54 protein-coding genes and 5 tRNA genes (2 of these 59 cut by a window edge) are annotated in these 57,671 nt (G+C 52.2%); 39 read left to right on the top strand and 20 right to left on the bottom strand.

Annotated features, from left to right (window positions below; translation table 11 throughout):
* Together F3F93_RS09585 and F3F93_RS09580 are read right to left on the bottom strand one after the other, a co-directional pair.
* Positions 1-443, bottom strand: partial view of a DUF2145 domain-containing protein gene (locus F3F93_RS09585; RefSeq protein ID WP_176958950.1) — the 5' portion only. It extends 346 nt beyond the left edge of the window; the window shows 443 of its 789 coding nt (coding positions 1-443); its start codon is at positions 441-443; its stop codon lies beyond the left edge, outside the window.
* 28 nt (positions 444-471) lie between these two features.
* Positions 472-795: a hypothetical protein gene (locus F3F93_RS09580; protein WP_176958949.1), complete on the bottom strand. Its 324-nt coding sequence runs from the start codon at positions 793-795 to the stop codon at positions 472-474.
* 156 nt (positions 796-951) lie between these two features.
* On the opposite strand from F3F93_RS09580, the gene F3F93_RS09575 reads away from it, so the two are divergent.
* Complete coding sequence (locus tag F3F93_RS09575; protein WP_176958948.1) at positions 952-1,692, top strand: helix-turn-helix transcriptional regulator; 741 nt, start codon at positions 952-954, stop codon at positions 1,690-1,692.
* 6 nt (positions 1,693-1,698) lie between these two features.
* On the opposite strand, the gene purN is transcribed toward F3F93_RS09575, so the two are convergent.
* From purN to dnaA, 6 genes are all read right to left on the bottom strand, one after another.
* The gene (purN, locus tag F3F93_RS09570; protein ID WP_176958947.1) at positions 1,699-2,313 is read right to left on the bottom strand and encodes a phosphoribosylglycinamide formyltransferase; all 615 of its coding nucleotides are present in this window, start codon (positions 2,311-2,313) and stop codon (positions 1,699-1,701) included.
* A gap of 14 nt (positions 2,314-2,327) precedes the next feature.
* Positions 2,328-3,380 (bottom strand): phosphoribosylformylglycinamidine cyclo-ligase, encoded by a 1,053-nt coding sequence (purM, locus tag F3F93_RS09565; protein ID WP_176958946.1) that lies wholly within the window; start codon positions 3,378-3,380, stop codon positions 2,328-2,330.
* A gap of 13 nt (positions 3,381-3,393) precedes the next feature.
* Entirely contained in the window at positions 3,394-5,820 is a 2,427-nt protein-coding gene (gene gyrB / locus F3F93_RS09560) for a DNA topoisomerase (ATP-hydrolyzing) subunit B (RefSeq protein ID WP_176958945.1), read from the bottom strand.
* A complete protein-coding gene (recF, locus tag F3F93_RS09555) occupies positions 5,817-6,950 on the bottom strand; it encodes a DNA replication and repair protein RecF (RefSeq protein ID WP_176958944.1) in 1,134 nt (377 codons plus the stop codon). The genes gyrB and recF overlap by 4 nt, the downstream gene beginning before the upstream one ends.
* Before the next feature lie 7 nt (positions 6,951-6,957).
* Positions 6,958-8,058: a DNA polymerase III subunit beta gene (dnaN, locus tag F3F93_RS09550; RefSeq protein ID WP_176958943.1), complete on the bottom strand. Its 1,101-nt coding sequence runs from the start codon at positions 8,056-8,058 to the stop codon at positions 6,958-6,960.
* A 977-nt stretch (positions 8,059-9,035) separates the two neighbouring features.
* Positions 9,036-10,367 carry a chromosomal replication initiator protein DnaA gene (gene dnaA / locus F3F93_RS09545; RefSeq protein WP_176958942.1) on the bottom strand — a complete coding sequence of 444 codons (1,332 nt, stop codon included), beginning with the start codon at positions 10,365-10,367 and terminating at the stop codon, positions 9,036-9,038.
* 146 nt (positions 10,368-10,513) lie between these two features.
* Here dnaA and rpmH point away from each other — a divergent pair, with 146 nt between their 5' ends.
* The 29 genes from rpmH to F3F93_RS09400 all read left to right on the top strand — a co-directional run bounded on the left by rpmH (position 10,514) and on the right by F3F93_RS09400 (position 36,918).
* Complete coding sequence (gene rpmH / locus F3F93_RS09540; protein ID WP_176958941.1) at positions 10,514-10,648, top strand: 50S ribosomal protein L34; 135 nt, start codon at positions 10,514-10,516, stop codon at positions 10,646-10,648.
* On the top strand, positions 10,649-10,993 hold the full coding sequence (rnpA, locus tag F3F93_RS09535) for a ribonuclease P protein component (RefSeq protein ID WP_347239244.1): 345 nt from the start codon (positions 10,649-10,651) through the stop codon (positions 10,991-10,993).
* Positions 10,994-11,007: 14 nt separating this feature from the next.
* Positions 11,008-11,259, top strand: coding sequence for a membrane protein insertion efficiency factor YidD (gene yidD / locus F3F93_RS09530; protein ID WP_176958939.1), 252 nt, complete (start codon positions 11,008-11,010; stop codon positions 11,257-11,259).
* A gap of 2 nt (positions 11,260-11,261) precedes the next feature.
* The gene (yidC, locus tag F3F93_RS09525) at positions 11,262-12,857 is read left to right on the top strand and encodes a membrane protein insertase YidC (RefSeq protein WP_176958938.1); all 1,596 of its coding nucleotides are present in this window, start codon (positions 11,262-11,264) and stop codon (positions 12,855-12,857) included.
* The gene (gene mnmE / locus F3F93_RS09520; protein ID WP_347239243.1) at positions 12,853-14,181 is read left to right on the top strand and encodes a tRNA uridine-5-carboxymethylaminomethyl(34) synthesis GTPase MnmE; all 1,329 of its coding nucleotides are present in this window, start codon (positions 12,853-12,855) and stop codon (positions 14,179-14,181) included. Before yidC ends, mnmE begins: the two co-directional genes overlap by 5 nt.
* A gap of 158 nt (positions 14,182-14,339) precedes the next feature.
* The gene (locus F3F93_RS09515; RefSeq protein ID WP_176958937.1) at positions 14,340-15,203 is read left to right on the top strand and encodes a phosphoribulokinase; all 864 of its coding nucleotides are present in this window, start codon (positions 14,340-14,342) and stop codon (positions 15,201-15,203) included.
* A 118-nt stretch (positions 15,204-15,321) separates the two neighbouring features.
* Positions 15,322-17,187 carry a tRNA uridine-5-carboxymethylaminomethyl(34) synthesis enzyme MnmG gene (mnmG, locus tag F3F93_RS09510; RefSeq protein ID WP_176958936.1) on the top strand — a complete coding sequence of 622 codons (1,866 nt, stop codon included), beginning with the start codon at positions 15,322-15,324 and terminating at the stop codon, positions 17,185-17,187.
* A complete protein-coding gene (locus F3F93_RS09505) occupies positions 17,184-17,756 on the top strand; it encodes an RsmG family class I SAM-dependent methyltransferase (RefSeq protein WP_176958935.1) in 573 nt (190 codons plus the stop codon). Before mnmG ends, F3F93_RS09505 begins: the two co-directional genes overlap by 4 nt.
* Positions 17,753-18,538, top strand: a complete 786-nt coding sequence (locus F3F93_RS09500; protein WP_176958934.1) for an AAA family ATPase — start codon at positions 17,753-17,755, stop codon at positions 18,536-18,538. Before F3F93_RS09505 ends, F3F93_RS09500 begins: the two co-directional genes overlap by 4 nt.
* 40 nt (positions 18,539-18,578) lie before the next feature.
* A complete protein-coding gene (locus F3F93_RS09495) occupies positions 18,579-19,427 on the top strand; it encodes a ParB/RepB/Spo0J family partition protein (protein WP_176958933.1) in 849 nt (282 codons plus the stop codon).
* 45 nt (positions 19,428-19,472) lie between these two features.
* On the top strand, positions 19,473-20,489 hold the full coding sequence (gene mtnA / locus F3F93_RS09490; protein WP_176958932.1) for an S-methyl-5-thioribose-1-phosphate isomerase: 1,017 nt from the start codon (positions 19,473-19,475) through the stop codon (positions 20,487-20,489).
* Between the two features lie 184 nt (positions 20,490-20,673).
* On the top strand, positions 20,674-21,912 hold the full coding sequence (locus F3F93_RS09485; protein WP_176958931.1) for a BamA/TamA family outer membrane protein: 1,239 nt from the start codon (positions 20,674-20,676) through the stop codon (positions 21,910-21,912).
* A gap of 59 nt (positions 21,913-21,971) precedes the next feature.
* Entirely contained in the window at positions 21,972-22,445 is a 474-nt protein-coding gene (gene coaD / locus F3F93_RS09480; RefSeq protein ID WP_176958930.1) for a pantetheine-phosphate adenylyltransferase, read from the top strand.
* A gap of 194 nt (positions 22,446-22,639) precedes the next feature.
* Positions 22,640-22,715, top strand: a tRNA-Thr gene (locus F3F93_RS09475).
* 101 nt (positions 22,716-22,816) lie between these two features.
* Positions 22,817-22,901, top strand: a tRNA-Tyr gene (locus tag F3F93_RS09470).
* Between the two features lie 36 nt (positions 22,902-22,937).
* Positions 22,938-23,011, top strand: a tRNA-Gly gene (locus F3F93_RS09465).
* A 27-nt stretch (positions 23,012-23,038) separates the two neighbouring features.
* A tRNA-Thr gene (locus F3F93_RS09460) sits at positions 23,039-23,113 on the top strand.
* 63 nt (positions 23,114-23,176) lie between these two features.
* Positions 23,177-24,367, top strand: a complete 1,191-nt coding sequence (gene tuf / locus F3F93_RS09455; RefSeq protein ID WP_176957204.1) for an elongation factor Tu — start codon at positions 23,177-23,179, stop codon at positions 24,365-24,367.
* A gap of 68 nt (positions 24,368-24,435) precedes the next feature.
* Complete coding sequence (gene rpmG / locus F3F93_RS09450) at positions 24,436-24,591, top strand: 50S ribosomal protein L33 (RefSeq protein WP_176958929.1); 156 nt, start codon at positions 24,436-24,438, stop codon at positions 24,589-24,591.
* A 5-nt stretch (positions 24,592-24,596) separates the two neighbouring features.
* A tRNA-Trp gene (locus F3F93_RS09445) sits at positions 24,597-24,672 on the top strand.
* 37 nt (positions 24,673-24,709) lie between these two features.
* Entirely contained in the window at positions 24,710-24,898 is a 189-nt protein-coding gene (gene secE, locus F3F93_RS09440) for a preprotein translocase subunit SecE (protein WP_176958928.1), read from the top strand.
* A complete protein-coding gene (nusG, locus tag F3F93_RS09435; protein WP_176958927.1) occupies positions 24,898-25,428 on the top strand; it encodes a transcription termination/antitermination protein NusG in 531 nt (176 codons plus the stop codon). The genes secE and nusG overlap by 1 nt, the downstream gene beginning before the upstream one ends.
* A gap of 141 nt (positions 25,429-25,569) precedes the next feature.
* Entirely contained in the window at positions 25,570-25,998 is a 429-nt protein-coding gene (rplK, locus tag F3F93_RS09430; RefSeq protein WP_176958926.1) for a 50S ribosomal protein L11, read from the top strand.
* Positions 25,999-26,009: 11 nt separating this feature from the next.
* Entirely contained in the window at positions 26,010-26,696 is a 687-nt protein-coding gene (gene rplA / locus F3F93_RS09425) for a 50S ribosomal protein L1 (RefSeq protein ID WP_176958925.1), read from the top strand.
* A gap of 306 nt (positions 26,697-27,002) precedes the next feature.
* Entirely contained in the window at positions 27,003-27,521 is a 519-nt protein-coding gene (rplJ, locus tag F3F93_RS09420; RefSeq protein ID WP_176958924.1) for a 50S ribosomal protein L10, read from the top strand.
* Positions 27,522-27,575: 54 nt separating this feature from the next.
* A complete protein-coding gene (rplL, locus tag F3F93_RS09415; protein WP_176958975.1) occupies positions 27,576-27,950 on the top strand; it encodes a 50S ribosomal protein L7/L12 in 375 nt (124 codons plus the stop codon).
* A 124-nt stretch (positions 27,951-28,074) separates the two neighbouring features.
* On the top strand, positions 28,075-32,169 hold the full coding sequence (gene rpoB, locus F3F93_RS09410; RefSeq protein WP_176958923.1) for a DNA-directed RNA polymerase subunit beta: 4,095 nt from the start codon (positions 28,075-28,077) through the stop codon (positions 32,167-32,169).
* 3 nt (positions 32,170-32,172) lie between these two features.
* Positions 32,173-36,381 (top strand): DNA-directed RNA polymerase subunit beta', encoded by a 4,209-nt coding sequence (gene rpoC, locus F3F93_RS09405; RefSeq protein ID WP_176958922.1) that lies wholly within the window; start codon positions 32,173-32,175, stop codon positions 36,379-36,381.
* 207 nt (positions 36,382-36,588) lie between these two features.
* Positions 36,589-36,918 (top strand): hypothetical protein, encoded by a 330-nt coding sequence (locus F3F93_RS09400; protein WP_176958921.1) that lies wholly within the window; start codon positions 36,589-36,591, stop codon positions 36,916-36,918.
* A gap of 180 nt (positions 36,919-37,098) precedes the next feature.
* On the opposite strand, the gene apaG is transcribed toward F3F93_RS09400, so the two are convergent.
* From apaG to F3F93_RS09375, 5 genes are all read right to left on the bottom strand, one after another.
* The gene (gene apaG / locus F3F93_RS09395) at positions 37,099-37,479 is read right to left on the bottom strand and encodes a Co2+/Mg2+ efflux protein ApaG (protein WP_176958920.1); all 381 of its coding nucleotides are present in this window, start codon (positions 37,477-37,479) and stop codon (positions 37,099-37,101) included.
* Positions 37,480-37,533: 54 nt separating this feature from the next.
* On the bottom strand, positions 37,534-38,115 hold the full coding sequence (locus F3F93_RS09390) for a hypothetical protein (protein ID WP_176958919.1): 582 nt from the start codon (positions 38,113-38,115) through the stop codon (positions 37,534-37,536).
* Between the two features lie 157 nt (positions 38,116-38,272).
* Positions 38,273-39,472: an ImmA/IrrE family metallo-endopeptidase gene (locus F3F93_RS09385; protein WP_194335026.1), complete on the bottom strand. Its 1,200-nt coding sequence runs from the start codon at positions 39,470-39,472 to the stop codon at positions 38,273-38,275.
* 12 nt (positions 39,473-39,484) lie between these two features.
* The gene (locus F3F93_RS09380; RefSeq protein ID WP_176958917.1) at positions 39,485-39,769 is read right to left on the bottom strand and encodes a type II toxin-antitoxin system HigB family toxin; all 285 of its coding nucleotides are present in this window, start codon (positions 39,767-39,769) and stop codon (positions 39,485-39,487) included.
* A gap of 121 nt (positions 39,770-39,890) precedes the next feature.
* Positions 39,891-41,660, bottom strand: coding sequence for a long-chain fatty acid--CoA ligase (locus F3F93_RS09375; protein WP_176958916.1), 1,770 nt, complete (start codon positions 41,658-41,660; stop codon positions 39,891-39,893).
* 188 nt (positions 41,661-41,848) lie between these two features.
* On the opposite strand from F3F93_RS09375, the gene F3F93_RS09370 reads away from it, so the two are divergent.
* The 8 genes from F3F93_RS09370 (at position 41,849) to ilvN (ending at position 50,736) form a co-directional block, all read left to right on the top strand.
* On the top strand, positions 41,849-42,802 hold the full coding sequence (locus F3F93_RS09370) for a complex I NDUFA9 subunit family protein (RefSeq protein WP_176958915.1): 954 nt from the start codon (positions 41,849-41,851) through the stop codon (positions 42,800-42,802).
* Positions 42,799-43,413: a glycerol-3-phosphate 1-O-acyltransferase PlsY gene (gene plsY / locus F3F93_RS09365; protein WP_176958914.1), complete on the top strand. Its 615-nt coding sequence runs from the start codon at positions 42,799-42,801 to the stop codon at positions 43,411-43,413. The genes F3F93_RS09370 and plsY overlap by 4 nt, the downstream gene beginning before the upstream one ends.
* A gap of 81 nt (positions 43,414-43,494) precedes the next feature.
* Entirely contained in the window at positions 43,495-44,538 is a 1,044-nt protein-coding gene (locus F3F93_RS09360) for a LysM peptidoglycan-binding domain-containing protein (RefSeq protein ID WP_176958913.1), read from the top strand.
* A 15-nt stretch (positions 44,539-44,553) separates the two neighbouring features.
* A complete protein-coding gene (gene dprA / locus F3F93_RS09355; protein ID WP_347239242.1) occupies positions 44,554-45,660 on the top strand; it encodes a DNA-processing protein DprA in 1,107 nt (368 codons plus the stop codon).
* Positions 45,661-45,668: 8 nt separating this feature from the next.
* Positions 45,669-47,942 (top strand): type I DNA topoisomerase, encoded by a 2,274-nt coding sequence (gene topA, locus F3F93_RS09350; RefSeq protein ID WP_176958912.1) that lies wholly within the window; start codon positions 45,669-45,671, stop codon positions 47,940-47,942.
* Entirely contained in the window at positions 47,902-48,387 is a 486-nt protein-coding gene (rimI, locus tag F3F93_RS09345) for a ribosomal protein S18-alanine N-acetyltransferase (protein ID WP_347239241.1), read from the top strand. The genes topA and rimI overlap by 41 nt, the downstream gene beginning before the upstream one ends.
* Before the next feature lie 154 nt (positions 48,388-48,541).
* Positions 48,542-50,242 (top strand): biosynthetic-type acetolactate synthase large subunit, encoded by a 1,701-nt coding sequence (gene ilvB / locus F3F93_RS09340; protein WP_176958911.1) that lies wholly within the window; start codon positions 48,542-48,544, stop codon positions 50,240-50,242.
* Positions 50,239-50,736 (top strand): acetolactate synthase small subunit, encoded by a 498-nt coding sequence (ilvN, locus tag F3F93_RS09335; protein WP_176958910.1) that lies wholly within the window; start codon positions 50,239-50,241, stop codon positions 50,734-50,736. Before ilvB ends, ilvN begins: the two co-directional genes overlap by 4 nt.
* Positions 50,737-50,753: 17 nt before the next feature.
* Here the strand turns inward: ilvN and F3F93_RS09330 are convergent, their stop codons facing one another.
* From F3F93_RS09330 to F3F93_RS09300, 7 genes are all read right to left on the bottom strand, one after another.
* On the bottom strand, positions 50,754-51,098 hold the full coding sequence (locus tag F3F93_RS09330) for a response regulator (RefSeq protein WP_176958909.1): 345 nt from the start codon (positions 51,096-51,098) through the stop codon (positions 50,754-50,756).
* An 87-nt stretch (positions 51,099-51,185) separates the two neighbouring features.
* Positions 51,186-52,319, bottom strand: coding sequence for a bifunctional folylpolyglutamate synthase/dihydrofolate synthase (locus tag F3F93_RS09325; RefSeq protein WP_347239240.1), 1,134 nt, complete (start codon positions 52,317-52,319; stop codon positions 51,186-51,188).
* A 9-nt stretch (positions 52,320-52,328) separates the two neighbouring features.
* Positions 52,329-53,204, bottom strand: a complete 876-nt coding sequence (gene accD, locus F3F93_RS09320; RefSeq protein ID WP_176958908.1) for an acetyl-CoA carboxylase, carboxyltransferase subunit beta — start codon at positions 53,202-53,204, stop codon at positions 52,329-52,331.
* Positions 53,205-53,225: 21 nt separating this feature from the next.
* A complete protein-coding gene (locus F3F93_RS09315) occupies positions 53,226-54,011 on the bottom strand; it encodes a 3',5'-cyclic-nucleotide phosphodiesterase (RefSeq protein ID WP_176958907.1) in 786 nt (261 codons plus the stop codon).
* Between the two features lie 9 nt (positions 54,012-54,020).
* Complete coding sequence (gene trpA, locus F3F93_RS09310) at positions 54,021-54,830, bottom strand: tryptophan synthase subunit alpha (protein ID WP_176958906.1); 810 nt, start codon at positions 54,828-54,830, stop codon at positions 54,021-54,023.
* Positions 54,827-56,080 carry a tryptophan synthase subunit beta gene (gene trpB, locus F3F93_RS09305; RefSeq protein WP_194335036.1) on the bottom strand — a complete coding sequence of 418 codons (1,254 nt, stop codon included), beginning with the start codon at positions 56,078-56,080 and terminating at the stop codon, positions 54,827-54,829. The genes trpA and trpB overlap by 4 nt, the downstream gene beginning before the upstream one ends.
* Before the next feature lie 2 nt (positions 56,081-56,082).
* On the bottom strand, positions 56,083-56,736 hold the full coding sequence (locus F3F93_RS09300) for a phosphoribosylanthranilate isomerase (protein ID WP_176958905.1): 654 nt from the start codon (positions 56,734-56,736) through the stop codon (positions 56,083-56,085).
* A 143-nt stretch (positions 56,737-56,879) separates the two neighbouring features.
* Between F3F93_RS09300 and F3F93_RS09295 the strand changes: the two genes are divergently transcribed.
* Positions 56,880-57,671, top strand: partial view of an acetylornithine transaminase gene (locus F3F93_RS09295; protein WP_206675416.1) — the 5' portion only. The gene runs 369 nt beyond the window's last position; only the first 792 of its 1,161 coding nucleotides appear in the window; its start codon is at positions 56,880-56,882; the stop codon falls past the right edge of the window.

The following is a 57,671-nucleotide window of genomic DNA, read 5'->3' as shown; positions in this document are numbered from 1 at the left end:
ACCTGCAAAATTCGTTGCTGAAGTTCAGGAGTTGGAATCACTATACCTGCCTTCAGCTCGTAAACACCGGAAAAGAAGTCGATAGGGTAGTCGACAACCAGATCACTGACATCCGGCTCCTTATCCCGCTGATACAGATTATATATCGCGTAGCCGGGAACCTCTCGACCATCAGCGGTTTTTATTCTCGAATAAACACCTATTGCCGTATGGGTGAAGTGAATACCTTCCGGCAGTTCACTTGCAGGACGACCAACTCGTGCGAGAATGAATACCCTGGCCCCTTTTGATGCCACTGTTTTCTCGACCTTCTTGGAAAATTCGATGATCTCTTCCGCCGCAAACTGCGGTTCCGCATTGGCACCGCTTCCAGCTTCCGCTGTTGCGGCCATACCGAGAACCATCATCGCTACTGTCATTCCGTGAATAAGTTTTCTTTTCATATCTATACTCCTTTCCTGGTTCTTCCGGTTATCGAATCGCACGATCTGGCGATGGACCGACAGTGATTGCCTCATCCGAGATCTCGAGTGGTTCACCAATGGGTTTGTTTGCCGCCTTCAGGAGGGCATTACCCGCTTGTGCGCTGACCGCGCCGACTGCACCCACTGCCACCAATGGCACTGCTACGGCAGCCGAGGTAAGTTTTGCCGAACCGACTGCACTATGACCGGCAGCCAAAGCCGAATGGCCTACGGCCTTACCTGAATGTTGAGCACTTCCCTGAGCCATGGCCTGCTGGCTGAATAACATTGCGATTACCATTGCACCTACGATTGCCATTTTCTTTTTCATATTGATCTCCTTGTTTTTTCGTTTTGCAGACGGCATTTCCGCCTGACAGGAAACAGTGTGGAACAAGGAATACTTTTATGGTACTTATTGGGATGACATGGAAATATACTCACCCTATAGTATATCTTTATTATACTTATTAGAATCGGAGCGTTTATGGACAATACAAAAGCAGCCATTGATACGCTTAAACGCGCACTCAAGCTCAATGGGTTAACTTATGCTGATGCCGCAAGGCACCTCAACCTCAGCGAGGCCAGCGTGAAAAAGATGTTCTCCACCCAAAATATCACCCTTAAACGTATCAATGCACTTTGCGAAATGATGCATCTCGATTTTATCGATCTGGTACGCCTGTTTGATGAGAGCCGTGAAAGGATCTCTCATCTACAGCCTGAGCAAGAGCAGGAGCTCGTTCGCAACAGCAAACTTCTGATTGTGGCCCTCTGCGCTCGCAATCATTGGCACTTTGATGAGATCGTCGAACAGTTCGATATATCAAAAAAGGAGTGCTATCAGATGATCTCAAGACTTGAGGGGCTGCGCCTTCTGGAGTTACATCCGGGTAACCGAATCCGCTTACTGGTCGCAGAGAACTTTCGCTGGCTCCCCAATGGCCCGATTGAGCGCACTTTCAAAAAGAAACTGATGAATGAATTTCTGCAGTCTGAGTTTGATCAGAGCGGTGAACTGCGCCTCTATCTTCATGGCCCCCTGACTCCAGGGGCAAGGGAGACCCTATTCAGACGCCTTACCGCTTTATCTCACGAGTTCGGAGAACTACTTAAAGAGAGTGCTACACGGCCAATTTCTGAACGCAATAATGTCGGTCTTCTACTTGGAATGAGGGAGTGGGAACCCTATTTCTTCTCTACTCACAGAAGAGAATCGGCATAGGTATATTTAAGTAGACCAGATGACGCGGCGGCCTTCGATGGTGAAGCCCTCTTCAACCATGCGTTTGAGGGTAGCCGGATAGATAATATGCTCTTCGCGCTGAATGCGGGCGTGCAGGGTCTCACGCGTATCATCATCAAGTACCGGTACAATTGCCTGCGCCAGGATCGGGCCTCCGTCCAACACCTCATCAACAAGGTGAACGGTGCAGCCGGAAGCTTTTACACCATACTCCAGTGCATCCTCAACAGCCTTTGCACCGGCAAAGGCTGGCAGGATGGAGGGGTGAATATTGATAATACGGCCACGAAAACGGCGTACAAATGCGGAGGAGAGGATGCGCATATAACCGGCCAGTACAATCCACTGGCATCCGTGCTTGTCCAACAGATCTGCACACTGGGCATCATACTGCTCACGATTCTCATAATCTTTCGGGTTCACATGAATGACATGCGGAACACCCGCCTGGCGGGCAATATCCAGCGCTTTGGCATCAGCTTTGTCACAAATCACCAGCCGCACATCAACCGGACAGTGCCCTGCAGCTACGGCATCGAGGATTACCTTGAGATTGGTGCCGCGACCTGAGGCCATCACCGCAATTGATTTGGAGGTCATCGGTTTAACTTTATTCAGCCGATCAGGGTGACCGGTTCACCATCACGTTTATGAACGCTACCCATGCGGTAGGTAGTTTCACCGGCATCTTTCAATACTGCCTCGACCTTCTCGACTTCGGATTCAGGCAGAATCACGGCGAAACCGATACCCATATTGAAGGTGCGGTAGCGCTCATCACGCTCCACATCGGCAAAGTTCAGAAGATATTCAAATGCCGGTGGCACAGGCCATGCGCCGACATCAATGGTGACAGCCAGATCATCTGTTAGCAGACGCTCAAAGTTATCGAACATGCCGCCACCGGTGATGTGTGAAAAACCGTGCACCTCTGCACCGGACTTCATCAGCGTGTTTACAGCAGGTACATAAAGGCGGGTAGGGGATAGAACTCCCTCTACAGCCTTGCGACCATCAGAGAGGGTATCGTTATTCAGATCAGCTCCGCCCAGCTCAAGCAGCTTACGAACCATTGAGAAACCGTTGGAGTGGGGTCCGTCTGAGGCAAGTCCGATAATAACGTCGCCAGCGGCAATCTTGCTGCCATCCACCATCTTCGGACGATCTACAACACCCACGCAGAAACCACCGATATCGTAGTGACCCGGTGCATACATACCCGGCATCTCAGCCGTTTCACCACCGATCAGCGAGCATTCGCAGGTGTTACACGCATCAGCAATGCCTTCAACCACACCGGCCAGTGTTTCACCGGCCAGTTTTCCGGTTGCCAGATAGTCGAGGAAGAAGAGCGGGGTAGCACCGAGTGCCGCCAGATCATTCACACACATCGCCACCGCATCAATACCGGCTACATGAGGCCTGTCAAACTCCTGCAATAGCAGCAGTTTGGTGCCTACACCATCGGTACCCGATACCAGCACCGGCTCTTCCATGTCGGAAAAATCGGGCTTGAACAGGCCGCCAAAACCACCCAGCCCGGAGAGAACCTCCGGACGCATGGTGCTGTTAACCGCTTTTTTGATGCGGCCAACAAAGGCGTTGCCGGCATCGATATCTACACCACAATCGGCATAGCTAAGTTTACTCTTGTCTGTAGCACTCACTTTTCAGCTTCCCTTAAACGTCCAGATTTTTCACTTTCAGCGCATTGTCCTGAATGAATTTACGGCGTGGTTCAACCGCATCACCCATCAGCGTGGAGAAGGTCTCGTCTGCATTGACGACATCTTCCAGTGTAACGCGTTTGAAAACGCGATTCTTCGGATCCATGGTGGTCTCCCACAGCTGCTCGGGATCCATCTCACCCAATCCTTTATAGCGCTGGATATTCAAACCCTTGCGCCCTTCAGACTCAATCGTTGCGGCGAGATCATCGAAATGGCTAACACTCCAGCTCTTATCACCATGGGAGATGTATGCCCCCTCATCCACCAGATTCTGAACCGATGCGCACAACTTCTGTGCTTCGGCAAATTCTGCAGTACCAACAAGATCTTTATCCAGTCTGGAGATCATCACACGACCATGGTCACGACGCTGGAACTGAACCCAGAAACTGCCATCCAGTTCATCTTCATGAATCTTGTAGCTCAGCGTCTCATCCACACGTGAAGCCTGCTTGAATGCCCAGTCCAGCGCATTCATACGCTCTTCAAGCCCTTCCTTGTGACGCATCATCTTCACGGTTGTATCACCGCTCTCTATGAGGAACTTCAGCACCTTCGGATCGATACGTTGAGAGAGTCTGGCCTGCAATCCCTGCAGACGGTGGATACTGCGCACAGCTGTCTGCAAGCGCTCTCCGCTCATCGCTTTGCCTTTGGAGCTGCTAAAGTACTCTTTACCTTCAGAACCATGCTCCAGCAGGAATTCGAACAGCTCATTGTCATTGGCGATATAACGCGCTTTTTTACCACGTGTAACCCGGTAGAGCGGTGGCTGGGCAATATAGAGGTGACCGCGCTCAATCACTTCCGGCATCTGACGATAGAAGAAGGTGAGCAGCAGGGTGAGAATGTGCGCACCATCCACATCCGCATCGGTCATGATCACAACTTTATGGTAACGCAGCTTGGAGATATCAAAATCATCCTTGCCGATGCCGGTACCCAGCGCAGTAATCATGGTGCCGATCTCCTGAGAGGAGAGCATCTTATCAAAACGCGCCTTCTCCACATTCAGGATTTTACCCTTCAGCGGCAGGATTGCCTGCGCCTTACGATCACGACCCTGCTTGGCAGATCCACCTGCGGAATCTCCCTCCACCAGGTAAATTTCGGAAAGGGCGGGATCTTTCTCCTGACAATCAGCCAGTTTGCCCGGCAGGCTTGAGATATCCAATGCACCTTTACGGCGGGTAAGATCGCGCGCTTTGCGTGCCGCATCACGGGCAGTCGCTGCTTCGGTTACCTTGCCGACAATGCGTTTGGCCTCTTGCGGATTCTCTTCGAACCACTCAGCCAGCTTCTCATTCACAATACTCTCAACAATCGGCTTCACTTCGGAGGAGACCAGTTTGTCTTTGGTCTGCGATGAGAATTTCGGATCCGGAACCTTCACTGAGAGTACAGCGGTCAATCCTTCGCGGCAATCTTCACCGGTCAGGCTCAGTTTCAGTTTTTTAGCCAAACCACTGCTGGTTGCATAGTTATTGATGGTACGGGTCAATGCACCGCGCAGACCTGCCAGATGGCTGCCGCCGTCACGCTGCGGAATGTTATTGGTAAAACAGAAGACATGCTCCTGATAGGAGTCGGTCCACTGCATCGAGAGTTCGACAGTTACATCATCCTTCTCAGTACACATAGCAACGCAATCACTATGCAGCGGGGTACGGGTACGGTTGAGATGTTTCACAAATGCTGAGATGCCACCTTCGTATTCAAATACCACTTTGTTATCAGTGCGTTCATCGATCACCTCGATATGCACGCCACTGTTGAGGAAGGAGAGTTCACGCAGACGGGTTGAGAGAATATCAAACGACATATTGCGATGGGAGAAGGTTTCAAGGCTTGGCAGGAAACGTACCTCTGTACCTGTTCCTTTGGCATCACCGATCACCTTCAACGGCTCTACCGGTACACCCATCTCATATTTCTGATAGTGCACATGACCTTCACGGCGAACCACCAGTTCCAGTGTTTCCGATAGTGCGTTCACTACCGAGATGCCCACACCATGCAGACCACCGGAAACCTTATAGGAGTTACTATCGAATTTACCGCCGGCATGCAGCACGGTCATAATCACTTCTGCAGCTGAAATCTGCTCTTCCTCGTGCATGGCAACCGGAATACCACGTCCATTATCGCGTACCGTTACCGAATCGTCGGAGTGAATGATGACTTCGATTTTATCGCAATAGCCAGCCAGCGCTTCATCGATAGAGTTATCTACCGCCTCGAACACCATATGATGCAGGCCGGTTCCATCATCGGTATCACCGATATACATGCCCGGACGTTTACGCACCGCATCAAGTCCCTTAAGGACCTTGATACTATCCGCACCATATTCTTCCTGTTCCTGAGAAGCAGTCATGCAGCTTCCTCCATTACTTCTGTTGTATCATCAAGCATCGAAACCATCGAGCTGGTAGCACTGTCACACAATCCCTGTGCATTTAATACCTGAATTCTAATATTCAGACCGGATATGATCGTCACACCCTCCGGGGCAGTCATCAACACCTGAGCTGAACTCTCTTGCAGACGCATAAGCAGACGCAGTTGGCGTGTACGATCCAGGGCTTCCAGACAATCATCCAGCAATAATACCGGAATCAACTTACGATATCGGGTCCAGAGTCCGCATTCTGCCATCTTTATAGCAATGGCCGCCAGTTTTTGCTGGCCCCGTGAACCGGCACTGCGTATTTCGCGCTGCTGAAAGTGGATATTCACCACATCGCAGTGCGGGCCAAAGCGCAGACCGCCACTGCGCAGATCTTCGCTCCGTTTCTCTTTCAGGCGTGACTTCCATGCCTGCTGATCATAGTCGGGCATGGTTACAGAGATGATCAGTGGGTGTTCCGTGAGCGGGATCTCCTGCTCAAGCAACTCATTCAACATCGCAACCATCTTCTCTCTGGCCTGAACAATCGGTTGCCCGTATTTCACAATCTGCTCTTCCCAGACATCAAGTTCATCTGATGAGGCCCGGCGCCTTAACAGCCGGCCCCGCTGCATCACCGCCCGCAGATATCGCTCATAATAGATGCCCATATTCTGGAAGCAGGCGATAATCAGGCTATCCAGCCAGCGCCTTCTCTCACCCGGTGCGCCATCAATAATCTTTCGCCCCTGTGGTGCATCCACGAGAACCGGAAAACTTTCACTGATATCCTTGCGACGCTGAACATCACGACCCTGCAGGCGAAGTGTGATCTGACCACGGCGGCCTGCGACTGAGAGATTCATCGGTCCGTAGCGATGCCACTGACCATGAATGAAAAATCGCTCAGCATCCCGTTTCACCAGCACCGGATCACGGGCCTGACGAAAGGAGCGCCCGAAGGCCATCAGATAAACCGCTTCCAGCAGGGTGGTTTTACCACTGCCGTTGGCACCGATAATCAGATTCAGACCGGGATCACAGTGCCAGGTTATCTCATCATGACAGCGCAGCTGCCTGACTTTGACTTCACGTATGGAGAGGGGCGTTGCAGACAACTGTCGTTCAGATCCTCATCGGCATAATAACATAGCGCGATCCCTCATCGTCATCACCACGCACCAGTACCGGAGAGAGCTCATCTTTAAGCTCAATGCGTACTGCTGAAGAGCGAATGGCACCCAACGTATCCCTGAGGTAGCGACCATTAAAACCGATAGCGACCTCCTGACCGTTGTAATCAGTCGAGATATGCTCTTCCGCCTCTTCCTGCTCGGTATTGTGTGCAGAGATATCAATGCCCTTCTCTTTGAAGGTGAGTCGAACATCGTGGGTAAACTCATTGGCTACAATCATGCTGCGGCGCAGCACCTGATCAAATTCACCCTTGGCGACAATCGCCTGTGCAGGGTTATTCACAGGAATCACATCCTGATAGACCGGGAAACGGGCATCGATCAGTTTTGAGGTGAGAATGTTGGAGTCAGCCACCAGACGAATCTGACGCTCACCCAGAAACAGTTCGATCTGTCCCTGACACTCATCACAGAGCTTTTTGATCTCCATCACCGCTTTGCGCGGTACTATGCATTTTACAGCCTCGGTCTGTTGCTGAAGACGAACCTCAGAGAGCGCCAGTCTGTGACCATCGGTGGTGACCAGTCTGAGCATATGCTCACTATCTACCTCAAACAGGCTACCGGTTAGATATTTACGGGTCTCATCTGTGGACATGGCAAAGGCAGTAGCTGCAACCATATCGGAAAGTGTTGAACCGGAGAGGGTGATGGCGCTGCCACCCTGCTCCTCTTTTAATGCCGGATATTCACCAGCGGCAAGCGAGGCCAAACGAAAACGGGAACGACCACTGCGAATCGATACAAAGGTCTCACCACTCTCAAGGGTTACATCCTGATCAGCATCAAGCTCTTTGATGATATCAAACAGTTTTCTCGCTGATACAGTGATCGAACCCTCTTTGCTAACGGTGGCCGGTGCCTGAGAACGGATACCAACTTCAAGATCGGTAGCGGTAATATGCAACGTATCGTTTTCTGCCTGCAGTAAAATATTGGCAAGAATCGGGATGGTGTGGCGTTTTTCTACAATGCTCTGACAACGCTGCACTGCCTGCAACAAAGATGCTCTGGACAATGTGATGTTCATATCTACTACCTAATCCCCTTTATATTTATAAAAACTCATAGTCATCATAGGTGCTGTGAGTATTGTGAATAAACCCCACTTATCCATTGTTCACATGGCTTTTTAGCATCTCCGGTCTGTGTGTGAATCCAGGAGAGAGAGTGAACAGGATGTGGATAATTAATCATGCTCAGTCGCATCAGTTCGGTCAATCACTTTATACTCAAACTATCCACAATATATGCGCGGAGAGACTCACACCTTATCACTCAAAAGAGAAGTGTTGTTCCTCTCTACTACGAAGAGACCGCATCATCATTTTAGCAGGGTACACTTTAAATGAATGTTTCCGGAGAGAACCAGGTGTTTGGCTCATCCGGTTAAAGCGTATTAAGAGCGAGTAGATGGCTTAAAGAGTAGCTCAATACTTTCAATTTGATTGCCATTATTTTTTTACCCCATTCAGATGGATATGCATGGTTTCTCATTGATCTGGGATTCTTTACATACTTTTGTTTCTACTGAATAAAAGTATGCTGGAATATTCCTGTAAGGTTGTTGCCTTTATTACTTGTTACCCTTTTATTTTAATAAAGATTCATAGTCATCATAGGTGCTGTGAGTAGTGTGAGTAAGCATAGAATACCTATTCAGCTATTGGCTTTAACTGCTCTTTGAACTGTGTGTGAATAATGGAGAGCTTGTGAACAGGATGTGGATAAACTCCGATTGGTATCAGGGTGGTGGTCAGGTATCGGCTTATGCTCAATCTATCCACAGGCTATATGGGGATAGGCTAACACCTTTCTGGAGGGGGGAATGATTTACCTGTTGTGTGAATAAATATTTCTAAAGTCATTTAATAACGGTTAGTTACAAGTCTTAACAAGATAGGCATGGGTGATAATGAGAAATAGATCCCATATCAAACATTAACCGGTTTTTGATTGCTCCAGTGTGACAGAAAAGGCTTTTTGATAAGAGGCCTGGAGAGCTATTTACTGTTTGAGCAGGGCCATAATCCGCCCCATCTCTTCATCAAAATCTTCCGACTCTTTGCGTTTTGCATCAATCTTTCGTACCGCATAGAGAACGGTTGTATGATCTTTACCACCAAAATGACCACCGATCTCTGGCAACGAAAGGGTGGTCAGCTCTTTTGTGGCATACATCGCAATCTGGCGCGGGAATGCAATGGTGCGACTGCGTTTACTTGAGGACATCTCACGTATATTAATATTAAAGTAGGAGGCGACCTTCTTCTGAATATCCTCTACAGAGATTGCGCGAACCTCTTCATGCAGCAGATCACGCAGTACATGACGGGCAAATGCGATATCAATGGTGCGACCGGTCAAAGTTGCATGGGCAGTAAGACGGGTCAGTGCACCTTCAAGTTCACGCACGTTATTTTTAATACGTGATGCCAGCAGATGGCCAACATCTTTATCAAGATGAACACCTGCCAACTCCGCTTTACTGGATAAAATTGCCAAACGTGTCTCAAGATCGGGCGGTTGAATATCGGCAACCAGACCCCAGTTGAAACGGGAGCGCAGACGCTCCATCAGGTTAGTCAGATCGCGCGGGCTACGGTCAGAGGTAAGAATAATCTGCTTTTTTACCTCATACAGCGCATTGAAGGTGTGGAAAAACTCCTCCTGCGTACGATCCTTGCCGGCAATAAACTGGATATCATCAATGATCAGTACATCCACCTGACGGTACTGATTTCTAAAAGCATCAGTTGAACCATTACGAATGGCCTGGATCAGCTCATTGGTGAAACGCTCACCTGTGCGGTAGGCGATGCGGGTGTGATCCTTACTCAACAGCTCATTGGCCACGGCATTGATCAGATGTGTTTTACCAAGGCCTACACCACCATAGAGGTAGAGCGGGTTATAGATGGCACCGGGTTTATCAGCCACGGCACGGCAGGCGGCATGGCAGAACTCATTGCCGGAACCGACAACAAAATTCTCAAAGGTGAAACGCGGATCGATATAACCATCAACGTTGGACTGCCTGCTTTCAACTTCCGCCTCTTCTTTCTGCACCTCTGCCGCTGCTGCCAGTTTGGCATCGACCTCATAGAGGATGTTGATGTGATCGCCGATCATAATATGAGCCAGTTCGCTAAGCCGTTTGCCGTAGCTGGCTTTCAGGCCATCAAGAAAAAATCGGTTGGCAACCTTGATGGTTAAATCCCCATCATTGTAGTGGGCGGTTAACGGCCGAATCCACGCATCAAAACGGGATGCAGGGATCTCATCCATCAGTGCATCCTTGATACGGTGCCAGTAAGATTCATCAAAGGTGGTTGTCATTGGCAGAATAGTACATGCTTGCCCAGCTTCATCCACTCTATAGATGAGTCGCGATCATTCCTTGACACTATTGTGATGCAATTTATCATGCGCGACCCTTTTTAAGCGACTGCTTATCAAGTTGATCAGGTATCAGGAGATTTACCATGAGCTTTACATATAAGCCAAGCCGTATCCGCCGCGCACGCCGTCATGGTTTCCGTGCACGCATGGCAACCAAAGCTGGACGTACGATCATTAACCGTCGTCGTGCTAAAGGTCGTAAGGACCTGACAGTATAAATCGGTCTGAACCAGCACTTCCCCAAAACAGGGCGATTACGCTCAAAATCTGATTTCGCCGCCATGCGAAAAGGCAGGCGAATCAGTGCAGGGGGAGTACGGCTGGTCTATCGTTTTAACGGTTCCGGCATTTCCCGTCTGGGGCTTGCTGTTTCAAGGAAATATGGCAACGCTGTTGCAAGGAACCGTTTAAAACGCCAGCTGCGTGAGCATTTTCGTTGCGGCAGTTATGATTCACTGGGTATTGATGTTCTGGTGATACCGGTTGTGAATGTAGATAGAATGGTGGATCCAGCACATGACTTTTCTCAAGCTCTGCTCAAGATTCGTCAGCCGTATCAGTGACAGGTTTTGTCGTGATGCGTAAACTGATTCTGCTGCCTGTCCGTTTTTATCAGTTGTTCATTTCGCCTGTGATGCCTTCGCACTGCAGGCATTACCCCACCTGTTCATATTACACAATCGAGGCCGTGCAGCGCCATGGCGTGTTGCGCGGTATTTGGCTTGGCACGAAACGTCTGTTACGTTGCCATCCGTTTTCAAAAGGCGGGTTCGATCCGGTGCCGGAAGTTGAGGCAACCAGGTCTCTAAAAGTTTTGAGGGAGAAATAATCATGGATCAACGCAATATGATTCTGGCATTTGCACTGTCGATGCTGGTTCTACTGGGATGGGGAGCACTTTTTCCTGAACAGGAGCCGGTTGCATCACAGCAGGTTCAGACAGAATCCCCCCAAAAACTGATGCCCCCCTCCGATACGGCGGCAGCAATTCCGGATGCAGGCACTGTAGCTGAAGTTAGTGATGTGACGCCAGCTGTCGCTAAACCTATGGCTGTGCCTGCAGCTGTGCCGATCACACCTGCTGCTTTTGAGATCAGTAATGATCTGTTGAAACTCTCTGTGAACGAGAAGGGGTGGTTTACCCGCGCAGTTCTGACTAACTATAAAGAATCTCTGGAGAAGGACTCAGCTCCGGTTGCTGTACTGCATATGGATGAAGGTCATTCAGTCTATGTGAATACCGGTGTGATGGGTCATCAGTTGGCGCAGCAGTTTGCGGCGGTAAAACAGAGTGGTGATGCAGTTGTTCTGCGTAGCGTGCTTGATGACGGGCGTATCTGGGAGCGCCAGGTAAGTCTGACTCAAGGTTCCTATGTCATTGATGTCAAAGACAGGATTATAGAGGGCGGTGGTCTGAAACTTTATCGTCAGGTGGTTGAGCGTCATCCTGATAAAGAGGCGAGCACCTTCTATGAACACATGGGACCAACAGGTCTGTTTGAGGGTAAGCTGCAGGAACCGGGTTATGATGAGCTGGATGAGAAGGGCTCCATTCGCTCAGCCTCTATGGGCGGCTGGACGGCAATTATGAATCGCTACTTTATTGCAGCGCTCATCTCCAATGCAGATCAGGACTACCCCTACTACTATAAAGGCGATGGTCGCTCCTATCAGGCGGGCCTGATTGATGATGGTAAACTTGAAGGCAGAGATGCTGTGTTTAACACCCGTATCTATGTAGGCCCTAAATCAATCCCTGTGCTTGAGAGTGTGAATGCCGAACTGGAGCGCTCTGTTGATTTTGGTTGGTTCTCTCCGATCGCCAAGCCTATGCACAGTTTTCTGGAGTGGCTCTACCGCTATCTCGGTAACTTCGGCTGGTGTATTATTGTACTGGTGATCTGTATCAAAATCCTCTTCTTCTACCCTACCCAGAAGTCGTATGAATCGATGGCTGCCATGCGTAAATTACAGCCTGAGATGACTCGTCTGAAAGAGCAGTATGGCGATGATCGTCAGAAAATGGGTCAGGAGGTGATGGGGCTCTATAAGAAGCATAAGGTGAATCCACTGGGTGGATGCCTGCCGATTATTATTCAGATTCCTGTTTTCTTTGCCCTTTATAAAGTACTGCTGATGTCAATTGAGATGCGTCAGGCACCGTTTATTGGCTGGATTGAAGATATGTCGGTTCAGGATCCGTTTTTTGTACTGCCTGTATTAATGGGTATCTCGATGTATATCCAGCAGAAGCTAAACCCTCAGCCACCTGATCCGGTACAGGCCAAGGTGATGCAGTTTTTACCATTTCTATTTACAGCCATGTTCCTCTTCTTCCCGGCGGGTCTTGTACTCTACTGGGTTGTGAACAACGTACTCTCCATTGTTCAGCAGCGGATGGTAATGAAGAGGATGAACGTCGATTAATCTGCTGTCTGCTACAACAACGATTGCCGCTATTGCCACCCCGCCAGGTCGGGGTGGCGTAGGGGTCATTCGCATTTCAGGCGTAAATTCCCTGAATATCCTTCAACAACTTACACATTCTGACCGCGACTACCCTCCAAGAGTCGCAATACTCTCTTCATGGCTGGACGATGCGGGCGACGTGCTGGATCAGGGGTTATCACTCTATTTTCCGGCACCCCACTCTTATACAGGTGAACATACAGTTGAGCTGCAGGGGCATGGTGGCCCCGTCTTATTACGCGCCCTGCTTGAGCGGTTGTTTCAGCTCGGATGCAAGCCAGCCGCACCGGGAGAGTTTACCCGCCGTGCAGTTGAGAATGGAAAGATGGATTTGGCTCAGGCAGAGGCCGTAGCCTCCTGTATTGATGCTGCCACCATTCGAGCAGGAAAACAGGCTCAGCTGCAGCTACAGGGGGCTTTTGGCCACCATATTGATCAGTTGATGCAGCGCCTTACATCTCTGGTGGCGCATGTAGAGGCCAGTCTCGATTTCCCCGAGGAGGAGATTCCGGAACTGTTCTTTGATCAACTGGCGGAAGATATGCAGCGGCAGTTGATTTTTCCGATTCGGGCTATGCTTGATTCAGCAGCGCTTGGCGAGCGGCTGTTTGATGGCGCGACCGTCACCATTATCGGTGCACCGAATGTTGGTAAATCAAGCCTTTTGAATGCTATGGCGGGGCGCGACAGGGCGATTGTCAGTGATATTCCCGGAACAACCAGAGATGTTCTTGAGGTCGATTTTGAGGTGCATGGTATACCCGTACGTCTGGCTGATACGGCAGGCATCAGGGAGAGTGAGGATCAGATTGAACAGGAAGGTGTGCGCCGAGCACATCAATCTGCTGAGCAGGCTGATGCTATACTTTTTGTTGCTGATGCTACGCGCCCGGATACCTGGCACTGTAAGGTTGATGCGGATATTTATCTGATGAATAAGTGTGATATCGGGCGTGGGGGCTATCCGGATCACTTTATCTTAGCCAGTGCGACAAGCGGTTCCGGTCTCGCTGTTTTACGTGACAATCTTGCAACGGTTCTGGGGGATGTTGAGATCGCTGATGAATCGATGCTTGTGACGCGGGAACGGCATCGTCAGCGTTTAAGTGAGGCACTGCACTGTATAGAGACAGGTATGCAGACACTGCATGATGAAGAGAGGCTGGAGATTACAGCTATGCAGTGGCGGTCTGCCTGGATGGCGCTGGGAAGCATCCTCGGGATTGGCGATGTAGAAGATATATTGGATCAGGTTTTTTCAGAGTTCTGCATCGGAAAATAAGATATTGGCAGTGCGGTTTTCGGCTTTTCCTTGAATGTTAGGGGTGGTTTGCGGCATAATGGCCAACCTTTTGGCGTTATTTAATGCAAGAGGGCAGGGGAGCAAGAGGCTAGGGACTCCGTAAACCCTTGATTTAAAAAGTTTTTTTGGGAGATACCATGTCAGCAAATCATCCAGTGATTTCCGTAACGGGTTCATCAGGAGCCGGTACAAGTACAGCAAAAGTAGCACTCGAGCATATTTTCAGACGCGAGAAGGTTACGCCAGCAATTGTCGAAGGCGATTGTTTTCACCGCTTTGACCGTTATGAGTTCCGTGAAAAATCAAAGGAATTTGAGGCGGCCGGCAAACGTCTGAGCCACTTCTCTGATGAGGCTAACCTGTTTGATAATATTGCTGATCTGTTCAGATCTTACGGTGAGACCGGTAAGGGCCTTGCCCGCACCTATATTCATGATGATGAAGAGGCGAAGATTTATGGTGTTGAGCCAGGGCGCTTCACTGAGTGGCGCGAGGTTGGAGAGGGTTCTGACCTGCTGTTTTACGAGGGTCTTCATGGCGGCGTTGAAGAGGTTCTTCCTTATGCTGATCTGCTTCTGGGTATTGTTCCGGTTGTAAATCTGGAGTGGATCCAGAAGATTCATCGTGACACTGAAATGCGTGGCTACTCATCTGAAGCTGTAGTAGAGAACATTCTTAGCCGTATGCACGATTACGTACACTTCATTACACCGCAGTTCAGCAATTCGGACATAAACTTCCAGCGCGTTCCCCTGGTTGATACCTCCAACCCGTTCATCGCGCGCGATGTGCCTACGCCGGATGAGAGTGTTGTTGTGATTCGTATTCGCAAACCGGAGAAGTGGGGCATCGACTTCCCTTGGTTGACCTCAATGTTGCATGGTTCATTTATGTCCCGTCGTAATACTATGGTTGTTCCGGCTGGTAAGATGATGTTCGCTATGGAGCTTCTCCTCTCCCCGATCATCCATGATATGATGGAGAAGAGACGCAAAGGTTAATGTTTCACTGCTTTGATAAAGAGGGGGGCTTTTAAAAGCCCCCCTTTTTTATTGCGTTGAAGAAATTTACGCCTACGCTTCTTCACCTTTTGAAAAAAACAATGGAGATTGGTTTCACGTGAAACATCCGCAAAAGATTGATGTGATTGTTATTGGTGCAGGCCATGCTGGTTGTGAAGCCGCATGGGCTGCTGCAAGTCGTGGTGCCCGTGTGCGTCTGATTACTCAGAATCTGGATACTATTGCCAAGATGTCCTGTAATCCTGCAATCGGTGGCATTGGTAAGGGCCATCTTGTCCACGAGGTTGATGCCCTTGGTGGTTTGATGGGATTGGCTGCGGACCGTTCCGCACTGCAGTACCGAGTGTTAAATCGTCGCAAGGGGCCAGCGGTACAGGCAACACGTGCTCAGTGTGATCGACGCATCTATCATATGGTTATCAGAGGGATGTTAGACTCTCATCCACGTATCAGCCTGCATCAGGGGACTGTCTCTGAGTTGCTGTTTAATGGTGATGCAGTGGTTGGCGCAGTGGATGAGTTGGGTGTTCAGCATATGGCCAGAGCAGTGGTGCTAACAACCGGAACCTTTCTATCCGGTCTTATCCACGTTGGTGAGAAGAGTATGCCTGCTGGCAGGGCAGGGGATGCAGCTGTGCACGGTCTGACTGATGAGCTCTACCGCAGGGAGTTTAATCTTGGTCGCTTGAAAACCGGAACCCCTCCCCGTCTTGATAAAAAAACGATTGATTGGGACTCGCTGGAGTCTCAGTCGGGAGAGGAAGATGTTCAGCCGTTTTCGGCGCTCCATGAGCAGGTGACTCAGGATCAGATACCATGTGCTATTACCAGAACAACTGAAAAGTCGCATGAGATTATTCGGGAAAACATGAGTAGATCACCTATGTTTTCAGGGAAGATTGAAGGACGGGGGCCACGTTACTGCCCAAGCATAGAGGATAAAGTGGTTCGTTTTGCAGACAAAACAAGCCATCAGATTTTTCTGGAGCCTGAAGGAAAGGATCATAACGAGGTCTATCCCAATGGTATATCCACCTCGCTTCCAATTGATGTGCAATGGGCCTTTATCCGTTCCATTCCTGGTATGGAGCAGGCTGTCATTATTCGTCCTGGTTATGCCATTGAATATGATTATGTCGATCCTACCGAGTTGAGGCCCACTCTGGAGAGCAAAAAGGTTTCGGGGCTGTTTCATGCTGGTCAGATCAATGGCACTACAGGCTATGAGGAGGCCGCCGCCCAGGGATTGTTGGCAGGAATCAATGCGGCGGCAAGGGCAATTGATGTTGAAGGTTGGGTTCCGGACAGGTCAGAGGCTTACCTCGGTGTTATGGCGGATGACCTGGTTTCTAAAGGTGTGACAGAGCCCTATCGCATGTTCACCTCAAGAGCAGAGTTTCGTCTGCAACTTCGGGAAGATAATGCTGATATGCGGTTGGGCGATAGGGCGATTGGGCTCGGCCTCTATGATGAAGAGCGTTCTCACCGTTTTATCGCAAGAAGGGAGCGGGTAGAGGCTGGGCTGTCAGAGTCACGCGCGATGAATATCGGTACAGGTGCAGCATGGAGAGCGCGCTTGGCCGCTTTGAATCTTCCTGAGCCATCGCAATCGATGAGCCTTGCCTCTTACTGCCATAGGGATGATGTGCGGCCCACAGAGGCTCTTAAGTTATTGTCTGTATATCCAGAGCTTAACAATAGGGATTTGAAGAGTTTAACTGCACTTGTACATTACGAGGGTTATCTTGATAAGCAGCAGCTAGAGGTGGATCGATTCCAGCAGATGGAGGGGTTCACTATTCCACAAGGGTTTGATTATGCATCAGTGAAGGGGTTGAGTATCGAGTGCTGCCAGCGACTAATTGCAGCACAACCTGCTACGATAGGTCAGGCATCACGCCTGTCAGGCATTACACCCGCAGCAATTACATCGCTAATGCTCTACCTGAAGGTGAAACAATGAGCTGTGATCTCTATGTGCAGGAGGTGATGAAGTTCCGCAGGGCGCTGAATCTCACCTCAATTGCAGTTCCAAAGTTGTTTCATGATCGTTTTATAGCACCTTCGTTGGCTCTTGCCAGGTGGATGCCCGAAGAGGGGCGCATGCTTGATATTGGCAGCGGTATGGGGGTTCCCGGTATTCCTCTCTTGATTGCAAAGCCCGGATTGGTCGGGGTTCTGGTAGAGAGAAGAAAAAAAAGAGCTGAGTTTCTGCGCCATATCGTTCGCAAGCTGAAGCTGAATGCTGAAGTATACGATGCAGATGTGAATGATCTTCCATCGCTGCATGTCGATCTGTGTGTTGCCAGGGCGGTAACAGACGAGGCAATGCTGCTGCGCATGTGTACGCCGCACGCCAATAGCAATGCATTGGCGCTGTTCCCAGTTCCGCTATCACACCAACCTGAAGCTGCTGATGGCTGGCACCTTAGTGGTGAGCATGATCTTGATATCTCAAATGAAGAAGGGGATGGCATCCAGCGAGTCCGGTGTTATCGTTATTGCGACGATTCAGAGGGGGGTTTCACGTGAAACATCAGGGATTCGGCCCGGTCACCGCGGTGGCTAATCAGAAAGGCGGTGTGGGTAAAACAACGACCAGTATTAATCTGGCTGCCTCATTGGCAGCGCTGGATCAACGCGTTCTGCTGATCGACCTGGATCCTCAGGGAAACTCTACTTCAGGATTGGGGGTAGACCAGCAGCAGGTGGAGTCCGGTACCTATGATGTACTGCTGGGCGACAGCTCGATTGAAGATGCCATCGTGAAAACAGAATGTGATAACCTCTATCTTCTGCCTGCGACCATGGATCTTGCCGGTGCCGAAATAGAGCTGGTTAATGAGCAGGGTCGTGAGCAACGCATGAAAAACGCCTTCGCTGCATACCAGGGTGAAGCCTTTGACCATATTTTTATCGATTGCCCACCAGCCCTGAGTATTTTAACAGTAAACGCGCTTACCGCAGCTGATTACATTATGGTAACACTGCAAACAGAGTTTTATGCCATGGAGGGACTGACCCAGCTGATGGATACGATACGGCGTATTCGTCAGGGTCTGAATCCGGCCCTGAATATGGAGGGGATCCTTCTTACTATGGTGGATCGGCGAAACAACCTCTCCACACAGGTAGAGCAGGATGTTCGTGCCTACTTTGGCTCACAGGTCTATGAGAGCGTCGTTCCCCGCAATGTGCGACTGTCTGAAGCGCCAAGTTTCGGGGTACCGGTAATGTATCATGACCTGAAATCCAAGGGTGCTCAGGCATACCTGGATGTTGCTCAGGAGCTGTTACATCGCAGGTCAATCTGACAGTTAATTTGGCAAACTGTATTTTTTTGGGAGAAAAGCTATGGCTGCATTGAAAAACAGAGGGTTAGGACGGGGCTTAAGTGCTCTATTGGCAGACACGCCAACACCGGAAGTGATGCGACAGGCCTCTCAAGTGCCAATATCCAGGATTAAACCGAACTCCTATCAGCCCAGGACCCACTTTTCTCACGACGAGCTGGAGTCGTTGACGGAATCAATCCGCCGCGAAGGTGTGCTTATGCCTATCCTCCTTCGTCCCCAAGGGGATGGTTATGAGTTGATTGCCGGTGAGCGCCGCTGGCGGGCCTCTCAGGCTGCGGGGTTGAAGGAGATTCCGGCAGTTATTCGTGATGTGGATGATATGCAGGCTCTGGAACTTGCTATTATTGAAAATGAGCAGCGTGATGATCTCACCGCCATTGAGTCAGCCAGAGCCTATCGTCGCATGATCGATGAGTTCGGCTGCACACAACAGCAAGTGGCTGAAAAGATTGGTGTTTCTCGCGTGCAGGTCAGCAATCTGATTCGCCTGCTTCAACTCTCTCCGACAATCAAAGAGATGATTGAAAATCGGCAGCTTAGCATGGGTCAGGCAAGACCGTTGGTAGGATTGCCGACACATGTTGCCGAATCACTGGCACGTCAATGTATCAGCAAGGTCTGGAGTGCGAGGCAGATGGAGCAGGAGGCCAAACGAGCGGCAAAAGCTCCTGTTGAAAAAAGAAGAGCCGAGCCGGATGCTGATGTGCTTGCACTACAGGATGAGTTAACGCGCAAGCTGGGCCTTCCTGTTGAGATTATCTGCAGGAAAGGTGGCTCTGGTGAGTTGAAGATCGCATATACCCGCCCTGTTGAACTTGATGGTGTGTTGAGGAAGTTGCGCGCATAAGATGAATTGTCTATATAAAACAATGGGTTAACAGGTGTTTGTGCTATGAGGGTGGGGGCTTCTACATTTCGGGCAGTAAATTGGCATGCACGATCCGGTGGTGTGCAGTGGATCGAGCAGCGACTGCTACCCCATAGGTTTGAGCAGGTGGTAAGTCTCAATCCTGAAGATGTCGCGATTGCTATTGAATCGATGCAGGTGCGCGGTGCACCTACAATAGGAGCCACGGCTGCTTATGGGCTGGCGCTGGCATGGAAAAAGGATAAAGGGCGTTTTTTTGAACTCTGGTTGCCGCGATTTCGTGCCACGCGGCTGACAGCAGTTAATCTGTTTCATGCCTGCGATGCGATGCAGCAGTGTGCTGAAGCAGACCCATCTCCTGCTGAGATGATCGAGGCTGCAGTGGCCTATGCGGATGCCGAGGTGTCGGCCAATCGCGCCATAGGCGTCTGCCTTGCCGAGCGACTTGCTGTTGGGCAGAGGCGCATTCTGACCCACTGTAATGCTGGCTGGCTGGCTGCCGTCGATTGGGGAACGGCAACGTCGGGTATCTATCATCTGGCTCATGCCGGTGAGAAGCCGTTTGTCTGGGTGGATGAGACAAGGCCGCGACTACAGGGGGGCCGCTTAACCGCATGGGAGTTGAATCAGGAGGGGGTTGATTGCCGAATTCAGGCTGATGGAGCCTCCGCCTGGATGATGGCTCAGGGCAAGGTGGATGCCATTGTAGTGGGAGCAGATCGCATCGCAGCCAACGGTGATGTGGCCAATAAAATTGGCACTTATGCACTCTCTCTGGCCGCCAGAGAGCATGGCGTGCCAATGTATGTGGCAGCCCCCTCCTCAACATTTGATCCAGCTTGCTCCAGCGGCTTGAATATTCCCATTGAAGAGAGGGAAGATCGCGAGGTTCTGGAGATGGATGGTCTGGATCAGGATGGTATTTTTCGTCATATTCGCATAGCAGCGACAGGCGTTGGTGCCAATAATCCGGCATTTGACGTAACTCCATTTGCTAATATCACGGCGATTGTTAACGAATTCGGGGTATGGAAGCCTTAATGTAGTGCTGGCCATTTTGCAGAAAGCGAGATGTTTTACTATCAGGAGCCCGAGATAAGCCAGGCGGGTGAGGTGATGCGTCTATATTGGCAGGAACTAATTGCTACCTGCTTGTATTCGGCATCTCCTTTGCTTTACTAGGGATATGGCAAAAATTTCCCGATTTTTAGTTGTGATGTTTTGCATGCTTCTGCTTGCTGACGGTGTTTATGCTGATTCGGGTCAGATTGTAAGCAGCGTTCATATCGATGGTTTGAAGCGAACAGAAGAGGCGACGGTGCTGCGGGAGTTGCCGTTTTATATTGGCACTGTCTGGCAGCACGAGTTTGCCAGTCTGTCAGAGAGAAGGCTGCGTAATCTGGGCATATTCAGTGAAGTGGTGGTTTTGCCACCCGATGACTCAGGGCAGGTGAACCTGCGTGTGAAAGAGCGTTGGACGTTATGGGTACTTCCTCAGGTTACACGCAAGGATAACGGCGCATCATCAGCATCCGTTGTGGTGGATGAACATAACCTGTGGGGGTTGAACCACCATATCCGCGTGGCTTATAAGCGGGATACCGGAAAAAACTTCTCTTCCCTAAAAGGCACCTCGTATGAGAGCTCATACAACTGGCGCAGAATTGCCGATTCAAAACTGAGTATGGTAATGAGCGGCACATGGGGCAGATCGCTCTTCGATGCATATAGCAACGGTCTTCATGTCGCCCAGTACCTGCAGAGAGGTAAAAGTGGAAGTCTGCTTTTTACATATGCCCTTGATGAGGTGCCGGACGAGGGCTGGAGTATTGCTGCAGGATTCTCCGGCTCAAATGCACAGTACCGCTTTATATCCGGAACGCCACAGGTCGATATCAATGGTTATCGTGTCCGTGCGCTGCAGGCGGGATTGAGCTACAGGCAGATTGATGATCAGATTACCTGGCTGACCGGTAGGGCTTTTGATTACTCCATGACAGCTGCGCACAGGGGGTTGGGGTCTACGCTGAACAGCTATAGTCATACAGCATCCTGGCGTGATTATTATGCGTTCTCAGGACAGAGTACAATTAATATGCGTGTAAATGGCGGCCTGATGACCGGAGATGTACAGCGCAGTGGTGTTTTTGATATCGGTAACCGCAACGGGTTGCGTGGTTACTATCCTGGGGAGCTGCAGGGGACTCACTATATCTATGGTACGTTAGAGGCTCGCATGCCCATCCGTGATGGCTCAAATTTTCAGCTCGTGGCCTTTACAGATATCGGCAAGATAGGTGGCAGGATAGGCACCTCCGTTACACATGGTTTAGCTATAGGTGCCGGTGGCGGCTTCCTCTGGACGATGCGCTGGCTGGCAAAAGGTACGCTAAGAGGGGATATGGCTTACGGCTTAGCCAGTAAGCGCTGGCGCTTTTATCTGGGAACCGGGCAGGCGTTCTGATGAGAAACATACAAAAACAGCCATGAATCAATTACTGTTCACCTCTTGATGGGGGAAACGTGAAAAAGACAGCTATTTATCCCGGTACTTTTGATCCGATTACACTGGGCCATGTTGATGTGGTAAAGCGTGGCCTGAAGATGTTTGACCGCGTTGTGATCGGTGTGGCGGACAATCCCGGCAAAGGGCCGATGTTTGATGTGGAGACGCGTCTAAGCATGGTTCGTGAAACATTTAAGGGTGAGCCGAATGTAGAGGCTGTCTGTTTTAACGGCCTGCTGGTGGATCTGGCGCATGGCCATCAGGCCGCCGCGATTCTGCGCGGCTTGCGTGCAGCCTCCGATTTTGAGTATGAATTTCAGATGGCGACCATGAATCGCAGGCTCGATGAGCGCATTGAAACCGTGTTTGTTATGGCGCGTGAGGATTACACCTTTGTCTCATCCCGCTTTATCCGCGAAATTTCCAGCATGGGTGGTGACGTTTCCGAACTTGTCCCGCCCGTGGTTGTTCCATTCCTTGCTGCCAAATAGTTTCATTTTGAATTCATCACTTAACAGAACCAATGGCATATTGAACGACTTTAATCACCGCGTATTTACTGGATAAATGGTCGAGAAAGGCGCTCTTGTTATCTCTTAAAAAGCAGCGCTATCTGACGGAATAAACAACTCTTTTCAAATAGTGCTTGAGTTCATATTTTTGATCGTTATGATGCGCCACCCTTGCCGGCATAGCTCAGATGGTAGAGCAGCTGATTTGTAATCAGCAGGCCACGGGTTCGATTCCTGTTGCCGGCTCCAGTTTAACCGTATTTTTGTTGCGCTCATTGACAGTGCGCGGCAAAGGTGTATAATCGCGCGCCCTTTTGGGTTGGCCTGCTTGCGGGACAGGGGCGTGAAATGGAGAGATTCCCGAGTGGCTAAAGGGGGCAGACTGTAAATCTGCTGGCTCAGCCTACGTTGGTTCGAATCCAGCTCTCTCCACCAGTTTCTGGAGAAGTTCCCCTGAGCTTCTTCGGGTATGCGGGCGTGGTACAATGGTAGCACCTCAGCCTTCCAAGCTGATGACGCGGGTTCGATTCCCGCCGCCCGCTCCATATGCTGTTTGCAGGCATTTGGGTCTGGCCCAGGTAGCTCAGGGGTAGAGCACATCCTTGGTAAGGATGAGGTCGCGAGTTCAATTCTCGCTCTGGGCTCCAGTTTAGATGGTTATCTGCTTGCAGATCTCCATCGTAGTTTAAAAACATGTATGGAGAATAAATATGGCAAAGGAAAAGTTTGAGCGTAATAAACCGCATGTGAACATCGGTACCATCGGTCACGTCGACCATGGCAAGACCACGTTGACCGCTGCAATCACCAAGGTTCTGTCTCTGACAGGCGGCGCTGTGTTCAAGGACTACGGCGACATTGATGGTGCTCCGGAAGAGCGCGAGCGCGGTATTACTATCGCTACAGCTCACGTTGAGTATGAGACTGAAGCGCGTCACTACGCACACGTTGACTGCCCGGGCCATGCTGACTATGTAAAAAACATGATCACCGGTGCTGCGCAGATGGACGGCGGTATCCTGGTAGTTTCTGCTGCTGATGGCCCTATGCCACAGACCCGTGAGCATGTACTGCTGGCGCGTCAGGTAAACGTACCTCACCTGGTAGTATACCTGAACAAGGCTGACATGGTTGATGATGAAGAGCTGCTGGAGCTGGTAGAGATGGAAGTTCGTGAACTTCTCGACTCTTACGACTTCCCGGGTGACGACACACCAATCATCATCGGTTCTGCACTGAAGGCACTGGAAGGCGATGAGTCTGAGATCGGCGCGCCATCTATCCTGCGTCTGATGGCTGCAGTGGATGAGTACATTCCTACCCCTGCACGTGATGTAGACAAGCCGTTCCTGATGCCTGTTGAGGATGTGTTCTCCATCTCAGGTCGCGGTACTGTTGCAACCGGTCGTATCGAAGCTGGTGTGATCAAGGTTGGTGAAGAGATCGAGATCGTTGGTATCAAAAACACTGTTAAGACTACCTGTACCGGTGTTGAGATGTTCCGCAAGCTGCTGGATTCCGGTGAAGCAGGCGACAACGTAGGTCTTCTTCTTCGTGGTGTTAAGCGTGAAGATATCGAGCGTGGTCAGGTTCTGGCCAAGCCAGGTTCCATCACGCCACACACCTCATTTAAAGCTGAAGCATATATCCTGAATAAAGAAGAGGGCGGTCGTCATACCCCATTCTTTAACGGTTACCGTCCACAGTTCTACTTCCGTACAACTGACGTAACCGGTTCAGTTACCCTTCCTGAGGGAACTGAGATGGTGATGCCTGGCGATAACATCTCTATGGATGTTGAACTGATTACCCCAATCGCAATGGATAAAGAGCTTCGTTTTGCTATCCGCGAAGGTGGTCGTACGGTCGGCGCTGGCGTCGTAACCGACATTACTAAGTAAAACCTAAAAGATGTGCAGCGGCGGTAGACTCGTGCTACCGCCGCTTTGCCGTCACTGGAGATTAAGAGATGCGTGATTTATTGGCTTTGGCGTGTGAAGAGTGTAAGCGCAAGAACTACACCACCGACAAGAACAAGCGTACCACGACAGACAAGCTGGTGCTGAGCAAGTACTGCAATTCATGTCGTAAGCATACGCCACACAAGGAAACAAAGATTAAGTAACACCTAGGCGAGTAGCTCAATTGGTAGAGTACCGGTCTCCAAAACCGGGTGCTGTGGGTTCGAGTCCCTCCTCGCCTGCCAGTGTTGTATGTGTGGATAGTAGAATAGGAGCTTAAGTATGAGTCGTGTCGTAGAGATGCAGAAATTCATGAATGAAGTGAAGGTCGAAGCCAAAAAGGTAACGTGGCCGGATCGTAAAGAGACCATGCAGTCAACGCTGCTGGTGTTTATTATGGTGATCTTTATTGCTCTGTTTCTGTGGCTTGTCGACTGGGGCTTAAGTTCACTCGTGAAGCAGGTGATCTAATGGCGATGCGTTGGTATGTGGTTCAGGTCTACTCCAATTATGAAGATAAGGTGGAGGGGATGCTGAGGGAAAATGCGGAGCGAGCAGGCCTCTCCGAGAAATTCGGTCAGATTCTTGTTCCCCGTGAGGAAGTGGTTGAGCTGAAAGAGGGTCAGAAGGTGACATCTCAGCGTAAGTTCTTCCCGGGTTATATCCTCGTTGAGATGGAGATGAACGATGATACCTGGCATGTGGTAAAAGATACCCGTCAGGTAAGCGGCTTCCTCGGCTCAGCAAACAAGCCGATGCCGATGCCGCAACGCGAAGTTGATGCACTGATTCAGCAGATTGAAGAGGGTATTGAGCGTCCGAAGCCTAAGGTGATGTTTGATATCGGCGATGCGGTTCGTGTTATCGATGGTCCGTTTGCCTCCTTTAACGGTGTGGTTGAAGAGGTGATGGAAGATAAGGCGAAGCTGAAAGTGAGCGTCTCTATCTTTGGTCGTCCTACTCCGGTTGAGCTGGAGTACATTCAGGTTGAGAAAGGCTGAGGCTCAAGCTTCAGTTTTTTGAACAAGCACTTTCACAGGATGTGAGAGTTTTACCGCAAAGCTGCGGGAGCATAAGTCACGGATAGTGGCGTGCGAATAAAGGTGAAGGGCAAGAGGCCTGCAGCCGGTTGGAGATTATACATGGCAAAGAAACTTACCAAGCTTGTGAAGCTGCAGGTTCCTGCAGGTTCTGCAAACCCATCCCCACCAGTTGGTCCGGCTCTCGGTCAGGCTGGTGTGAACATCATGGAGTTCTGTAAAGCGTTTAACGCCAGAACCCAGGAGATGGAGAAGGGATTGACCCTTCCAGTAGTGATCAGCGTCTATGCGGATCGCTCTTTCGATTTCGTTATCAAAACCCCACCTGCGTCTGTACTGCTTCTTAAAGCAGCCAAGATTGCCAAGGGCAGTGGTGAGCCTAACAAGAAAAAGGTTGGCACCGTGACCAGCGCTCAGCTTCGCGAGATTGCTGAAATCAAAATGCCAGACCTTAACTGCTACGATGCTGAAGCTGGCATGAAGATCATAGAAGGCACTGCTGTCTCTATGGGTCTGGAAGTTAAGGGCTAAGGGGGCGTAAGATGGCAAAAGTAACTAAACGCATGAAAGCAAGCCTTGCAGCCGTACCGGCGCAGGCTGTAACAGTTCAGGCAGCTCTGGACGCAATTCTGGCTCAGCCAGCTACCAAGTTTGATGAGTCTGTCGATGTGGCGATCAAACTGGGTGTTGATCCGCGTCATGCTGATCAGATGGTTCGCGGCTCTATCGCACTGCCAAATGGCACAGGTAAAACTGTACGTGTTGCAGTGTTTGCTAAGGGCCCTAAGGCTGATGAAGCAACCGCAGCCGGTGCTGACGTTGTTGGTGCTGATGATCTGGTTGAGAAGGTTCTCGGTGGTTTTATGGAGTTCGACCGCGTTGTCGCAACCCCGGACATGATGGCACAGGTTGGTAAACTGGGCCGTGTGCTCGGTCCCCGTGGCCTGATGCCTAATCCGAAGCTGGGTACTGTAACGATGGATGTGACCAAGGCTGTCGGTGCAATCAAGTCCGGTCAGATTGAAGTGCGTGTTGATAAGGGCGGTGTGATTCATGCTCCTGTCGGCCGTCGTTCTTTCGATGCTGCGAAGCTTGCTGAAAATGTTGCAGCGCTGCTGGCTGAGTTGAACCGTCTGCGTCCTTCATCTTCAAAAGGCCGCTATATGCAGAAGATGAGCATCTCTTCAACGATGGGCGCAGCTGTACGCGTGGATGAAACCACGCTGTGATTTGTTAGATGCGGTCGAGGAGCATCCTGCCCTCGACCTTCTGACGAAGTTCGAATTTTGTGAAATCCGAACTTCTCACTAAAGCCAGCCATCCATGGCTGGGAAAAGCTTCAGGAAGAAGCTAAAGGAAAAGAATAGCTGGTTTGATCTGTATTCCGAAGGGTGCGGGGATAAGCGGCTAAAATAACGATCCGTCCTAGACTGCTGGAGCCAGACTCTTATGAGCGCGGCTTAATTGGGGAGACCCTTCCAACAATAGATGGGGTGCAAGCTCACTTGCGCGGGTCGAAAAGCAAGGGGGTAAATGTGATTAAACAAGACAAACAACGCATTGTCGAAGAACTTCACGCTGCCTGGTCCGAATCTACAGCTGGTGTAGTGACTCACTACCGCGGTCTGACTGTTTCCCAAATGGGAGACCTTCGTCGCGCTCTGCATAACGCAGATGTGTCTCTACAGGTTGTAAAAAACACTCTGGCGCGCCGTGCGGCAGAGGGTACGGGCTTTAAAGCAGCTGAAGAATTGTTCACCGGCCCGGTAGCAATCGCTTATGGTAAAGATCCGGTAGCAATGGCAAAAGCCATCTCCGATTTCGCCAAAAAGAACGATAAGCTTCTGGTTCAGGGTGGCGTACTCGACGGCAAGTTGGTGGATGCGGCAGGTGTTAAGGCACTGGCAGATCTTCCACCTCGCGAAGTTTTGCTCGCTAAAATGCTCGGCAGCATGCAGGCACCAATCAGCGGATTCGTCCGTACATTGGCTGAAGTTCCTGCATCGTTCGTACGCACACTGGCAGCTATTCGCGATCAGAAAGAAGCAGCATAAACATTTATCACTTAATTTTTTTAACTATAGCACAAGGAGCTAACTAAAATGGCAATCACTAAAGATGAACTAATCTCAGCAATCGAAACTATGACCGTTCTGGAACTGTCTGAGCTGGTAACAGCACTGGAAGACAAATTCGGCGTATCTGCAGCTGCACCTGTTGCAGTAGCAGCTGGCCCAGTTGCTGGTGGCGAAGCCGCAGCAGCAGAAGAGCAGACCGAGTTTAACGTTGTTCTGCAGTCTGCAGGCGAGAAGAAAATCCAGGTAATCAAGGCAGTTCGTGAAGCAACTGGCCTGGGCCTGAAAGAAGCTAAAGCACTGGTAGACGGCGCACCTGGTAACGTTAAAGAAGGCGTTTCTAAGGACGAAGCTGAAGAGTTGAAAGCTAAGCTGGAAGAAGCGGGCGCAACTGTAGAACTTAAGTAAGCTACTGTTGTTTCACGTTTCAACGTAAACGTATTGGGTTAATCCCCGGTGGCGGAAGCTGCCGGGGCTTGGCCTTTTTCGCATTTAAGAGTTTTGGAAAATCTGTACGTCGTTCGAGGTAACCATGGCTAAGCAAGCATCATTGAAACGCATTCGTAAAAATTTCGGTAGTATCAAGTCTCCAATCAGCATGCCAAACATGCTGAACCTGCAGACCGAGTCCTATCACGAATTTGTCGGTTATGGCGAAGCTGTGAATGACTCCAGACTGGCGACAGTATTCCAGTCTGTATTCCCGGTTCGTGATTATGCCGGCAATGCTGAGCTGGGTTTTGAAGGGCTCGAGTATAGCCCTCCCCGCTACGATCTGGACGAGTGTCGTCGACGCGATCTGACCTATGCTCTGCCGGTCAAGGTTAAGCTGCGCCTGAAGATCTTTGAGAATGAGGGCGAGAAGCGCGGTAAGCGCAAGGTTCGCGAAGTGCGCGACCAGTCCGTATACATGGGCGAAATCCCCCGCATGACCGAGCACGGCTCGTTCATCATCAACGGTACCGAGCGTGCCATTGTCTCCCAGATGCACCGTTCTCCGGGTGTATTCTTTGATCATGATCGCGGTAAAACACACGCTTCAGGCAAGTTCCTGTTTAAAGCACGGGTCATTCCTTACCGTGGTTCATGGCTCGATTTTGAATTTGATGCAAAAGATAAGGTGAACTTCCGTATCGATTTGCGTCGTAAAATGCCTGTTGGCATCCTGCTTAAAGCGATCGGCCTCTCCACTCAGGATATTCTGGATCGTTTTTATCAGCGTCGTACCTACCGCTTCAGTGAGACCGGCCTGCAGGTTAAGTTTGTACCTGAACTGTTTGAAGGCACGCGTGCGGTTACCACTATCAAGGTCGGTAACAAGCGTATTGTTGCTGAAGGCAAGAAGTTCACCAAGGTGGCCATTAAACGCCTGACAGAAGCTGAAATCGATTGGATTGATGTGCCGATTGAGAGCGTGATCGGTGAGGCTGCAGCGGAGCCCATCGTGGTCGCCGGTGGCGAGATTCTGATCGATCACAATCAGGAGCTGACTGAAGATGCTATCTCTGAGATGCAGGCTGCAGGCATTAAAGAGTTCGACTGTCTGCTGATTGATACTTCGGTTCGTGGCCCGTGGCTGGCTGATACCCTGCGCCTGGATATGGTTCAGTCGCGTGAAGAGGCGCGTGTTGAGATCTACCGCATGATGCGCCCCGGCGAGCCGCCAACAGTTGAAACTGCAAAAGCACTGTTTGAATCGCTGTTTTATGATCCATCCCGTTATGACCTCTCCCGTGTAGGTCGTATGAAACTCAACAGTCGTCTCGGTATTGATAATGAGTCTGTTCCTCTGGATCAGGGCACACTGCGTGATGAAGATATCCTGCTGGCGCTTGATACACTGCTCTCACTGCGTGACGGCATTGGCGAAGTTGATGATATTGACCATCTTGGTAACCGTCGTCTGCGCTCTGTGGGCGAGCTGCTGGAGAACCAGATTCGTGTTGGTCTGGTACGTATGGAGCGCGCTGTCCGTGAGCGCCTGAGCTCTGGTGACCTGACTGAGATGATGCCTTCGGATGTAGTGAACGCGAAACCGTTGATTGCATCGGTAAAGGAGTTCTTCGGTTCATCCCAGCTTTCACAGTTTATGGATCAGACCAACCCGCTCTCTGAAGTGACGCATAAACGTCGTCTCTCTGCGCTTGGCCCTGGCGGTCTCTCTCGTGAACGTGCCGGCTTTGAAGTGCGTGACGTACATCCAACCCATTATGGCCGTCTCTGCCCTATTGAGACACCTGAAGGTCCGAACATCGGTCTGATCAACTCACTGGCTACCTATGCCAAGGTGAACGATTTCGGTTTCCTTGAGTCGCCGTACCGCAGGGTTGTTGATGGACAGGTTACGGATGTGGTTGATTACCTCTCCGCCATTGATGAGGCCGCTCCGGTGATTGCCCAGGCCAATGCGAAAGTGGATGAGAACGGTCGCTTTGTGAATGATCTGATCCAGTGTCGTCAGGGTGGTGAGTTCATCATGGCTGAGGCAACCTCCATTAACTATATGGATGTTTCACCATCACAGGTGGTCTCTGTCTGTGCGGGTCTGATTCCGTTTCTTGAACATGATGACGCCAACCGCGCATTGATGGGTTCCAACATGCAGCGTCAGGCTGTGCCTCTGCTGCGCAGCGAGAAGCCACTGGTAGGTACCGGCATGGAGGCGCCGCTGGCGCGTGACTCGGGCGTATCTCAGGTTGCCCGTCGTGGTGGTGTTGTTGAGCGTGTTGATGGTGAACGTATTGTTGTGAAGGTGTTTGATGATGAGCAGGTTGAAGGTGAACCCGGCGTAGATATCTACCGTCTGTTCAAGTACCGCCGCTCCAATCAGAACACCTGCTTTAACCAGCGTCCGCTGGTCAAGAGCGGTGAGCTTGTTGCCAAGGGTGACATCATCGCAGATGGACCGTCGACTGATTTGGGTGAGTTGGCACTGGGTCGCAATGCACTGGTGGCACTGATGCCCTGGCGTGGTTACAACTTTGAGGATGCGATTGTTATCTCCGAGAAGCTGGTGAAAGAGGATGTTTATACCTCGATCCACATTGAAGAGTTTGAAGCGGTTGCCCGTGATACCAAACTCGGAGCTGAAGAGATTACTCGCGATATTCCAAATGTTGGTGAAGAGGCACTGCGTCATCTTGATGATTGTGGTATCGCTTATATCGGTGCGGAAGTTAAACAGGGCGATATCCTGGTTGGTAAAATCACACCCAAGGGTGAAACCCAGCTCTCTCCTGAAGAGAAGCTGCTGCGCGCGATCTTTGGTGAGAAGGCATCCGATGTTCGTGACACGTCAATGCGTGTTAAACCTGGTGATGAGGGCGTTGTTGTTGACGTTCAGGTCTTCACCCGTCGTGGCGACGAGAAGGATGATCGTGCCAAGGTGATCGAAGAGAGCGCTATTGAGCAGCTCTATGCTGATAAAGAAGATGAGCGTCGTATTCTTGAGGGCAACGCCGTAAGTCGTCTGCGCGACCTGCTGATTGGCCAGAGTGCTGCCAAGTTTAAAGGGCTTAAAGCCGGCACTGAAATCAAGGCTGAGAACATTGAAGCGTTGAACCTGCGCGATCTGACCGGTGTCTCTGTTGCCGATGATGCTGTCAATGAGCGTGTTGCCGAGATTCTTGAGTCGATGGACAAAGAGCGCGGCAGACTTGAGTCACGCTTTGAAGAGAAGGTGGCCAAGGTTCGCGAAGGCTCGGAGCTGAAACCAGGTGTAATCAAGGTTGTGAAAGTGTTTGTGGCTGTGAAGCGCAAACTGCAGCCGGGTGACAAGATGGCCGGTCGTCATGGTAACAAGGGTGTTATTTCGGTCATCGTACCGGAAGAGGATATGCCTTATACCGAAGATGGCACACCGGTTGATATCTGTCTGAACCCGCTGGGCGTACCTTCACGTATGAATATCGGTCAGATTTTCGAGATTCATATGGGTTGGGCAGGCAGTGAGCTTGGTAAGAAGATTGATGGCATGCTCAAAGCCAAAATGCCGACTGAAGAGCTGCGTGCATTCCTTATAGAGTGCTACCTTGAAGATGATCAGGCCTGCAGCGACATCAAGGATATGGATGAAGAGTCCCTGCTTGAACTGGCGCACAACCTGCGTGGCGGTATTCCTATTGCTACACCTGTGTTTGATGGTGCCAAAGAGGCGCATATCCAGCGCATGCTGAAACTTGCTGACAAGCCTGAATCGGGTCAGACCACGCTCTATGATGGTCGTACCGGTGAAGCGTTTGATCGTCCTGTTACCATCGGCATGATGTATATCCTTAAGCTGCATCATCTCGTTGATGAGAAGATCCACGCACGTTCAACAGGTCCATACTCACTTGTTACGCAGCAGCCGCTCGGTGGTAAGGCACAGTTCGGTGGCCAGCGTTTCGGTGAGATGGAAGTTTGGGCACTGGAAGCATACGGCGCGGCGTACACGCTGCAGGAGATGCTGACAGTGAAATCGGATGATGTGCAGGGTCGTACGAAGATGTACGAGTCTATTGTACGCGGTGATATGTCGTTTGACGCAGGTATTCCTGAGTCCTTTAACGTGATGACCAAAGAATTGAATGCTCTGGGTATTGACCTTGCAATGGTCAAACATCCAGCCGTGAACGAAGGAGAATAAGTTATGCAAGAACTTCTCAAGATGTTCCAGAAACCTTCAAGCATCGAGGACTTCGATGGCCTGAAGGTTGGTCTGGCCAGTCCCGAAAAAATTCGTTCATGGTCTTACGGCGAGGTGAAGAAGCCTGAGACGATCAACTATCGTACCTTCAAACCTGAGCGCGATGGTCTCTTCTGCGCCAAGATTTTTGGCCCGATCAAAGACTACGAGTGTCTGTGCGGTAAGTACAAACGCCTCAAACATCGTGGCGTTGTTTGTGAGAAGTGCTCGGTTGAGGTGATCCAGTCCAAGGTTCGTCGTGAGCGTATGGGTCATATTGACCTGGCTGCACCCGTGGCACATATCTGGTTCCTCAAGAGCCTGCCATCACGTATCGGCTTGCTGCTGGATAAAACCCTGAAAGAGCTGGAGCGCGTACTCTATTTCGAGTCCTATATCGTCCTCGATCCCGGTCTGACCTCTCTGGAGCAGTTCCAGATTCTTACCGAAGAGGAGTATATCGAAGCCTTTGAAGAGTACGGTGAAGAGTTCCGTGCTGCGATGGGTGCTGAAGCTCTGCGTGAGATGCTGAAGAGCATCGATCTGGAAGAGGAGCGCCAGTCCCTGCGTGCCCAGATTCTGGCTACCAAGGCTGTCACCAAGCTGACCAAACTGACCAAGCGTCTCTCTACTGTTGAAGCGATGCTCGGTTCCGGCAATCGCCCTGAGTGGATGGTTCTGGAAGTGATTCCGGTTCTGCCACCTGAAATTCGTCCGCTGGTACCTCTGGACGGTGGTCGTTTCGCGACCTCCGATCTGAATGATCTCTATCGCCGCGTGATCAACCGTAACAACCGTCTGAAACGTCTGCTGGAGCTCAATGCGCCTGAGATCATTACCCGTAATGAGAAGCGTATGCTGCAGGAGTCTGTTGACGCTCTGTTTGATAATGATCGTCGCTCAAAACCTATTACCGGTAACAACCGTCGCCCTCTGAAATCACTCTCTGATGTGATCAAGGGTAAACAGGGTCGTTTCCGTCAGAACCTGCTTGGTAAACGCGTGGACTACTCCGGTCGTTCGGTGATCGTGGTGGGTCCTGAACTTAAACTGCATCAGTGCGGTCTGCCTAAGAAGATGGCGCTTGAGCTGTTCAAGCCGTTTATCTACAACAAGCTGGAGCTGCGCGGCCTGGCCAATACCATTAAAGCAGCCAAGAAGCTGGTTGAGCAGGGCATCCCTGAGGTTTGGGATATTCTTGCTGAAGTGATTCATCAGCATCCGGTGATGCTGAACCGTGCACCAACCCTGCACCGTCTCGGTATTCAGGCTTTCGAACCGATTCTGATTGAAGGTAAAGCGATTCAGCTGCATCCGCTGGTTTGTACCGCATTCAATGCCGACTTCGATGGCGATCAGATGGCTGTACATGTGCCGCTCTCTATTGAGGCTCAGACAGAGTGTCGTGCTCTGATGATGTCGACCAACAATATCCTCTCACCAGCAACAGGTAGTCCGGTTGTTGTACCTACACAGGATATGGTTCTTGGTATCTACTATCTGACACGTGAGCGCCCATTTGGTAAAGGCGAAGATATGGTCTTCTCCTCTTCTGATGAGGTGCTGCGTGCCATGGATGCCGGTGCTGTTGAACTGCACAGCCGTATTGTCTGCCGCGTACGTGGTAAGCGTGAGCACACCACAGTCGGTCGTGCCATTCTCTCTACCATCCTGCCTGATGAGCTGCCATTCTCTGCAGTGAATCGTGAGCTGACCAAGAAAGATGTGGGCTCTCTGATCGAGCAGTGTTACCGCTTCGCCGGTAACAAGGCGACCGTACTTCTGGCCGATCGCCTGAAGGTTCTCGGTTATGCTTACGCAACCAAGTCCGGTGCCTCCTTTGCCCTGTGTGATGTGGTGGTTCCTGAGAGTAAATATGTGACCGTGGCTGCAGCTGAAGCTGAAGTAGCCAAGGTACAGAAGCAGTATGCCGATGGTCTGATTACCGCTGGCGAGCGCTACAATAAGGTGGTCGACCTCTGGACGCATACCACTGAGAAGGTTGCCCGCGCCATGATGGACAACCTCTCTACCGATCTTCTGACCAGTGCTGATGGCACCAAGCAGGAGGAGGCGAAGAGCTTTAACCCGGTCTATATGATGGCCGATTCCGGCGCTCGTGGTTCCGCGCAGCAGATTCGTCAGCTGGCCGGTATGCGTGGTCTGATGGCCAAACCTGATGGTTCGATCATCGAAACACCGATTACCGCGAACTTCCGTGAAGGCCTGACTATTCTGCAGTACTTCATCTCTACCCATGGTGCCCGTAAGGGTCTGGCCGATACCGCACTTAAAACTGCGAACTCCGGTTACCTTACCCGTCGTCTGGTGGATGTGGCGCAGGATGCAGTTGTTCGTATTCAGGATTGTGGCACCGATAGTGGTGTTACACTGACTGCACTTGTAGAGGGTGGTGAAGTGATTGAGCCACTGTATGAGCGCGTTCTCGGCCGTGTGCTGCTTGAGTCTGCACTTGATCCGATCTCCGGCGTTGAGATTGCACCTGCCGGTGCGATGGTGAACGAGGAGCTGGCTGACAAGATTGATGATGCCGCCGTTGAGAGTGTTCGTATCCGTTCTGTACTGACCTGTGAAGCTGAAGATGGCGTATGTGCCAACTGCTATGGCCGCGATCTGGCCCACGGTACACCGGTATCTATCGGTGAAGCTGTTGGTGTGATTGCTGCACAGTCGATCGGTGAGCCGGGCACCCAGCTTACCATGCGTACCTTCCACGTTGGTGGTACTGCATCACGCTCTGCTGAGCAGGCGCATGTTGAAGCGAAATTCGGCGGCAGTGTCAAACTTGAAGCTGCAATCACCGTAACCGATAGCGCCGGCTCCGAGATTGTAATCAACCGTCATACCGAAACGGTGATTGTTGATGCCAAGGGCAAAGAGATGGAGCGTCATCGTATCCCGTACGGTGCGCACCTGCTGGTTAAAGAGGGCGATGCGACCAAGGCTGGCACCAAGCTGGCTGAGTGGGATCCATACACCATGCCTCTGATTGCCGAGACCGACGGTAAGATCCGCTTCGTCGATCTGGAAGAGGGCATCACCATGCGTGAGCAGTCTGATGAGGTTACAGGGCTCTCCAGCCGTGTTGTTACCCAGCAGGCTGATACCCGTAAAGATGCACTGCGTCCGCAGATTCATCTGGTGGATCCGAAAGATCCGGAAGGCGATCCGATTGTACTTGCGCGTACCAATACGCCTGCCCGTTACTTCCTCTCACCTGGTGCAATTCTGAACGTTGAAAACGAAACGGAACTCAAAGCAGGTGAAGTTCTTGCACGCATTCCTCGTGAAGCAGGCAAGACCAAGGATATTACCGGTGGTCTGCCACGTGTTGTCGAGCTGTTTGAAGCACGTAAACCGAAAAACCTGGCATTCATTGCCGGCGCTGACGGTGTGATCTCCTTTGGTAAGGATATCCGTGGTAAACGTCGTGTGTATGTTGAGCCGACTGACGGTTCTGATCACCTGGAATACCAGATTCCTAAGGGTTCTCAGATCCTTGTTCAGGAAGGCGACCGCGTACGTCGTGGTGAGCGCCTGATGGAAGGCTCTCCGGCACCTCAGGACATCCTCAAGGTTCTCGGCGTAGAAGCACTCTCCGGCTACCTGACTGATGAGATTCAGGAGGTTTACCGACTGCAGGGCGTGAAGATCAACGATAAACATATCGAAGTGATTGCACGTCAGATGATGCGTAAGGTTCAGATCAACGATCCGGGTCAGTCGACCTATGTCGCTGGTGAGCAGCCTGTGCGTAAGCATGTACTGCAGACCAACCGCCAACTGGTTGCAGAGGGCAAGGCTCCGGCCACCTTCGAGCCGATCCTGCTGGGTATCACCAAGTCCTCTCTGAATACCGATTCGTTTATCTCTGCGGCATCGTTCCAGGAGACTACGCGTGTGATCACTGAAGCTGCGCTGGCAGGTAAAGTGGACTGGCTGCTGGGTCTGAAAGAGAACGTGATTCTCGGTCGTCTGCTGCCGGCTGGTACAGGTCTTGCAGCTCGCAATGCACCCAAACCGGTTGTTGCAGGTGCGGTCGTTGAAGATGTGATCGAGAAGCCTATGGATGCGGATATTCTGGAAGAGCTGGGTCAGGTTATTGATGACCGCGATACCGGAATGGATGCAGCTGAGGGCGAAGCGGCCTAAAGCCACTTTCTCAGGAAATCAAAAAAGGGTGCCTTCTGGCACCCTTTTTTTTTTATGCCATTGTTCAAAACCAGCAGTTAGAACTAAACGCATTATTCAGGGACAGAATATTTGGACACTGTGGAATTGAGGAAAGCGCCTGGTGATCACTCAATAAAGTGTAGGGCTGATTTAGCGATAGTTTCAGTATGAACAATCGGAGCCGAGATGAGAATCAAAGACAGTTCTGTTGAGTTATACAGCAGACATAAGTCATCGCACAGGATGGGGAGAGGCACATCCTGGCCGTTAGTTGTGGATGAGGATGAGCCCCACGAAGGCAGCCATGATCTGCTCGATATCTCTGTAGAGGCACGACAGGTCCAGCATGAGATTGCAGTGCAACTGCCGCTATTTGCCAATGAGCGTGCTTCTGTGGCGCCAGGTCGCGGCAGCAATGGCCGCATCAGCAATCGAACCGCACAGTGCAGCTCCACTCTCTATCTGAACAGATCAGACCCGGACGATTTAATTGAACAGATCGATCTGCTCAGCTGATCGGCATTGATTGTTCTCTTACCATGAAAAGAGCAGATGCTCTTCATCGCCCGGATGGCTTTTGTTTAAGCAAAGTCTCCCTGACAACACACTGAACTGCGCCATAAGCAAGCGCCATGCGGGCGCGCATGGCGTAGGGGAAATGACGGAAACTGTAGAGAATCGGTAGCTTTTAAGCCCTCAATTCAGGCTGCCGGGCACGGCCAGAGAAAAGAGCGCTACGGGGGCATCAAACTGTTCACCATCTTCCCTCTGCATCAGGTAGCTGCCCTGCATACAGCCAACCGGGGTTTCGAGAATGCAGAAGCTGTTATAGAAATGTTCACGTCCGGGTTCAATCACCGGTTGCTCACCGACAACCCCTTCACCGCGCACCTCTTCCACCTGGCCGCTGGCATCCATAATTTTCCAGTAGCGGGAGATCAGTTGCACAGGTTCAGGGCCATTGTTAACAATGCTGATGTAATAGATAAACACATAACGATCCTGGGCAGGGTCGGAGTGCTCGGCTGCATACTCAGTGCGAACCTTTACCTGAATTGGGTGGTCAGCAATATTCACCGGCAGACCATAACAGGGCAGCCATCAATATTCACACCTGTACGCGTAAGGGTTTTATCCGACAAACTGACTGTAAAACATCAGGCCGAAAAAGAGCAGCGTGCCCGTGCCCATTGAGTAGAGTACCATAGGTCGCAATTTAGGCAGGCTAATGCCGATGATCACACCGCTGAACAGGGTGAGCATCATGGTAATCGCCATGGCTACCACGAAATAGTTAAACGACTCTTTACCATTGCCTTTGTGCAGACTCATAAAGCGGCTGTAGATGCCGGGATCGTAGAATTTCATGACTGCCACATGGGCGTTGCTGGAGGAGGGGCGAATCTTCAGCCAGTGATTTTCGCCATCCCAGAAGAGGTAATCGGCCTGCAGGTCGGAATCCCACTTCAGTTTGTATCGCCCGAGGGGTTCGGAGATGTTGCGTCTGGCCAGCTCTTTGGCTGCAATCTCTTTGAGCTGTTTGGCATCAGCCGGAAACGGCTGATCAAGTTCGATACGAAACTCCTCGCTGGCGACGTCCGGTTTAATATCGGTGATATAGAGCGCACCGGTAATGAAGAACATCACCGTAATCGGAAATACCACTGAAGCAAAGATCATGTGCAGCTTCATCAATGTATAACGTTTGATCATCTCTCCACTCCACTCATGGCCAGAGCGCTTTGATTATAACGCGCTCACCTGCTGATTCTAAATGCAGAACCTGAATCCGCCACTATTACCGGTCGAGCCAAGGAAACACATAAATAAGAATTATGCTTTCGGTAAACCTTGGCCTGACCTTAGGGCCTTAGATGTGGAATTGGCAACGAACCTGATCTTTACCAATAAGCTTGGTAAACTTGCGATAATTGCCTGATTCCTTGCGCTGTCTCCCGGCAACTATGGCCGGTGAAATATGGAGGTTCTGGGCAAGATCGAAAATATCAGCCTCGGCTAATATCAATGCCCTTATCCATTCCTCTGTCGGAATCAGTGCTTCGGAAGCCAAGGCATCTGCCTCGCTTTCAATCGAGTCCACTTCGTTGTTGCTATCCAGATCATCAATGAACACCTTCGTTCCATCCAGATGCAAAGCCACATGTGCCAGTTCATGCATCAGGGTAAACCAGAAGTTATCAACCCGATCATGACGAAGCGTAAGCGCGATAATGGGACGGCCGCGTGCATCAAGCATCACTGCACCATCAAGATAAGTTTTCGGCAGGTGGGGTTCCACAATCAGGTGAATACCATGATGGTTGAGTAGTTCACGGGCACGAATAGGGCCGCTTTCAGCCCATGATTCACCCGCTAGGCGGCGCATAAAATCGAGATTGATCACACCGGGCTGATAAGGATTGCTTAACGGTTCAGCTGCAGCTTTTTGCTGCACACGAATTTGCCATGCCCATAAGGCCAGCTCATCGACTTGCTTGTTGTTGCATCTCTGATGTGCCGTTGTGCGCAGAAGGGCGGGTTCGGTTCGAGGGATGCCCGGAACTAAATCCGCGAAGCGTTTGGTCCATTCTGTGGCATACTCTTTCAACTCACTCAGTTGGCCACCAAAGCCATCGAAATAATTGCGTTCCAGCATGGCTTTGAGAACACTCTGATCCCATTTGTCTGTGGCAACAGGCAGTTCGGCTCCTGCCTCATGCAGAAGCACTTCTGCCGGGATACCAAGCTTCTTGTTCAGTTGACGCATCATGTTCACGCTGAGCTGACGCTTGCCGTTCAACACCTCCGATACTCGAGCGGCAGAGCCGAAATAGGGTACCATATCTTTCTGGGTTAGTCCCTGCTGCTCCATGCGAAAGCGAATGGCTTCGATGGGGCCAGGCAGATCAACAGGAAAGTTTTCTTCCTCGTAACGCTCAATCAGCAAAGAGAGCACATCCAGTTGGTCTGCTTCAGCGCTGCCTTCAGTAGGGTTACCATCCATCAAGGTCAGCAATGCCTCAAGGGCTAGCTGGTGCTCAGCTTCATTCTTAATGATTTTAAGATGCATCACCAACCTCCTCTAGAATTTCATCTTGTCATACTCCGCATGAGTCCCCACCCATTCGATAGCTATGATGCCATTTTGGTAGCGCACTTTAACGACCAACCGGTAGCGATTCCCCATGATGTTGAAGATCACCCGATTACCAGCCAGAAAATCTGCGCTGCGATACCTTTTTTTAATGTCCTGTGTTGTTTTCCAGCTACTCTCTTTGGCTTCTTGAAACCATGCATCCAAAGCCTTTTTGGCATCAGCATGTTTCTTTCCGCACTTCAGTAACTTCTCCCTGCCGAGTATTCTCATCGCTCTGCTTCTCCCCCACAGAACACCGGAATCATAGTTACCATGATGGTAACAGTCAAATAGTTTACCATATTGGGACAGAGCTTCGTTTGGGGCGTTCTGGGAGACAATACATAATTAATCAGGAGTAGAGGGATTCAAGTACTTCGTGGTAGTGGTCGTAGACTTTGCGGCGTTTGATTTTCATGGTCGGGGTCATCAGGCCCGATTCGATGGTGAAGGGTTTGTGCAAAAGGTGGATGCGGCGCACATGCTCGAATGTGTTAAGTGGCTTGAGCATGGTGCTGATTTTTGTTTGCAGATGTTTTTTGAAAATCGCTGAATCACAGAGATGATCCCAATCGGTCTCGGGCAGCCCCTTCTGCACAGCCCAGGCCTTGCAGGCTTCGGGATTGGGAACCACCAGCGCTACGAGATAGGGTTTCTGGTCGCCATAAACCACCACCTGATCGATCTCTGCATCAGCGACCAGCAGCCCCTCGATGCGTTGCGGGGCGATGTTCTCACCGCCTGAGTTGACAATGATATCCTTTTTGCGGTCGGTGATTCTGAGATAACCATCAGCATCGATTTCTCCGATATCACCGGTATGCAGCCAGCCATCAATCAGCGTCTCTTTGGTCGCTTGTTTGTTTTTCCAGTAGCCGGGCATGATGTTGCTGCCACGGGCAATGATCTCGCCATCCCCGGCAATCCTTATTTCGACACCTTTACCGGCCCGGCCAACCGAGCCGATGCGCCGGTCGATCATCGGATTGGCGGTAAGCAGGGGGGCAGACTCGGTGAGGCCGTAACCTTCCAGGATCGGAAGCTTGATGGCTTCAAAAAACTTGAAAACATCAGGGCCAAGTGGCGCACCACCGGAGACCATGACACGTAATCTTCCACCAAAACGGGCACGGATTTTTTCACCCACCATTTTGTCGAGAAGCTTCAGCAGCAGACTGCCGATAAGGCCGGGATTCTCTCTGCCTGCCAGATCAAGATAGCTGTGGAAGAGCTTCTGCTTAAAGGCAGACTGTTTGGCAACCTGGGCGAGAATGCGGCTGCGAACCACCTCCAGCATGCGCGGCACAGAGACCATAATGGTGGGTCGGGCCTCGGCCATATTTTTAGCCACAGTGTCAGGGCGCTCGGCAAAGGCGACAGAGATACCGTAGGAGTAGGGCAGGAAGTGGCTGGCGGTACGCTCAAGGGTATGAGCCAGTGGCAGAAACGAGAGCATGCGCTCCTCGCGCAACAGATCGATAACGTTGGGAACGGTTTCAAGATTGGTGAGGATATTGCCGTGGGTGAGCATCACCCCTTTCGGATTGGCCGTGGTGCCGGAGGTGTAGACGATTGTGGCCAGCTGATCACGTTCGATTTTACCTAACCGCCTACTCAGACGCTCCTCGTCGGGTTCGCCACCTTCAAGCTCGGCGAGGTTACGTACAAGCGTACCATCATCGGCATCATCGGTGGCGTAGATATGTTTGACCGTTTTGCACTCCGCCGCCGCCTTTTTCAGGTCGCGCAACAGATGTCCTCCGGAGGTAAAAACAATCGAGGCGCCGGAATCTTTCAGCACATAGGCCATATCCTGAGGTCGGTAGGAGCAGTAGAGCGGCACTGTGACAGCACCGACCGCAAGGATGGCATAATCGATCACAGCCCACTCAGGGCGATTCTCCATCAGCAGGCCGATGCGATCACCCGGTTTGACTCCCGCCCGCATCAGCCCTGAAGCTACGTGGCGAATGCGCAGCGCCAGCTGAGCATAGGTGATGGGAAGGTACTCACCATTTTTCCGATACCACTGGGCCGGGCGTGCGGCGCAACTCTCGCTGATGCGGAACATCGCCTCTGGAAGATTGGCAATGCTATCGATATCGGGCAACTCGAGGATCATAAAAGCCTCAAGTTTTGTTTGCTGGTTTTGAATAATGACATGCCAAGCGTCTGTTCCTCCCCTTCCCTTGTTAGCGAGCATAGACCAAATATATTTATGTGAAAAGGGTTGCAGCAGCAGTAAGCGCATTGACCTCGCCACTCTCCGGATCATACTTACCCTGCAAATCAGATCATAGGGGAGGTAAGATGGGACAACGACTTTGTATTATCGGTGGTAGCGGCTTTGTCGGTCGCGCTATTGCGCAGCAGGCAGTTCAGGCCGGGCATATGGTGACCGTGGCATGTCGTCATCCGGTCAGGGCTCGCGGTCAGCTGGTGGACGGCGTGCGGCTTGTACGTGCTGATGTTACGGATGGTTATGGCCTCGATGCTGCGGTTGCCGGCATGGATGTGGTCATTAACCTGGTTGGTCTGCTGTTTGAGAAGGGGCGTCAGAATTTTCAGGCGGCCCATGTTAAGGGTACGGCGCGTGTCATTGCAGCCTGCAAAGCTGCCGGCGTAAAGCAGTTGCTGCATATGAGTGCACTTGGTGCCGGTCAGGTTGAAGGCAGCAGTTATGCGCAAACCAAAGGCGAAGCAGAGCAGCTCGTCGCTGCTTCAGGTCTGAATTTTACCATCTTCCGTCCATCAATTATCTATGGCGCGGGCGACTCCTTCTTTAACAAGTTTAAGGCGATGAGCCAGAGCATGCCGGTATTGCCGGTGATCTCGGGCGAAACCCGCTTCCAGCCGGTATGGGTTCAGGATGTGGCGCGCGCCTTTGTCGATGCGATCGGCAATCGCCATGTGCATGGTGCCACCTTCGAACTGGGCGGCCCGAAAAGCTACAGCTTCAGAGAGTTGCTGGAGCTGCTGCTTAAAGAGCTGGATATCAAGCGCACCCTGATCCCTGTACCCGGTCTGGCGGCCTCACTGATGGCTGCCTTTACCCAGGTGCTGCCGACTCCGCCGATCACCCGTGATCAGCTGGTTCTGCTGGGACGTGACAATGTGGTTGATGGCGAGCCCTTCCCGGCCCTTTTCGGCCAGCCCGCAGCACTTGAAGATGTGTTGCCAACCTTTATCTGCGGCAACTGCGCTGATACCAAACAGCAGGAGTGGGATCAGATGCGTTCGCGCTATCGTAAGGGTGGCGTTTGAGCATCTACTTTATATTAACAGTGACTGGCGCCTATCTGCTGGGCGCCATTCCGTTTGGGCTGCTGCTGAGCAGGGCCATTACCAAACGTGATCCGCGTGATCACGGTAGTGGCAATATTGGTGCCACCAATGCGATGCGTACCGGCGGCAAGCTGGTAGGCATTTTGACGCTGGTTGCAGATATAGCCAAAAGCATGATTCCCGTGGCGCTGGCAGTTGCCATGGAGCTCTCTGAGACATGGATTGGTGCAATTGCCGCAGCCAGCTTTGTCGGCCACATCTTCCCGATCTACCTGAAGTTCAAGGGTGGCAAGGGTGTGGCCACCATGCTGGGGGCGATGTTGCCGTGGCAGCCGTTGGCATCACTGCTGGGCATGTTGATCTGGATTGTGCTGATGTGGGCGACGCGTTACGTCTCACTGGCCTCGATTGCAGGTGCCCTGGCCCTGCCTCTGCTGGTCTGGATGACCGGCGGTTCACTGCCGGCACTGCTGGTTAGCATGCTTTTTGCTTCACTGGTGACAGCCAAGCACGCCAGCAATATTCGCAGGCTGCTTGATGGCACCGAACTGGCGATGGGCAAATCTCAAAAAACAGGTTCAGATGCGTAAGAGGAATTACAGGGTGTGTGCAGATCATTTTGTATCGGGCATTATCCCGACTGACAGGTTACACAGGCCGTGGAGGCAGGTATGAAAGGTAGTCCGATTATTCTGATTTTGGCGATGCTGGCGCTGTTTGCGACAGCACCTGCTGTGGTGGCTGACCAGCTTGATATGCAAGGCGTCATCGCATCCGATGAGTTGAAGGCCGATGTGAACCAGCCCTATATCGTCAAAAAGGGTGATACCCTCTGGGATATTGCCGATCACTTTTTCAAGGATCCCTGGAAGTGGCTGAAGATCTGGGAGCGTAATCTCTATATTACCAATCCGGACCTGATCTATCCCGGCAACAAAATCTGGTTTGATGGTACACGCCCGGGCGGTTTGAGTAGTGTTAGTCCTCAGCCGAAGGTGGTGATTAAACCGGTTGAGCGGCTGGAGGGTGAAATCGACGCATCGATTATGATGACAGCCCTGATGCGGCAGGACTTTATCAATCCTGATGAGGTGCAGGGGGTCGGCCATCTGATCGCTTCAGGTGATGATCGCCTTAACTTTGCTGTGCATGACCGGGTCTATATGAAGTTGAATCAGCCTGCCAAAGCCGGTGAACTTTTCGATGTCTTCCGCAGCACCGATGAGGTTATTGAACCGGCCACCGGTGATGCCGTGGGCGTGCTGGTGATTCACCTTGGTCAGATACGTGTCATCTCCCAGGAGGATGGCACCTATCGCGGTGTTGTTGAGAAGTCGTTTGAGGAGATGTCTCGTGGTGATCGCCTCAAGCCTGCGCGTGATCCGAACCTTAAAATCCTGCCACAAACTGCCGACAGTGCTCTCACCGGTTCGGTGATGTATATCCGTGATGACGGCCGTGAAGCGGGCCAGCATCAGGTGCTTGGCATCAGCCTGGGTATCAAAGATGGCATCAAGCCGGGCACCGTGCTGTCGATCTACCAGAGCGGGCGCGCTGTTGATGACGAGGTGAGTGGTGACGTCGTGTTGCTTCCGAAAGAGAAGGTGGGTGACCTGATTGTGCTGGTGCCGCAGGAGCGTGCCTCGCTTGCCCTGATTACCAACTCCACTGCGCCGACTCACATCGGCGATGCCGTCCTGAGCAGCGGCCAGTAATACCGCGTCACCCCAGTGTTTGTAACTCCCGGTAAACAGGCTCGGCTTTGGCTGCGCCTGTCACTGGTGCGTGGCGCAGGTCCGATGCTTGGTCACAGGCTGGTCGACGCGGTCGGAGGCATTGAGGCGCTCTGGCAACGAGACAGTGAAACCCTTGCGAACATTGATGGCATTGGCCCTGCGCTACTGCGCAGTTTACAGGCAAGTAGCGCGGAATCGGTCGCTTCTGTTATTGACCAGTGTGAGAGAGAGCAGCTCATACTGCTCTGCCCGGATGATGCGGCTTGGCCGAAAGCACTGATCGGCATTGATGATGCGCCGCTGATCCTGTTTGTAAAAGGTGACGTGAATGTGCTCAATAGTGAAAAGAGGCTGGCCGTGGTTGGTGCACGTCGGGCAAGCCGTGAAGGCGCACTGATTGCACGGCGCTGGAGTCGCAGCTTCTCCGATCACGCTATCACCACGATCAGTGGCATGGCTTATGGCATTGATGCCGCTGTGCATGGTGGCAGCCTGGAAGGATTATCGCCTACCATCGCTGTACTAGGCTGCGGTCTCTCTGCCTTGAATGAGACACAGCGGGTACAGGTAGAGGCGATCTGCAGGCAGGGTTGTGTCATCTCCGAATTTCTGCCGCTCCAGTCGGCCAGACCCGAACAGTTTCCGCGGCGTAACCGAATTATTGCCGCCCTTGCACAAGCCACACTGGTGATTGAGGCGGATCTGCGCTCGGGTTCCCTGATCACCGCCAGATGCGCGGCCAACTATGGTCGCGAGGTTTTGGCGGTGCCGGGCTCGGTGTTGTCGAGCAGTCACGCAGGTTGCCATCAGCTGATTCAGGATGGGGCACTACTGGCCCAAGATCCGCAGTCGGTGATGCAGCAACTGGGCTGGCAAGGTGGTCAAAGGCAGGCAGCTGCGAAGCTGAAACAGTTTCAGCCGGGCAGTGAAAATGAGGCGAAAATAGTGGAAATATTAAGGCGTGAAAGCCTGTATCTGGATGAACTCACAGAAACTTGCGGGTTGACCCTGCCCGAGCTTTCCCCCATCTTGCTCGCCCTTGAGCTGCAGGGCGTCATTGAACGCCTGCCCGGCAGCCGTTATCAGTTAAGCGCGGAGTAACAATAAACATGAGTGCAGTTGTCGTGGTGGAGTCTCCCGCCAAAGCGAAAACAATCGAAAAATATCTCGGTAAGGGGTATAAGGTTCTGGCCTCTTATGGTCATGTTCGTGCGTTTCCGAAGAAGGACGGTTCTGTTGACCCCGATAACGATTTTGCTATCAAGTATCAGGTGATTGCCGATAAGAAGAAGCGACTTGATGCGATTGATACCGCCATGAAAAAGGCCGACACGCTCATTCTCGCAAGCGATTTGGATCGCGAGGGAGAGGCGATTGCATGGCATGTGGCCGAAGTGCTCAGAGAGCGCGGCAGACTCAAAGGTAAAACTGTTCAGCGTATCACCTTTAATGAGATCACCAAAAAGGCGATCACCGAAGCGGTGGCCAATCCCTCAGAAGTGGATATGCAGCTGGTGGATGCGCAGCAGGCACGCAGTGCACTCGATTATCTGGTCGGCTTCACTCTTTCACCACTGCTCTGGCGCAAGGTGCGCAGTGGCCTCTCGGCAGGCCGCGTACAGTCGGTGGCACTGCGACTGATCTGTGAACGCGAACAGCTGATTCGTGATTTTAAAGCCAAAGAGTTCTGGACCATTGATACCGAGGTTCAGGTGGCTGCCGGCCCGTTCCAGGCCCAGCTGCAGGCCGTTGATGGCAAAGCGCTCGGCAAATTTGCCATCATTGATGGTGTGAATGCCAAAGTGATGGCGCGGCGTGTGGAGAAGGCGAGCTTCAAGGTCAGTGATGTTCAGAAGAAACAGAGCAAACAGCAGCCCTCACCACCGTTTATCACCACGACGCTGCAGATGGATGCTTCACGCAAACTCGGCTTTACCGCCAGAAAAACCATGCAGGTGGCGCAGAAGCTCTATGAAGGTATTGAGGTTGATGGTGAACCGGTAGGTCTGATCTCCTATATGCGTACCGATTCGGTATCGCTCTCTGAAGATGCCATCAGTGAGATGCGCGGCTTTATCGACCGCAAATATGGTGAAGCGTATCTGCCTGCCCAGCCACGTCGATTCAAGACCAAGAGTAAAAATGCTCAGGAGGCGCATGAGGCGATTCGGCCAACCTCGATTGAGCGCACGCCCGATGCCCTGCGTCACGTACTGGATGCAGATGGTCTGAAGCTCTACAAGCTGATCTGGAAGCGGGCACTGGCATCGCAGATGGCGCCTGCGGTTCTTGATCAGGTGCGTGCTGATATTGATTCAGGTGATCTGCTGCTGCGTGCCACCGGCTCTACGCTGGCCTTCCCCGGCTTCCGCAAGCTCTATATTGAGGGTACCGACGAGCCGGCCAAGGATGATGGTGAACGACTGCTGCCGGCGCTGTCTGTGGGTGATGTGGTTGAGATTAAAGAGGCCAATGCCAGGCAGCACTTCACCGAACCCAAACCCCGTTTCTCCGAGGCGACACTGGTTAAAGAGCTGGAGGCGCACGGTATCGGTCGCCCATCCACCTACGCCTCGATCCTCAACGTGCTGCGCGAGCGCAACTATGTGGAGATGGAGAAGAAGCGTTTTGTGCCGACCGACATCGGCGAGATCGTCTGTAAATTTCTGACCACCTATTTTGCCGATATCGTTGAACCCGGCTTTACCGCCGATATTGAGGATAAACTCGATGCGGTAGCCCGTGGCGAATGTGACTGGAAGCCGATTCTGCGTGAGTTCTGGGGGCCGTTCAAGGCGCGTATCGATGATACGATGGCCAATGTTAAACGCTCTGATGTAACCCATGAGGAGACCGATGAGGTCTGTCCGGACTGCGGCAAGCCGCTGGCCATTAAGCTTGGCCGCTACGGTAAATTCCTCGCCTGTACCGGGTACCCTGAGTGTAAGCATGCCAAGCCGCTCAATGGAGATGGCGAAGAGGCGGCTGAGGCTGAACTCTCTGATCAGAAGTGTGACAAGTGCGGCGAGGCCATGGTCATCAAGAGTGGCCGCTTCGGCAAATTCCTCGGCTGCTCAGCCTATCCTGAGTGCAAGAATATCCAGCCGCTGGAGAAGCCGGTGGATACCGGTGTCAAATGCCCGGCCTGCAGCAAGGGTACCTTCCTGGAGAAGAAGTCACGGCGCGGCAAGATCTTCTACTCCTGTTCGGGTTATCCGAAATGCAAGAGTGCACTGTGGGATCTGCCTATTGATAAAGCCTGCCCGCAATGCAATGCGCCCTTTGTGACGGTCAAGAAAACCAAACGTCGCGGTACCGAGCATGTCTGCGTGACCGAGGGTTGTGGCTGGAAAGAGCAGGTGGAGTTACCTGAAGCTGCCTGATCATTTCACGATTCGTCCGGGCGGCATTGAGGATCTGGCAGCCGTCTACCAACTGAATCAACAGGCATTTGACAGCTGCTGGTCCCTGCAGTCGCTCTATTCAGCCCTTGAATCGGGATATGATCTGATCATCTGTGAAGTCGATGAAGAGCTGGCCGGTTACCTGCTGAGTATGACGATTCTCGATGAGACACAGATCATGCAGGTTGCTGTGGCCAAACCGTTTCTTCGTCAGGGCGTGGCTGAAGCGATCTCCCGCCATCTCATCGCTTCCAGTTCAGGCATTGCCGTGATTCTGCTGGAGGTGCGTCTCTCCAACCGTGCGGCACGAGGCCTCTATAGTAAGCTGGGCTTCAGAGAGAGTGGCCTGAGAAAAAACTATTATGCCCCTGATGCCAGCGGTTTCTCTGAGGATGCACTGCTGATGGAGCTGAAACTTCATTAGCCCTGTTCGGCGCTGACTTTATCTCTGCCGCTTAAAAAACCGCTAATTCCCTTGATTTTAACAGGGTTTATCCATTGTCTCTCCTTGACCCTCAGGCAAGGCAGGTGCAGTTTTCCGGTTTCGATTTTTTTCCTACAAGAGCGGTGAAATAACCATGAAACTGAGCGGTGCTGAAATCTTTGTTGAATGCCTCAAACGTGAGGGTGTGGATACCATCTTCGGATATCCCGGCGGTTCGGTGCTGCAGATTTATGATGCGATCTTTCAGCAGAGCCATTTCAAACACTATCTTGTGCGCCACGAGCAGGGTGCCCTGCATGCGGCCAATGGATATGCGCGTGTGTCGGGCAAATGTGGTGTGGCACTGGTGACCAGTGGCCCGGGCGCAACCAATGCGGTGACCGGTCTTGCCGACTCGCTGGCCGACTCCATTCCTACGGTCTGCTTCTCCGGACAGGTGCCCTCTGCACTGATCGGTAACGATGCCTTTCAGGAGGCCGATGTTGTCGGTATCACCCGTTCGGCTACCAAGCATAATTTCCTGGTTAAACGTGTTGAGGATCTGGCGCTGATCATTCGCCAGGCCTTCCACATTGCCACAACCGGTCGTCCCGGCCCTGTACTGGTCGACATTCCTAAAGATATCAGTATTGATGTTTGCGAATTTGTTTGGCCTGAAGAGGTCAATATGCGCTCCTACCAGCCGGTCACCACCGGCCATCCGGGTCAGATCAAAAAAGCGGTCAGATCGATGCTGGCAGCCAAACGCCCTGTGCTCTATAGCGGCGGCGGCATCATGAGTTCGGTCGGCAGTGCATCACTGCTGCGTGAGCTTTCGCATGCCCTGAATGCACCGGTGACCAACACTCTGATGGGGCTTGGTGGCATACCTCACGATGACAAACATTTTGTCGGCATGCTGGGCATGCACGGCACCTATGAAGCGAACATGGCGGTTTCACACTGTGATCTGCTGGTTGCCATTGGTGCCCGCTTTGATGATCGCGTAACCGGACGCCTGGATGCCTTTGCGCCGGATGCCAAGGTGATTCATATTGATGTCGATCCATCCTCAATCTCGAAGAACATCCATGCCCATCTGCCGATTGTGGGTGATGTCGGTGTGGTTCTTAAGCAATTGCTGGAGGAGATCGCCCGCAGGGATGGTAAGCCTGATGCCGAAGCGCTGGATCTCTGGTGGCAGCAGATTGATGAGTGGCGGGCTAAGGATTCGCTCGGTTTTGATCAGCCTGATAAGGGGGCGATTAAACCACAGACTGTGATTCGCCGGGTACATGAGAAGACCCATGGCAGTGCCATTGTGGCAACCGACGTAGGCCAGCATCAGATGTGGGCTGCCCAGCACTATGGCTTTAACCGTCCGCACCGCTGGCTCACCTCCGGTGGTCTCGGCACGATGGGTTATGGTCTGCCTGCCGCTATTGGTGCGCAGGTGGCCATGCCGGATGAGAAGGTTATTGTCTTTACCGGTGACTCATCGATTCAGATGTGTAGCCAGGAGTTCTCCATGGCTTTCCAGTATAACCTGCCGGTTGTCGTGATTATTCTTAATAACGGCTATATGGGCATGGTACGTCAGTGGCAGGAGATGTTCTACGAGTCCCGCTATTCACAATCCTACTTCGATTCACTGCCCAACTTCGTCAAGCTGGCGGAGGCTTATGGTGGCGTGGGCATCCGCGTTGACAGGGTTGAAGAGCTTGATGCTGCACTGGATAAGGCCTTGAATGTAAACGATCGCTTTGTACTGCTCGATGTTGCGGTATCCAAAGAGGAGAATGTGTTCCCGATGGTTCCGGCCGGGGCTGCTCTGAACGAGATGGTATTATCATGAGACATACAATTACGATTCTGGTTGAAAACGAGTTCGGTGTTCTGACCCGAGTGGCAGGACTCTTCTCTGCGCGTGGCTACAATATCGAAACGCTGAATGTGGCGCCGCTGAAGGACAGAACGGTCAGTCGTATGACGCTGGTAACCATGGGTGACGAGCGTGTCATTGAACAGATCAAGAAACAGCTGAACAAGCTGGTGCCGGTGATCAAGGTTGAGGATATCTCTCATGCTGTGCATCTGGAGCGTGGCATGCTGATGGTGAAGGTGAAGGTCAGGCCTGAAAATTGCGATGCCGTACTGGAATTTGCTGAAAAGTATGATGCCAAGGTGGTTGATGATCATATCGACAGCCACATGATTCTTGAATTTACCAATACCGTTGATCTGCTGGACAAAATTCTCGATGAGCTGGAGGTGTTCGGTATTATTGAGACTACCCGTACCGGGCCGTTGGGCATGCGTCGTGGCTCGAAAGGTTTTACTGTCGACTGATTGGTCAATCAGCCTGTTCAGGCTGGCTTGAAAGTCTCAACCAACGCGATGATAGACTCAGGATTAAACGGCTTCTGTATGAAATGAAGGCCGCCGATATCTCTGTCAACCGGTCGCCCTGACATGACAATTGTATTGACCTGCGGGGCATGCTCGAAGGTCTGCTGATGCAGTTCATAGCCGTTCATGCCGGGCATATTATAATCGGTAATCAGTATGTGCGGTTTGATATTTTTCTCTCGCATGTGAGAGAGAGCATGTTCGGGGTGTTCGAAGGCGTGCACCTGATGGCCGATATCGGAGAGCAGAAAAGCGAGCAGTTCACTGATGTGTGGATTGTCATCCACGATGAAAATATTCATGCCAGCACTCCTCCCGACCGACTACAATACCAGAAGCGGCGCCTTTGTAATAGAAGCAGAGGCAAGCAGGGCGCTCAGCGCAGGTTTTTACCCGCTCTGAAGGTTACGCAGGATCTCGGCAACGGTGATGAACGAGCCGAGTACCAGAAAGGCTCCCTGTGGATGGCGAGTCAGCTGCTCCTGCAGGGCCGATGTGGCATCCGTGCGCTCTGAGCGACTTACCACGGTGCGGGTAAAAGGGACCAATAGCGGCAGACAATCATCAAGAGAGCGATCCTCGCGGGTGAAGACAAGAATGGCATCCAGCGGATCGGCAAGCTGTGGCAGTGATGGCAGCAGCGCTTCAATGGCATGGCGGTTGTGTGCCGCATCCAGCCAGATGCTGGCGCTGCCAATCTTCACCTTCTGCAATCTTCCCGGAATCAGACAGCGGTTGATCGCCTCTCTGGCTACTGTCAGATCACACGTTATCCGTTTCTCTTCAGCCAGTGTTGTGATGGCGCTACAGGCCAGTGATGCATTGGTTTTCTGGTGCTCACCAGGTGCAGCAAGTGCTGGCCAGTCGCCGGTTTCAACAAATCTCACTGCAGGATTGAAGGCAGAGAGTACGCCTCTCACCTCGCTTGTCTGTGGTGCAGAGAGCGAGAGGTCACAACCGCTCATGGCATGCGCCTTCTCCCCGGCGATCTGTTGCAGCGTATCACCCAGCCAGTTCTGGTGATCCAGCCCTATTGGGGTCATCAGTGCCATATCAGCAGGCACGGCGGTCGTGGCATCCAGCCTTGCGCCAACACCGGCCTCAAGGATTTCAACATCAACTGCTGCTTGTGAGAAGAGATCCAGCGCTACAGCTGTAGCGGTTTCAAAATAGGAGCTGCCGATGCGTAGCGCATGCGGCATCAGACGGGCAAGGCTCTGCTCAATGAGGCTGTTGGCAACCGGTGTGCCATTGATGCGGATGCGTTCATTGAATTCGAGGATATGCGGCGAGCTATAGAGTCCGACCTTCAGGCCGCAGGTTTGCAGGGCTGCAGCCAGCATAAAGGAGGTGGAGCCTTTACCGTTGGTGCCGACAACCCGAATACGCAGCTTCGGGCGACGCAGTTGCAGATGAGCGAGAAGCGCGAGCTGCCGTTCATGGCCCGGCTTGTAGTCGCGATCAGCAGAGGGCGCGCCCAACTCTGCCAGCCACTGCTCAATGCTTTGTGGCTTTGCGCTCACGGTTGAAAATCAGGCGCTTTGGCGGAAAGAGCGGTCGGTCAAATGGTTGAAGGTGGTGCTCAGGTAGTCGCGCAGATCAGCCCTGTCGACCACAGCATCAATCAGTCCATGCTCCAGAAGGAACTCTGAACGCTGGAACCCTTCAGGCAGCTTCTGACCTACAGTCTCCTGAATCACACGCGGCCCGGCAAAGCCGATCAGCGCGCCCGGTTCTGCGATAATGATATCACCCAGCCAGGCGTGCGATGCCGATACACCACCCATAGTCGGATCAGTCAGCAGGCAGACAAAGGGCAGTTTGGCTTCATTCAGGCGATTGACGGTGGATGAGGTCTTGGCCATCTGCATCAGGGATAGAACGCCCTCCTGCATGCGTGCACCACCGGATGCGGCAATCAGAATGTAGGGGCAGCCACGCTCCAGCGCATGCTCCATGCCTCGTACAATCTTCTCACCGGCCACCGAGCCCATGCTGCCGCCCATATAAGCGAACTCGAAAATGGAGGCGGAAACAGTACGTCCCTGAATATCACCGATATAGTTGCGAATCGCATCTTCAGGGCCAGCCTTCTTGTTGGCATCGCGGGTGCGGTCTTTGTACTTCTTTTTATCTTTGAAGTTGAGCGGATCCTCAGAGCGTAGTTCGGTGTCCAGCTGCTCAATGGTATCGGCATCAAAGAGCAACTCAGCACGCTGCTGGGCAGACATGCGCAGGTGATGGTTGCATTTGGAGCAGACCATGCTGTTGCGCGCCAGCTCTTTATTGTAGATCGCCTCGGAACAGCGCGGGCATTTTACCCACAGCCCCTCCGGCGAGCCGGCGTCACTGGAGCTCGACTTGAGAATGTTTTTTGGTGTTTCAATCAGGCGTGTAAACCAGCTCATAGTGGTGACCTCAACCTTTCCTTAGAACAGTAATTCGTCAACTTGCGTTAACATGCGCAGATGCGGAACATTTAAAGCCTCCACCTCTGCTGTGATCACATTCAGCGTTTCAGGCTTCATATGATACAGATAGACCGGAACCCTACCAACTGCGTTAAACTTTTGCAGTTCCCGTTTCACTCCCTGCGGTGTCATATGGCCACTGATATCGGCCAGCCGCTGATAGGCATTGGGGAATGAGCAGTCGAGAATCACCGCTTTCAGGTTGGGCTGCTGATTGGCGATCTCCCAGATGCGATCTGTAACGCCCGTATCGGCGCTGTAGATCAGCTGTTTACCCTCAAATTCTACCAGAAAACCGGTGCAGGGGACCGGATGATTGACATCAATAGCGGTGATGCGGACACCGTCAATCTCAAAAGGCTGCTCAGCAGAAATATCATGCAACTGCAGAATGGCATCATCAGCGGATGGGATGGCCGTGAAATCGGGCCAGATATGACTGTTCAGAAAGTCACGGCGCAGTGTTGCATTGTTGGCAGGCAGGCTGTGCACATGGATAGTGCGGTTGCCCTTATTGCCGCCAAGTCGTTTGAGGGAGCGGTTATCGGCGAGAAAGGCGATATCCTTGATATGATCAAGATGGGTGTGTGAGAGGCAGATATGACGAATACCGTGCTGCTCCTCCAGCGATAGCGCCTCTGTCGGGGAGCCGGCATCCAGCAGGATGGAATCATTGATCAGAAACGAGGTCAGGCGGAAGCCGAGAAGCTGGCCGCCATAACAGCCTAGAACTTTTAATTTCAATGGATTGCCTTATGCGCCGCTTGCGATGGCCTGGTGCATAGCCAGGGCAGAACTACCGAGTGCATCGGCAATCGCATCGGTACCATCGTGGGAGGTGATCTGGGAGACAAAATGGCTGCCAACCACCACGCCGTCAGCAAAGGCAGCGACATCGGCCACCTGCTGTGGTGTCTTCACACCAAAACCGACGCATACCGGTTTATCGGTCATCGATTGAATGTGCCGGGTCTTTTCACGGATACCATCCATCGCACCCATCTCAGCGCCGGTAATGCCGGTCAGTGATACATAATAGATAAAGCCGGTTCCCTTTTGATCGGCCAGACGAATGCGTTCATCGGTGGATGTGGGGGAGAGCAGCAGAATGCGATCCAGTCCGTGTGCAGCGAAGATCGCATCACAGATACCGCCCTCTTCAGGCGGAATATCGACAAGCAGCACGCCGTCGGCACCGGCCGCCTTAGCCTTTTGGGCAAAGGTTTCAAAGCCCATGGCGTAGGCGATGTTGGCATAACCCATCAGCACAATACCGAGTTCAGGGTTGGCGCTGCGCAGTTCAGCCGTGATGGCAAAGACATCGGCGATTTTTGTGCCGGAGGCTAGTGCTCGCTCGCTGGCAGCCTGAATCACCGGCCCATCGGCCATCGGATCGGAGAAGGGCATGCCGACCTCGATAATGTCTACATGGCTGGCCAGTCTGGCCAGAAGCTTGTGGCTGCTCGCGACGTCAGGATCACCTGCCGTCAGATAGCCGATCAGGGCGGCGCGGCCTTCTGTCTTGCAGCGTTTGAACACCTCGCTCAGTCGCATCTGGCTCATTTCCAGCCCCCCTCGATCTCATCACCAAGCAGTTCAAAGACGGTGCCCATATCCTTGTCACCCCGACCGGAGAGGTTGATCAGTACAGTCTGATCCGGCCTCATTGCAGCTGCGATGCGCATACCAGCGGCCAGGGCATGGCTCGACTCCAGCGCCGGAATAATGCCTTCGCAGCGGGTCAGTAGTTTGAAGGCATCCAGCGCCTGCGTATCGGTAGCGGCATCAAGATCGAGGCGACCAGCCTCCAGCATGTTGGCAAGTTCAGGGCCTACGCCGGGGTAGTCGAGTCCGGCAGAGATGCTGTGGGTGCCTTTGACCTGCCCCTCCTCATCCTCAAGCAGATAACTGAGGCTGCCGTGGATAATGCCCGGCTTGCCTGCCGCCAGTGAAGCCGCATGCTCATCGCCATCCAGACCATGGCCACCGGCTTCAACTGCCACCAGCTTCACATCGGCATCATCATAAAAGGGGTGTAACAGGCCAATGGCGTTGGAGCCACCACCAACACAGGCCACCGCGACATCGGGCAGGCGTCCGGTCTGCTCGATGCACTGGGCACGCGCCTCCTGACCGATCACGGTGTGGAACTGGCGCACCATCAGCGGGAAGGGGTGCGGGCCGGCAGCTGTACCGAAGATGTAATAGGTATCTTCACAGCTGGCAACCCATACACGTAACGCCTCATTCACCGCATCTTTGAGCGTGGCCGTACCTGAATCAACCGGCACCACATTGGCACCGAGCAGCTTCATGCGGAATACGTTGGGGGCCTGACGACGGATATCTTCACGGCCCATGTAGATGTGACACTCCATATTGAACATGGCCGCTACCGTTGCGGTTGCCACACCGTGCTGACCGGCACCTGTCTCAGCAATCACCTTCTTCTTACCCATGCGACGGGCCAGCAGTGCCTGTCCGATGGTGTTGTTGACCTTGTGCGCGCCGGTGTGGTTGAGATCCTCTCGCTTAAGATAGATCTGGGCACCGCCAACCTCTCTGGAGAGGTGTTTGGCGTGGTACAGTGGTGTGCTGCGACCTACATAGTTCTTCAGCAGATCAAGGCGCTCTGCATGGAAAGCGGGATCGGCCCAAGCCTCAAAAAAGGCATCTTCAATCTCCTGTAACGGTTGCATCAGGGTTTCAGCGGCAAAACGACCACCAAAACGGCCAAAGTGGCCGCCGGCATCGGGTGCATGTTTGATCTCCAGATTATAGATCGAGGTTAGATCCGGTTTCTGATCTGACAGGCTCACAGGCTCTCCTTGGCTTGGTGGTGGTTAACGGCTGCGACGAAGGCGCGCATTTTTTCGGCATCTTTTATGCCGGGTGATTGTTCAACGCCGGAGGATACATCCAGTGCAAACCATTGGCGAACAGCAAGAGCCTCTGAGACGTTACCCACATTCAGACCGCCGGCAAGTGTTAACGGGAACGGGTGCTCAAAGCCGTCCAGTAGAGACCAGTCAAAGGCGTGGCCGGTGCCGCCATAGACACCGGCAGGGGCTTTGGCATCGAGCAGTAGCGGGCAGTTGTAGGCAGCGGCGCGTTTCAGATCCTGGGGGCTGGAAACAGGCAGTGCCTTTAGCACCCTGCGGCGCTGGGCCTGGCAGAACTCAGGTGTCTCATCACCATGCAGCTGAATGACACCCAGCGGCACGCTCTGCAGAACCTCGGCAATGAAGGCCTGCGTCGGATTCACAAACAGACCAACAGCAGAGACAAAGGGAGGCAGTTGGCGGATGATGGCAGCTGCTTTTGCAGGCTCAATATAGCGGGGGGATTTCTGATAAAAGACAAATCCAACCGCATCAACACCAAGGGCTGATGCGGCCAGCGCATCCTCAAGACGGGTAATGCCGCATACCTTGATGCGCGTGCGTGGTGACTTGTTGCTGTGGCTCATGGCGCCATCCTAACCGGAAAGCGGGCTGATTCCATCATTGCCGTGAGACAGGAGATGAAGAAAAAGTCTGAAAGAGCCGCCGTTATGTGCTTTTTTGACAGAAAAAGATGCGATTCGTCTGCTTCTGCCCTAAACTGCCGCCCATGAATGCACTGATGAACACCTATGCCCGCTTTCCGCTGACGCTGGTGCGTGGCCAGGGCTCACGCGTCTGGGATGATGCGGAGAACTGTTATCTCGATTTTATCTCCGGTATTGCCGTGGATACGCTGGGCCATGCCCATCCGAAAATGACGCAGGCGCTGAGCGCACAGGCGGCAACCATGCTGCACTGCTCCAATCTGTTTCACATTCCCAAACAGCAGCAGCTGGCAGCAACGCTGTGTGCAGATTCCGGGCTGGGTGCAGCCTTCTTCTGCAACTCCGGTGCTGAGGCGAATGAGGCGGCGATCAAGCTGGCGCGTAAATATTTCTATGATCAGGGTTCATCCCGGCGCACGGTGATTTCCGCAACCCGCTCATTTCACGGGCGGCTGCTCTCCACTCTGACGGCAACCGGTCAGGATAAGGTGAAGGTCGGTTTTGATCCGCTGCCACCGGGCTTTATTCATGTGCCGTTGAATGATCTGGATGCACTCAAATCGGTGATCAACCAGCAGAGTGCGGCGATTCTGCTGGAGCCGCTGCAGGGTGAGGGGGGCGTGAATATAGCCGATGCCGCCTATCTGCAGGGTGTACGCAAGCTGTGTGATGAGCACGGCTTGCTGCTGATGTTTGATGAGGTACAGACCGGCATTGGTCGTTGCGGCACGATGTTCGCTTTTGAGCAGGCCGGTGTTAAACCCGATATCCTTACTCTGGCCAAGGGGCTTGGCGGCGGCGTCCCCATTGGCGCCATGCTGGCGACTGATGCGGTGGCCGCATCATTCGGCCCG

The sequence above is a fragment of the Mariprofundus sp. KV genome (assembly GCF_013387475.1).
Classification (GTDB): Bacteria; Pseudomonadota; Zetaproteobacteria; order Mariprofundales; family Mariprofundaceae; genus Mariprofundus.
Note: the sequence above shows the minus strand (reverse complement) of the source record. Positions and strands in the feature narration are given on the sequence as shown.

What these genes read in the sequence shown, in the direction of transcription:
- tuf (WP_176957204.1), top strand. Translation starts at nt 23,177, where the DNA reads ATGGCAAAGGAAAAGTTTGAGCGTAATAAACCGCATGTGAACATCGGT.
- topA (WP_176958912.1), top strand. Translation starts at nt 45,669, where the DNA reads ATGAGTGCAGTTGTCGTGGTGGAGTCTCCCGCCAAAGCGAAAACAATC.
- F3F93_RS09515 (WP_176958937.1), top strand. Translation starts at nt 14,340, where the DNA reads ATGTCAGCAAATCATCCAGTGATTTCCGTAACGGGTTCATCAGGAGCC.
- F3F93_RS09390 (WP_176958919.1), bottom strand. Translation starts at nt 38,115, where the DNA reads ATGATCAAACGTTATACATTGATGAAGCTGCACATGATCTTTGCTTCA.
- F3F93_RS09385 (WP_194335026.1), bottom strand. Translation starts at nt 39,472, where the DNA reads ATGCATCTTAAAATCATTAAGAATGAAGCTGAGCACCAGCTAGCCCTT.
- F3F93_RS09575 (WP_176958948.1), top strand. Translation starts at nt 952, where the DNA reads ATGGACAATACAAAAGCAGCCATTGATACGCTTAAACGCGCACTCAAG.
- rplA (WP_176958925.1), top strand. Translation starts at nt 26,010, where the DNA reads ATGGCAAAAGTAACTAAACGCATGAAAGCAAGCCTTGCAGCCGTACCG.
- secE (WP_176958928.1), top strand. Translation starts at nt 24,710, where the DNA reads ATGAGTCGTGTCGTAGAGATGCAGAAATTCATGAATGAAGTGAAGGTC.
- purN (WP_176958947.1), bottom strand. Translation starts at nt 2,313, where the DNA reads ATGACCTCCAAATCAATTGCGGTGATGGCCTCAGGTCGCGGCACCAAT.
- dnaA (WP_176958942.1), bottom strand. Translation starts at nt 10,367, where the DNA reads ATGACAACCACCTTTGATGAATCTTACTGGCACCGTATCAAGGATGCA.
- ilvB (WP_176958911.1), top strand. Translation starts at nt 48,542, where the DNA reads ATGAAACTGAGCGGTGCTGAAATCTTTGTTGAATGCCTCAAACGTGAG.
- F3F93_RS09380 (WP_176958917.1), bottom strand. Translation starts at nt 39,769, where the DNA reads ATGAGAATACTCGGCAGGGAGAAGTTACTGAAGTGCGGAAAGAAACAT.
- yidD (WP_176958939.1), top strand. Translation starts at nt 11,008, where the DNA reads ATGCGTAAACTGATTCTGCTGCCTGTCCGTTTTTATCAGTTGTTCATT.
- dnaN (WP_176958943.1), bottom strand. Translation starts at nt 8,058, where the DNA reads ATGAACATCACATTGTCCAGAGCATCTTTGTTGCAGGCAGTGCAGCGT.
- F3F93_RS09505 (WP_176958935.1), top strand. Translation starts at nt 17,184, where the DNA reads ATGAGCTGTGATCTCTATGTGCAGGAGGTGATGAAGTTCCGCAGGGCG.
- ilvN (WP_176958910.1), top strand. Translation starts at nt 50,239, where the DNA reads ATGAGACATACAATTACGATTCTGGTTGAAAACGAGTTCGGTGTTCTG.
- F3F93_RS09495 (WP_176958933.1), top strand. Translation starts at nt 18,579, where the DNA reads ATGGCTGCATTGAAAAACAGAGGGTTAGGACGGGGCTTAAGTGCTCTA.
- yidC (WP_176958938.1), top strand. Translation starts at nt 11,262, where the DNA reads ATGGATCAACGCAATATGATTCTGGCATTTGCACTGTCGATGCTGGTT.
- F3F93_RS09485 (WP_176958931.1), top strand. Translation starts at nt 20,674, where the DNA reads ATGCTTCTGCTTGCTGACGGTGTTTATGCTGATTCGGGTCAGATTGTA.
- rpmG (WP_176958929.1), top strand. Translation starts at nt 24,436, where the DNA reads ATGCGTGATTTATTGGCTTTGGCGTGTGAAGAGTGTAAGCGCAAGAAC.
- gyrB (WP_176958945.1), bottom strand. Translation starts at nt 5,820, where the DNA reads ATGACTGCTTCTCAGGAACAGGAAGAATATGGTGCGGATAGTATCAAG.
- rpoB (WP_176958923.1), top strand. Translation starts at nt 28,075, where the DNA reads ATGGCTAAGCAAGCATCATTGAAACGCATTCGTAAAAATTTCGGTAGT.
- trpA (WP_176958906.1), bottom strand. Translation starts at nt 54,830, where the DNA reads ATGAGCCAGATGCGACTGAGCGAGGTGTTCAAACGCTGCAAGACAGAA.
- F3F93_RS09360 (WP_176958913.1), top strand. Translation starts at nt 43,495, where the DNA reads ATGAAAGGTAGTCCGATTATTCTGATTTTGGCGATGCTGGCGCTGTTT.
- nusG (WP_176958927.1), top strand. Translation starts at nt 24,898, where the DNA reads ATGGCGATGCGTTGGTATGTGGTTCAGGTCTACTCCAATTATGAAGAT.
- F3F93_RS09300 (WP_176958905.1), bottom strand. Translation starts at nt 56,736, where the DNA reads ATGAGCCACAGCAACAAGTCACCACGCACGCGCATCAAGGTATGCGGC.
- F3F93_RS09580 (WP_176958949.1), bottom strand. Translation starts at nt 795, where the DNA reads ATGAAAAAGAAAATGGCAATCGTAGGTGCAATGGTAATCGCAATGTTA.
- rpoC (WP_176958922.1), top strand. Translation starts at nt 32,173, where the DNA reads ATGCAAGAACTTCTCAAGATGTTCCAGAAACCTTCAAGCATCGAGGAC.
- F3F93_RS09375 (WP_176958916.1), bottom strand. Translation starts at nt 41,660, where the DNA reads ATGATCCTCGAGTTGCCCGATATCGATAGCATTGCCAATCTTCCAGAG.
- mtnA (WP_176958932.1), top strand. Translation starts at nt 19,473, where the DNA reads ATGAGGGTGGGGGCTTCTACATTTCGGGCAGTAAATTGGCATGCACGA.
- accD (WP_176958908.1), bottom strand. Translation starts at nt 53,204, where the DNA reads ATGAGCTGGTTTACACGCCTGATTGAAACACCAAAAAACATTCTCAAG.
- F3F93_RS09370 (WP_176958915.1), top strand. Translation starts at nt 41,849, where the DNA reads ATGGGACAACGACTTTGTATTATCGGTGGTAGCGGCTTTGTCGGTCGC.
- F3F93_RS09330 (WP_176958909.1), bottom strand. Translation starts at nt 51,098, where the DNA reads ATGAATATTTTCATCGTGGATGACAATCCACACATCAGTGAACTGCTC.
- F3F93_RS09400 (WP_176958921.1), top strand. Translation starts at nt 36,589, where the DNA reads ATGAGAATCAAAGACAGTTCTGTTGAGTTATACAGCAGACATAAGTCA.
- rpmH (WP_176958941.1), top strand. Translation starts at nt 10,514, where the DNA reads ATGAGCTTTACATATAAGCCAAGCCGTATCCGCCGCGCACGCCGTCAT.
- rplK (WP_176958926.1), top strand. Translation starts at nt 25,570, where the DNA reads ATGGCAAAGAAACTTACCAAGCTTGTGAAGCTGCAGGTTCCTGCAGGT.